Source organism: Streptomyces sp. NP160 (assembly GCF_006335115.1).
Lineage (GTDB): Bacteria > Actinomycetota > Actinomycetes > Actinomycetales > Quadrisphaeraceae > Quadrisphaera.
Window position 1 is genome coordinate 1 of sequence record NZ_VDMJ01000008.1, and the last position, 57,671, is coordinate 57,671.

The 57,671-nt window shown below is 76.8% G+C and carries 48 protein-coding genes, 1 pseudogene and 1 riboswitch (1 of these 50 running past the window's edge); of the genes and pseudogenes, 17 read left to right on the top strand and 32 right to left on the bottom strand.

What is annotated here, in order from left to right; translation table 11 throughout:
- The 9 genes and pseudogenes from FHN55_RS05680 to mtrA all read right to left on the bottom strand — a co-directional run.
- Positions 1-744, bottom strand: a pseudogene (locus FHN55_RS05680) (hypothetical protein); the annotation flags it as partial.
- Positions 674-1,732 (bottom strand): hypothetical protein, encoded by a 1,059-nt coding sequence (locus FHN55_RS05685; protein WP_139711294.1) that lies wholly within the window; start codon positions 1,730-1,732, stop codon positions 674-676. The pseudogene FHN55_RS05680 and the gene FHN55_RS05685, both read right to left, overlap by 71 nt.
- A 74-nt stretch (positions 1,733-1,806) precedes the next feature.
- A complete protein-coding gene (locus FHN55_RS05690) occupies positions 1,807-3,129 on the bottom strand; it encodes a winged helix-turn-helix domain-containing protein (protein WP_218974382.1) in 1,323 nt (440 codons plus the stop codon).
- A gap of 12 nt (positions 3,130-3,141) precedes the next feature.
- Positions 3,142-3,858 (bottom strand): response regulator transcription factor, encoded by a 717-nt coding sequence (locus FHN55_RS05695; RefSeq protein WP_257570727.1) that lies wholly within the window; start codon positions 3,856-3,858, stop codon positions 3,142-3,144.
- Positions 3,859-4,166: 308 nt separating this feature from the next.
- The gene (gene hpf, locus FHN55_RS05700; RefSeq protein ID WP_139711295.1) at positions 4,167-4,958 is read right to left on the bottom strand and encodes a ribosome hibernation-promoting factor, HPF/YfiA family; all 792 of its coding nucleotides are present in this window, start codon (positions 4,956-4,958) and stop codon (positions 4,167-4,169) included.
- A gap of 119 nt (positions 4,959-5,077) precedes the next feature.
- Positions 5,078-6,127 (bottom strand): ComF family protein, encoded by a 1,050-nt coding sequence (locus FHN55_RS05705; RefSeq protein ID WP_257570728.1) that lies wholly within the window; start codon positions 6,125-6,127, stop codon positions 5,078-5,080.
- Between the two features lie 143 nt (positions 6,128-6,270).
- Positions 6,271-8,106 carry an LpqB family beta-propeller domain-containing protein gene (locus FHN55_RS05710; RefSeq protein ID WP_139711296.1) on the bottom strand — a complete coding sequence of 612 codons (1,836 nt, stop codon included), beginning with the start codon at positions 8,104-8,106 and terminating at the stop codon, positions 6,271-6,273.
- The gene (gene mtrB / locus FHN55_RS05715) at positions 8,099-9,760 is read right to left on the bottom strand and encodes an MtrAB system histidine kinase MtrB (RefSeq protein ID WP_139711297.1); all 1,662 of its coding nucleotides are present in this window, start codon (positions 9,758-9,760) and stop codon (positions 8,099-8,101) included. The genes FHN55_RS05710 and mtrB overlap by 8 nt, the downstream gene beginning before the upstream one ends.
- A 32-nt stretch (positions 9,761-9,792) precedes the next feature.
- Positions 9,793-10,470: an MtrAB system response regulator MtrA gene (gene mtrA / locus FHN55_RS05720; RefSeq protein WP_139711298.1), complete on the bottom strand. Its 678-nt coding sequence runs from the start codon at positions 10,468-10,470 to the stop codon at positions 9,793-9,795.
- A 92-nt stretch (positions 10,471-10,562) separates the two neighbouring features.
- On the opposite strand from mtrA, the gene FHN55_RS05725 reads away from it, so the two are divergent.
- From FHN55_RS05725 to FHN55_RS05750, 6 genes are all read left to right on the top strand, one after another.
- Positions 10,563-11,672 (top strand): glycerophosphoryl diester phosphodiesterase membrane domain-containing protein, encoded by a 1,110-nt coding sequence (locus FHN55_RS05725; protein ID WP_139711299.1) that lies wholly within the window; start codon positions 10,563-10,565, stop codon positions 11,670-11,672.
- 4 nt (positions 11,673-11,676) lie between these two features.
- Positions 11,677-12,348 (top strand): DUF4129 domain-containing protein, encoded by a 672-nt coding sequence (locus FHN55_RS05730; protein WP_139711300.1) that lies wholly within the window; start codon positions 11,677-11,679, stop codon positions 12,346-12,348.
- Entirely contained in the window at positions 12,345-13,742 is a 1,398-nt protein-coding gene (locus FHN55_RS05735) for a DUF4350 domain-containing protein (protein WP_139711301.1), read from the top strand. The genes FHN55_RS05730 and FHN55_RS05735 overlap by 4 nt, the downstream gene beginning before the upstream one ends.
- Positions 13,743-13,771: 29 nt before the next feature.
- Positions 13,772-14,761: a MoxR family ATPase gene (locus FHN55_RS05740; protein ID WP_257570739.1), complete on the top strand. Its 990-nt coding sequence runs from the start codon at positions 13,772-13,774 to the stop codon at positions 14,759-14,761.
- 45 nt (positions 14,762-14,806) lie between these two features.
- The gene (locus tag FHN55_RS05745) at positions 14,807-16,147 is read left to right on the top strand and encodes a DUF58 domain-containing protein (RefSeq protein WP_139711303.1); all 1,341 of its coding nucleotides are present in this window, start codon (positions 14,807-14,809) and stop codon (positions 16,145-16,147) included.
- Between the two features lie 72 nt (positions 16,148-16,219).
- Positions 16,220-16,864: a TetR/AcrR family transcriptional regulator gene (locus FHN55_RS05750; protein WP_139711304.1), complete on the top strand. Its 645-nt coding sequence runs from the start codon at positions 16,220-16,222 to the stop codon at positions 16,862-16,864.
- A 51-nt stretch (positions 16,865-16,915) separates the two neighbouring features.
- Here FHN55_RS05750 and FHN55_RS05755 read toward each other — a convergent pair whose 3' ends face one another.
- Positions 16,916-17,911, bottom strand: a complete 996-nt coding sequence (locus FHN55_RS05755; RefSeq protein ID WP_139711305.1) for a stage II sporulation protein M — start codon at positions 17,909-17,911, stop codon at positions 16,916-16,918.
- 62 nt (positions 17,912-17,973) lie between these two features.
- Here FHN55_RS05755 and FHN55_RS05760 point away from each other — a divergent pair, with 62 nt between their 5' ends.
- On the top strand, positions 17,974-18,804 hold the full coding sequence (locus tag FHN55_RS05760) for an RDD family protein (protein ID WP_218974383.1): 831 nt from the start codon (positions 17,974-17,976) through the stop codon (positions 18,802-18,804).
- A gap of 131 nt (positions 18,805-18,935) precedes the next feature.
- On the opposite strand, the gene ahcY is transcribed toward FHN55_RS05760, so the two are convergent.
- Positions 18,936-20,381, bottom strand: a complete 1,446-nt coding sequence (gene ahcY, locus FHN55_RS05765) for an adenosylhomocysteinase (protein WP_139711306.1) — start codon at positions 20,379-20,381, stop codon at positions 18,936-18,938.
- 246 nt (positions 20,382-20,627) lie between these two features.
- On the opposite strand from ahcY, the gene FHN55_RS05770 reads away from it, so the two are divergent.
- Positions 20,628-22,223, top strand: coding sequence for a methyl-accepting chemotaxis protein (locus FHN55_RS05770; protein WP_218974384.1), 1,596 nt, complete (start codon positions 20,628-20,630; stop codon positions 22,221-22,223).
- 51 nt (positions 22,224-22,274) lie between these two features.
- On the opposite strand, the gene FHN55_RS05775 is transcribed toward FHN55_RS05770, so the two are convergent.
- The 4 genes from FHN55_RS05775 to FHN55_RS05790 are packed head-to-tail and all read right to left on the bottom strand — an operon-like array spanning position 22,275 to position 25,746.
- Positions 22,275-23,402, bottom strand: coding sequence for an SIS domain-containing protein (locus tag FHN55_RS05775; protein ID WP_139711308.1), 1,128 nt, complete (start codon positions 23,400-23,402; stop codon positions 22,275-22,277).
- A gap of 18 nt (positions 23,403-23,420) precedes the next feature.
- Positions 23,421-24,032 carry a hypothetical protein gene (locus FHN55_RS05780; protein ID WP_139711309.1) on the bottom strand — a complete coding sequence of 204 codons (612 nt, stop codon included), beginning with the start codon at positions 24,030-24,032 and terminating at the stop codon, positions 23,421-23,423.
- 59 nt (positions 24,033-24,091) lie between these two features.
- Complete coding sequence (locus FHN55_RS05785) at positions 24,092-24,313, bottom strand: hypothetical protein (RefSeq protein WP_139711310.1); 222 nt, start codon at positions 24,311-24,313, stop codon at positions 24,092-24,094.
- A complete protein-coding gene (locus FHN55_RS05790; protein WP_139711311.1) occupies positions 24,310-25,746 on the bottom strand; it encodes a phosphomannomutase/phosphoglucomutase in 1,437 nt (478 codons plus the stop codon). Before FHN55_RS05790 ends, FHN55_RS05785 begins: the two co-directional genes overlap by 4 nt.
- Before the next feature lie 179 nt (positions 25,747-25,925).
- Between FHN55_RS05790 and FHN55_RS05795 the strand changes: the two genes are divergently transcribed.
- Positions 25,926-26,255, top strand: coding sequence for a hypothetical protein (locus FHN55_RS05795; protein WP_139711312.1), 330 nt, complete (start codon positions 25,926-25,928; stop codon positions 26,253-26,255).
- A gap of 75 nt (positions 26,256-26,330) precedes the next feature.
- On the opposite strand, the gene FHN55_RS05800 is transcribed toward FHN55_RS05795, so the two are convergent.
- Positions 26,331-26,699: a DUF3499 domain-containing protein gene (locus FHN55_RS05800; protein ID WP_139711313.1), complete on the bottom strand. Its 369-nt coding sequence runs from the start codon at positions 26,697-26,699 to the stop codon at positions 26,331-26,333.
- 160 nt (positions 26,700-26,859) lie between these two features.
- On the opposite strand from FHN55_RS05800, the gene FHN55_RS05805 reads away from it, so the two are divergent.
- Positions 26,860-27,297, top strand: coding sequence for a metallopeptidase family protein (locus FHN55_RS05805; RefSeq protein WP_257570731.1), 438 nt, complete (start codon positions 26,860-26,862; stop codon positions 27,295-27,297).
- Between the two features lie 61 nt (positions 27,298-27,358).
- Here the strand turns inward: FHN55_RS05805 and FHN55_RS05810 are convergent, their stop codons facing one another.
- From FHN55_RS05810 to cofD, 6 genes are all read right to left on the bottom strand, one after another.
- On the bottom strand, positions 27,359-29,053 hold the full coding sequence (locus FHN55_RS05810; RefSeq protein ID WP_139711314.1) for a DUF5719 family protein: 1,695 nt from the start codon (positions 29,051-29,053) through the stop codon (positions 27,359-27,361).
- Complete coding sequence (locus tag FHN55_RS05815) at positions 29,050-32,508, bottom strand: glycosyltransferase (RefSeq protein ID WP_180357667.1); 3,459 nt, start codon at positions 32,506-32,508, stop codon at positions 29,050-29,052. Before FHN55_RS05815 ends, FHN55_RS05810 begins: the two co-directional genes overlap by 4 nt.
- 170 nt (positions 32,509-32,678) lie before the next feature.
- Complete coding sequence (locus FHN55_RS05820; protein ID WP_180357681.1) at positions 32,679-32,933, bottom strand: WhiB family transcriptional regulator; 255 nt, start codon at positions 32,931-32,933, stop codon at positions 32,679-32,681.
- Positions 32,934-33,580: 647 nt separating this feature from the next.
- Complete coding sequence (gene cofE / locus FHN55_RS05825) at positions 33,581-34,723, bottom strand: coenzyme F420-0:L-glutamate ligase (protein ID WP_373995703.1); 1,143 nt, start codon at positions 34,721-34,723, stop codon at positions 33,581-33,583.
- Positions 34,720-35,145 (bottom strand): Fe-S oxidoreductase, encoded by a 426-nt coding sequence (locus FHN55_RS05830; protein ID WP_139711316.1) that lies wholly within the window; start codon positions 35,143-35,145, stop codon positions 34,720-34,722. The genes cofE and FHN55_RS05830 overlap by 4 nt, the downstream gene beginning before the upstream one ends.
- Positions 35,142-36,167: a 2-phospho-L-lactate transferase gene (cofD, locus tag FHN55_RS05835; RefSeq protein ID WP_139711317.1), complete on the bottom strand. Its 1,026-nt coding sequence runs from the start codon at positions 36,165-36,167 to the stop codon at positions 35,142-35,144. Before cofD ends, FHN55_RS05830 begins: the two co-directional genes overlap by 4 nt.
- An 80-nt stretch (positions 36,168-36,247) precedes the next feature.
- On the opposite strand from cofD, the gene FHN55_RS05840 reads away from it, so the two are divergent.
- Positions 36,248-37,150 (top strand): SDR family NAD(P)-dependent oxidoreductase, encoded by a 903-nt coding sequence (locus FHN55_RS05840; RefSeq protein ID WP_180357668.1) that lies wholly within the window; start codon positions 36,248-36,250, stop codon positions 37,148-37,150.
- A 31-nt stretch (positions 37,151-37,181) separates the two neighbouring features.
- Here the strand turns inward: FHN55_RS05840 and FHN55_RS05845 are convergent, their stop codons facing one another.
- Positions 37,182-38,219 (bottom strand): DNA-3-methyladenine glycosylase, encoded by a 1,038-nt coding sequence (locus tag FHN55_RS05845; RefSeq protein WP_257570732.1) that lies wholly within the window; start codon positions 38,217-38,219, stop codon positions 37,182-37,184.
- A 78-nt stretch (positions 38,220-38,297) separates the two neighbouring features.
- Between FHN55_RS05845 and FHN55_RS05850 the strand changes: the two genes are divergently transcribed.
- Positions 38,298-38,957, top strand: coding sequence for a TIGR03089 family protein (locus tag FHN55_RS05850; RefSeq protein ID WP_139711319.1), 660 nt, complete (start codon positions 38,298-38,300; stop codon positions 38,955-38,957).
- Positions 38,958-39,144: 187 nt separating this feature from the next.
- Here the strand turns inward: FHN55_RS05850 and FHN55_RS05855 are convergent, their stop codons facing one another.
- A complete protein-coding gene (locus tag FHN55_RS05855; RefSeq protein ID WP_218974385.1) occupies positions 39,145-39,459 on the bottom strand; it encodes a multidrug efflux SMR transporter in 315 nt (104 codons plus the stop codon).
- Positions 39,460-39,487: 28 nt separating this feature from the next.
- Positions 39,488-39,552: riboswitch (guanidine-III (ykkC-III) riboswitch) on the bottom strand.
- A gap of 64 nt (positions 39,553-39,616) precedes the next feature.
- Here FHN55_RS05855 and FHN55_RS05860 point away from each other — a divergent pair.
- Together FHN55_RS05860 and FHN55_RS05865 are read left to right on the top strand one after the other, a co-directional pair.
- On the top strand, positions 39,617-40,606 hold the full coding sequence (locus FHN55_RS05860) for a GDP-mannose 4,6-dehydratase (protein WP_139711321.1): 990 nt from the start codon (positions 39,617-39,619) through the stop codon (positions 40,604-40,606).
- Positions 40,607-40,620: 14 nt separating this feature from the next.
- A complete protein-coding gene (locus tag FHN55_RS05865) occupies positions 40,621-41,595 on the top strand; it encodes a GDP-mannose 4,6-dehydratase (RefSeq protein ID WP_139711387.1) in 975 nt (324 codons plus the stop codon).
- A 176-nt stretch (positions 41,596-41,771) separates the two neighbouring features.
- On the opposite strand, the gene FHN55_RS05870 is transcribed toward FHN55_RS05865, so the two are convergent.
- The 3 genes from FHN55_RS05870 to FHN55_RS05875 are packed head-to-tail and all read right to left on the bottom strand — an operon-like array spanning position 41,772 to position 46,080.
- Positions 41,772-43,925, bottom strand: coding sequence for a peptidoglycan recognition protein (locus FHN55_RS05870; protein ID WP_139711322.1), 2,154 nt, complete (start codon positions 43,923-43,925; stop codon positions 41,772-41,774).
- Complete coding sequence (locus tag FHN55_RS22560) at positions 43,922-44,068, bottom strand: hypothetical protein (protein WP_180357669.1); 147 nt, start codon at positions 44,066-44,068, stop codon at positions 43,922-43,924. The genes FHN55_RS05870 and FHN55_RS22560 overlap by 4 nt, the downstream gene beginning before the upstream one ends.
- Entirely contained in the window at positions 44,065-46,080 is a 2,016-nt protein-coding gene (locus FHN55_RS05875; protein ID WP_139711323.1) for a SpoIID/LytB domain-containing protein, read from the bottom strand. Before FHN55_RS05875 ends, FHN55_RS22560 begins: the two co-directional genes overlap by 4 nt.
- Before the next feature lie 224 nt (positions 46,081-46,304).
- On the opposite strand from FHN55_RS05875, the gene FHN55_RS05880 reads away from it, so the two are divergent.
- Entirely contained in the window at positions 46,305-46,763 is a 459-nt protein-coding gene (locus FHN55_RS05880; protein WP_218974386.1) for a phosphatase PAP2 family protein, read from the top strand.
- Between the two features lie 8 nt (positions 46,764-46,771).
- Complete coding sequence (locus tag FHN55_RS05885; protein WP_257570733.1) at positions 46,772-47,698, top strand: decaprenyl-phosphate phosphoribosyltransferase; 927 nt, start codon at positions 46,772-46,774, stop codon at positions 47,696-47,698.
- Between the two features lie 22 nt (positions 47,699-47,720).
- Here the strand turns inward: FHN55_RS05885 and FHN55_RS05890 are convergent, their stop codons facing one another.
- Both FHN55_RS05890 and FHN55_RS05895 read right to left on the bottom strand, forming a co-directional pair.
- Entirely contained in the window at positions 47,721-48,911 is a 1,191-nt protein-coding gene (locus tag FHN55_RS05890) for a glycosyltransferase family 4 protein (protein ID WP_257570734.1), read from the bottom strand.
- A 162-nt stretch (positions 48,912-49,073) separates the two neighbouring features.
- Positions 49,074-50,390, bottom strand: a complete 1,317-nt coding sequence (locus FHN55_RS05895) for a lipopolysaccharide biosynthesis protein (protein ID WP_139711326.1) — start codon at positions 50,388-50,390, stop codon at positions 49,074-49,076.
- Positions 50,391-50,536: 146 nt separating this feature from the next.
- Here FHN55_RS05895 and FHN55_RS05900 point away from each other — a divergent pair, with 146 nt between their 5' ends.
- Complete coding sequence (locus FHN55_RS05900; protein WP_139711327.1) at positions 50,537-53,902, top strand: arabinosyltransferase domain-containing protein; 3,366 nt, start codon at positions 50,537-50,539, stop codon at positions 53,900-53,902.
- Positions 53,903-53,990: 88 nt separating this feature from the next.
- On the opposite strand, the gene FHN55_RS05905 is transcribed toward FHN55_RS05900, so the two are convergent.
- The 3 genes in view from FHN55_RS05905 to FHN55_RS05915 are tightly spaced (at most 26 nt apart) and all read right to left on the bottom strand, a layout consistent with a single transcriptional unit that may run on beyond the window.
- Entirely contained in the window at positions 53,991-54,752 is a 762-nt protein-coding gene (locus FHN55_RS05905; RefSeq protein WP_139711328.1) for an ABC transporter ATP-binding protein, read from the bottom strand.
- A 26-nt stretch (positions 54,753-54,778) separates the two neighbouring features.
- Entirely contained in the window at positions 54,779-55,651 is an 873-nt protein-coding gene (locus FHN55_RS05910) for an ABC transporter permease (RefSeq protein WP_139711329.1), read from the bottom strand.
- On the bottom strand, positions 55,648-57,671 hold the 3' portion of the coding sequence (locus FHN55_RS05915) for a glycosyltransferase (RefSeq protein WP_139711330.1). It continues 49 nt past the right edge of the window; 2,024 of the gene's 2,073 nt are visible here — the last part of the coding sequence; the start codon falls outside the window, past its right edge — the gene reads right to left on this strand; the stop codon is at positions 55,648-55,650. Before FHN55_RS05915 ends, FHN55_RS05910 begins: the two co-directional genes overlap by 4 nt.

Below are 57,671 nucleotides of genomic sequence, written 5' to 3' on the forward strand. Positions count from 1 at the left end.
GGACCCAGAGCGTGGTGGGGCCCCTGCCGTTGGCGACGGGCTCGACTCCCCGCCGGTGGGCTTCTCGCCGGTGAGCTTCTCGCCGGTGGGCAGGGTGCTGTGCTCGTTGCTGGCGGGGCTGGGCCCCGACGGTGGCCCACCGTCATCCGGCCCCTCGTCGGGCCCGTCATCCGGCCCGTCCTCCGGCCCGTCATCCGGCCCGTCATCCGGCTCGTCGTCCGGTCCGTCATCTGGCCCGTCCTCGGGGTCCTCGGGGTCCTCGGGGTCGGTCAGGTCCTCATCCGCGAGGTCGTCAGCGAGGTCATCGGCGAGGTCATCGGCGAGGTCGTCAGCGAGCACCACGATGTGGACCTCGGACAGGTGGGCGCGCTGCTCCGGAGTGGGGATGCGCACCAGCCTGCGGGTGTCCGGAGCGATCGGACCCACCGGCGACTGCCGGCGCTCAGCACCCCCACCAGCACCCCCACCGCCATCGCCGTCGTCCTCAAGGTCGTCCTCGTCCTCGAGGTCGGCCTCGGCGTGGGCGTCGGTCTGGGCGTCAGTCTGGCCGTCGGACAGGGGCCGGCCCAGCGCCTGCGCGATGGTGTGCGGGGTCGGGAAGAAGTCACCCACCACCAAGCTGACCAGCACATCAGCACGCAGCTGCGCCCGGGTGCGCCGCTCCTGCTCCTGCTCAGCGGCATCGGTATCGGTATCGGTGTAGGTGTCCCCGTCCTGGGCGTTCGCCGCGATCTGGTTGATCACCTGCCACACCCGCGCCGCGTCCGCGGTCTCCAGGTCCGCCACCACCCGCCACCACCCGCTGACACCCCGGCTTGGGCGAAGGCCGCAAGACCACGTCCCGCTCCTGCACCCCCGCGGCCATCGCCCGGGCCGCGTACCCCGGGTCAGCCTCCAGCGCCGCCTCCTCCAACGCCTTCACCAAGCGGGCACGGCTCAACGTGGCCGCCGCAGCCACCGCCGTGGCCTCCACCACCCGCCGCGCCGCATCCCCAGCCGGGCCCTGCGGAAGGCGCCGGCACACCGTGGCCAGCTCCTGCAGCTGCGCCGGGGTCATCACCCCACCGGTCAACGCCGCCTCAGCAGCCGGCAGCTCACCGAGCTGACGAGCCAGACCCACCAACGCGGTTGCGGTGCCCCCCGCGATCCGCAGCACCGGCGCCAGCTCATCGGCGGCCGGGCGGCGGGAGTCCTTCGCCGCCGCCCGGGCGGGGTTCTCAGCCAGCTTGGCGGCGTCCAGACCCGAGACCGAGACCAGCTTGAGGGCGAACAGGTAGGAGGTGCACCGCTCCACCGCTGCGGTGACCTCGGTCCACTCCCTGCTGGTCAACCCCACCCCACCAGCACCGTCACCTCCACCGCCGAGGGCAGCGTGCAGGGCGTCCAGCGCAGCGACCTGAGCCGGGCACGGCTCCCCAGCCACCGCAGCCGCGATCGCCGGGCGGATCAGGCGCCGCTCAGCGATCGACCCCGTCAACGGGTCCTGGCTGAGGGCACGGACCCACCAGGGGGCGCTGAAGCCGACCAGCACAGCCTCATCGCCCCCAGCACCGGGGTCACCGTCGAAGGGGGCGTGGAGCACGCCGTCCAGGTCGCCGTCCCAGAAGTCGTCCCAGAAGTCATTCCCCAGACCCTCAGCGAGGTCGACGACGCCCTCCTCCGCGCGCATGCGCCCGCGAAGGTGGTCGGCGTCATCGCCGACCACCCACCGCGGGAGCGCGCTGGAGGTCATGTCGAGAACGCTAGAGGCCACCACCGACAGCCCGGTGGACCTCGTCACTGCAGGTCAGAACCGTGATCGAAGCCTCACGCCGTGTGACGTCGCACCGCCACCAGGAGGTCGCCGGCCAGGTCTCCCCGAGGTGCCACCTCCACGTCGCCGAGGCCGAGCCAGGCGGCCATCGTCGCCAGCTCCGCAGCCAGCTCGTCCGCCGTCTCCGGCGGCGCCCACGGCTCGCGGTGCGACGCGAGCACCACGAGGACGCCACGGGCCCGGTCGGCCTTGAGGTCCACCCGGCCGACCACCGCGTCCCCGAGGAGGAAGGGCAGCACGTAGTAGCCGTGCACCCGCTGCTCCGCGGGCGTGTACACCTCCAGCCGCACGCGCACGCCGAACAGCTCCTCCGTGCGCGGGCGGAAGAAGACGAGGGAGTCGAACGGCGAGAGCAGCGCGCGCGCTGCCACCCGCCGGGGCCGCGGCGCGTCGGCCCACCGGTAGGCGGGCCGCGCCCAGCCCGCCACCTCCACCGGCACGAGGCTGCCCGCCTCGACGAGCTCGGCGACCGCGCGGCGGCTCGCCTGCGGCTTGAGGCGGAAGTAGTCGCGCAGGGCCGGCTCGTCGGCCACGCCGAGCGCCCGCGCCGAGACCTCCACGAGCTCCCGGACGGCGTCGGCCTCGTCCGGGTCGGGGGCCGCGGCGACCTCGGGGGGCAGCACGCGCTCGGTGAGGTCGTACCGGCGCTCGAAGGAGGCCGTGCGCCCTGCGGCGGTCAGCTCACCGGTGAAGAAGAGGTGCTCGCACGCCCGCTTGACGGCGCTCCAGTTCCAGCCCCAGTGGTCGCGGGCCCGCGGCGCGTCGTGGGCGAGGGCCACCTCGAGCTCGCGCGCGCTCATGGCCCCGCCTGCGGCCACCTCGGCCCTCACCGCCTCGACCACCCCGGGGTGCTCGGTGACGACGCTGCGCACGCTGCCCCACGCGTCGGAGGCCGCCCGCGCCATCCGCCACCGCAGCAGCCGGTGGGTGGAGGGCGGCACGAAGCTGGCCTCGTGCGCCCAGTACTCGACGAGGCGCCGGGGCCGCTGCTCGGCGGCGCGGCGGAGCAGGTCGACGTCGTAGTCCCCGAGGCGGCTGAAGAGCGGCAGGGTGTGGCTGCGCGCGAGCACCTGGATGCTGTCGATCTGCAGCAGGCCCACCGCGTCGACGACGCGCTGCAGGTGGCGCAGCGTGGGCTCCCCCACCGGGCGCGGCGCCGCCAGGCCCTGGGCGGCGATCGCCGTGCGCCGCGCCTGCGCCGCCGTCCAGCGCTCGGCGGGGGTGGGGAGGAGGTCTGCTGCTGTGCGCGCCGTCACCGGGCCGAGCCTGCCAGCGCCCGCCGACAGCCTCACCGGCCGCCCGGCGAGGCCCAGCACGATCCGGTGGTGTCAGCTGAACTCGATCATGCCTTCCTTGACCGCGTACATGACCGCCTCCATGCGCGAGTGGAGCTGCAGCTTCTCGAGGATGTTGCGCACGTGGTTCTTGACGGTGTTCTCGCTGATGAACAGCTCAGCGGCGATGTCGCGGTTGCCCATCCCGCGGGCGACCAGCCCCAGCACCTGGACCTCGCGGTCGGTCAGGCGCGGCACGGGCATCGAGGGCCGGGCCTCGCTGGCGCGCGACAGCGCGGCGAACTCCGACAGCAGCGCTCCCGCCATCGACGGGCTGATGAGCGACTGGCCGCCCATGACCGCGCGGAGCCCGTCGGCGATGTCCTCCCCGGGCACGTCCTTGAGCAGGTAGCCGTTCGCCCCCGCGCGGACGGCCTCGAAGAGGTCGGCCTCCTCGTCGCTCATCGTCAGCATGATGATCTTCGTGGAGGGAGCCACGGCCTTGATGGCCGAGCACGCCTCGGTCCCCGACCGGCGCGGCATCCGCAGGTCCATGAGCACGATGTCGGGGAGCAGGGCCCGAGCCTTGTTGATCGCCTCCAGGCCGTCACCGGCCTCGCCGACGATGTCGATGTCGTCCTCGGTGTCGAGGACCATCTCCAGACCGCGGCGGTACAGGGCGTGGTCGTCGGCCATGAGCACGCGGATCGTGTCGCCGGGCACGTAGGTGGACCGCACGTCGATGGCGTCACCCGCGGCGCCGCCTGCCACCTCGGCGCTCTTGCCAGACCCCGTCACCCGTCGTCCCCCGCTCACGCCCGCTGCCGTCGGTGCGCCCACCGCCGGGGTCGCCGGCGCCTGGGCCCTGATCGCGCGCTCCTCGCGCGTCGCACGGACCACAGCATCGTGCCAGCCGTAGCCTCCACACCCGGACGACTCGCCGACATCCGGTGCCGAACTGGCGGAAATCCGTCCGATCCGGGCGATCTGGACGGCGCACCGCGCACCGAGGACCGGCGGCCCACCACGGCGCAGCCGCTGGGGCGGGCGCCCTGAGCAGGCACCCGCCCCAGGACGGCTCAGCGGTCGCCCACCCCCGCGGCGACGGGCTCCCGGCGCTCGACGGCGGCCCCCGCCGCGCCGTCCAGCGCGGCAGCCCCCTCGGCCGAGGTGGTGCCGTCGTCAGCGGTCTCCCCCTCGCCGGCGAGCCTCAGCACGCCGTAGCTCCAGCCGCGCCGGCGGTAGACGACGCTCGGCCGCCCGGTCCCGGCGTCGACGAAGAGGTAGAAGTCGTGCCCGACCAGCTCCATCTGCTCCAGGGCGGCCTCGAGGGTCATCGGGGTGGCCGGGTGCACCTTGTCGCGGATGACGACGGGTGACTCCCCCAGCACCCACTCGCCGTCCGCGACCTTCGGCGCCTCGCCGCGGTGCACGTGGTCGTCCAGGGCCAGCGGCGCCTCCTCGGCGTCCGCCGCAGCGGCGGGCGCGGGCGGTGCGGGTGCTGCGGCCGCGGGGGGCTGCACCGGCTCGGCAGCGCCCCGCACGTGGTTGCCGCCGTGGCTGCTCTTGTGGACCTTCTTGCGGTCGCTCGCCCGCCGGAGCCGTTCCATGAGCTTCGTGGTGGCCATGTCGAGGGCCGCGTAGGCGTCTCCGGCGCACGCCTCGGCGCGCACGACGGGTCCGGGGCCGCGCAGCGTCAGCTCGATGCGCTCGCACCGCTCCGACTGCCGCTTGTTGGCCTCGTGGCTGACGGCGACCTCGATGCGCTGCACCTTGGGCGCGAGCTGCTCGACCTTCGCGAGCTTCTCGTCAAGGTGCCGGCGGAACCGTCCGGGCACCTCGGTGTGCCGAGCGGTGACCACGATCTCCACGATGTCTCTCCTCCGATGCTGCAGGGGACGGATGGCGGTCCGGGCCTCGCGCAGGCTCCAGGGGTGAGCCGCGCCGGTGGCGGGGACCGGGAGGGCGCGCCGTGCGGCAGGCACGAGCATCAGGCGCTCTGCACGGCGCTCAGGAAGACGGCGACCACCCCCTCGCGACGGCGGCGGGGGCGCCAGCGCTCGGCTCCACCACGGGGGTGGACGGCGAGGAGGCTGCCATGGACCGACGTTAGTCGGCCCCCTCCGGTCGTGACCACCCCCGGGCGCCACCCGTCACCCGGCGCGCCGTCGCCACGCCGCTGCGCGGCCGCGACCACCGCCGCCGCGACCACGGGGGCACCGGCCGCTCGCAGGGCCCGGGCGGCCTCGGCGAGGGTCGCGCCGGTGGTGGCCACGTCGTCGACGACGACGACGGGCGCCGGGAGCGACGTGCGGGCCGTGCCCCCGGGTCCGGGCCCTGGCCGGCTCCAGGGGTGGTCCGGGTCCCGGGTGCGGCCGTCGACGGCGACGAGCGCGCGCTCGAGGTTGCCCGCGCGGCTCGACGCGTCCAGGCCCGACTGGTCGCGCAGCCGGCGGGCGGGGCGCAGGAGCGGAGCCACCACCACCGGCAGGCCCTGCTGGCGCAGGCGCCGCGCCGCGCAGCGCGCCAGGTCCGCCACGACGTCGCGGCCACGCCGGCTGACCGCCCGCCGCCGGGACGGCACGGGGACCAGCAGCACCGGCGCGGCACCGCCGACCGTCCCGGCCGCAGCGGCGCCGGACAGGTGCTCGGTCTGCTCCAGCGCCGCGAGCACCGAGGCGGCCAGCCCCTGCGCCAGCCACCTGTCGAGGTCGCTCCGGTCCCGCTCCTTCCAAGCCACCAGCAGGCGGCGCACGGCCCCCTCGTAGGCGGTGGCGGCCCAGGTGGGCGGTGCCCCGCGCACCGTGGTGCCGGCCAGGGCGGGAGGCAGGCCCCGGCCGCGCAGGGCCGCCGCGCAGGCCCGGCAGACGGCCTCGTCCGGGGCGCCGCAGCCGGCGCAGACCGCGGGCCAGACGGCTCCCGCGAGCGCCCGCAGCGGCCCCGGCCGGCGTCGGGCGCGCCCCGGTGCCGCGGGGAGGCGCACTGCGGGCTGTGCTGCGGACTGCGCTGCGCTGCCGGGTGCCGGGACGTCGGGGGCCACGGGTCCACCGTGCCCCCGGCCGGCCCGGGCCGGGACCTCAGCAGTCGTCGCTGTGGACGGCCGACGCACCTCCGGCGGCGCTGTGCACGCCTGTGGACGGCGCTGTGGACCGGTGGGACGAGCCGACCCGGGAGCGGGCCGGGTCAGCCGGGGTAGACCGGGTCGAACGCGGGCGCGGGCTGCGCCGCCAGCGGCAGCCACCGCGACCCCTCCCGCGGCCAGATCCGCCCGTCCGCGCCCCCCACCACGAGCGACTGCCGCCCCGACCCGCCGGCGATGGTCACGGCCTCGGCCTCGCGCGGCGGCCCGCCCAGGTAGGTCACGCGGCCCCCGTCGACGAGCCACACCGCAGGCGCCCCGAGCGTCGCGGGGTCGCCGCCCGCCTGGCCGGCGGACTCGGCCTGGGCGCTGCCGGGAGCGACGGTGCCGAGCACCGCCACACCGGTGGTCCCCACCCACACCGCACCGGACACCGCGGACAGCCAGGGGGTGGGCGGCTCCTGCGCGGCGGTCAGCGACTGCGGCGTGCCGTCGTCGGCGCGCGCGATCCCCGCGACGTCGACGCGGACGGCGTCGGGCTGGCCCGGCTGCCCCGTCGAGGTGACGAGGGCTCGCACGCCGTCCTCGGCGACGCGAACGCCGAGCACGCGCCGTCCGGCCAGCCACGCGGCGGCCACCTGCACCGCGGCGCCGTCCGCGGAGACGGCGAGCACCGATCCGGTGCTCGCGGCGGGCGTCGTCCAGGTCCACCCGTCGGCGTCGATCGAGGGGGGCGTGAGCTCGGCGCCCAGCGGGAGGGGGGCGGGCATCGCCTCCGCTGCGCCGTCGAGCACGGCCGCACCGAGCCTCTGCAGGGCGGTGCGCCCCCCGACCAGGACGACGACGGTGTCGCCGCGGGCGGCCGGGGAGGCGGCACCGGGGACAGCCGGCAGCCCCTCGACCGGCACCAGCTGGGAACCGACCAGCTGGCACACGCGGTCCTGGGACAGGACGAGGGGGGCGTCCGAGTCCGGGGGTGCGGGCAGCGGCAGGGCGCCCACCGGGGTGAGCTCGCCCCCGTCCAGGCTCGTCACCACCTGGGTGATGCCCAGCCCGGAGGCCAGCAGGGTGGCGCTGAGCTGCTGCTGGAGCTGGCGGACCTGAGCCGGGCGCTGGCGCTGCAGCCCCGCGGGCAGGTCCACGGTGGCGATGCCCCCGGCGATGCTCACGCTGCCGTCCGGGAGCTCCGTGCCGGACGGGGCGCCGCTGCTGGTGGCCGCGGCGAGCTGCTCGGGAGGGCCGGCGAGCACCTGCTCCACGAGCGCGGTGGCGGTCGCGGGGCGGTCGAGCAGCCAGCGCGGATCGGGGACGAGGACGTCGGCAGCGGGCCTGGCGACGAACATGACGGGCCGCTGGGTGAAGGTCTGCTGGAAGCGGGCCTCGTCGAGCAGCAGCAGGTCGGGGGTGTCGTCGATGCGCCACTCCCCCCGCTCGCGCAGCAGCCGCACGGTGAAGTCCTGCCGCTGGCCCACCGCGGAGGGGCGGTAGGCACCGGTCGGGTCGACCTGGGCCAGCTCGGGCGCCCCCACGGCGACCACCACGGCCCCGTCGGGCCCGGCGTCGGACTGCTGGTCCACCGAGAGCGTGCCGGCCGGGTGCACGACGGTGCGGGCCGTCGGCCGCCAGCTGGCCCGCCGCGAGGAGCTGAGGAAGGAGCGCGCCGCCTGGAACTCCTCGTCGACCCCGACCCCCGCCGCGAGGAACCCGCGCACCACCTCCACGGGGGTCGCCCCCGGCACCGGGCCCACGGGGTCGACGCGGTAGCCGGGCTCCGGGTCCGCCTGCACCACACCGCCCTGGCGCACGGGGCTGGAGACGGGGATCCGCGCGCACCCCGCCGCCGCCGTCCCCCACACGGCGGCCAGGGCCACGAGCACCGCGCGGCGGCTCGGGCGCGGCGGCGCGGTGCCGCCGGGCCCCCGTGGGACCGCGTCAGGCACGGGGCGCCGCCGTGATCTGCAGCATCGGGCGCAGCGGGAGCGGGGAGCCCGCTCCGAGCTGGGCGTCGCGGGTGCGGGGCAGGGTCAGGAGGAAGGTGGCACCCTCTCCGGGCCGTCCCACCACCTCCAGGCGCCCGCGGTGGAGCAGGGCGTCCTCGCGGGAGATCGCCAGGCCCAGCCCGGTGCCCCCCGTGGTCCGCGCCCGGGCGGGGTCGGCGCGCCAGAACCTGTCGAAGACCCGCGCCGCGTCCGCGGGGGCCAGCCCCACGCCGTGGTCGCGGACGCGGACGGCGACCGCGACGTCGTCCGCGGCGACGTCCACCTCCACCGGCCGTCCCTCGCCGTGCTCGACGGCGTTGACCACGAGGTTGCGCAGCACGCGCTCCACGCGGCGGCGGTCGACCTCGGCGGTGCAGGACCCGTCCTCACCGTCCTCGCCCTGCGGGGCGGGGTGCACCAGCACCCGCACCTCGCTGCCGGTGCGCTCGGCCAGCGGCAGGGCGCCCTCGACGGCGCGGCGCGCGAGCAGGCCGACGTCCACGCGCTCCAGGTCGAGCGCGGCGGCCCCGGCGTCGTAGCGGCTGATCTCCAGCAGGTCGGCCAGGAGGTCCTCGAACCTGTCCAGCTGGGTGTAGAGCAGCTCCGCCGAGCGGGCCACAGCGGGTGGGAAGTCCTCCCGGGCGTCGTGGATGACCTCCCCCGCCATGCGGATGGTGGTGAGCGGCGTGCGCAGCTCGTGGGAGACGTCGGAGACGAAGCGCTGCTGCAGCGTGCCCAGCTGCTCCAGCTCGGTGATCTGCTGCTGCAGGCTGGCCGCCATCGTGTTGAAGGAGGCCGCCAGGCGCGCGAGGTCGTCCTCGCCCCGCACCACCATCCGCTCGCCGAGGTGCCCGTCACCCATCCTCGAGGCGACGGCCGCGGCCGTGCGCACGGGCTCCACCACCCCGTGGACGACGACGGCGGTGACCACGCCGACGAGCAGCACCAGCACGGAGGCCCCGACGAGCAGCGTGCGCTGCACGGCGTCGAGGGTGGCCTGCTCGCGCGAGAGGTCGAAGAGGAAGTAGAGCTCGTAGTCGCCGGCGATGGGCACCGACACCATGGACCCGACCGCCAGCCACGGGCGCTCCCGGCCACCGGCGTCCACGCTGATCGACTGGTACTGCTGCGTGTCGCCGCCGTCCCGGACGGCGGCGCGCAGCGCGTCGGGCACGGTGCGCGGTCCGTCGGAGGCGCTGAACAGCGCGGTGCCGATGGACGTCGACGGGTCGGCGCCGGGGGGCTGCAGCAGCAGCACGGTGCGGTCCAGGCCGACGCCGACGCCCTGCAGCTGCCCGAGCAGCGTCTGGGCCTGCAGCTGCACCTCGTCCTTGTTCTGGGCCGTGAACTGGTCGAACCGGGTCTGCGCGTCCTGCGCCCCCCGCAGCGCCTGTGTCAGCGCCTGGTCGCGGCGGCTGTCGAAGAGCTGGTCGCTGATGCGCCCGGCGAGGTAGGCGCCCGCGAGCGCCACCGCGAGCAGCGTGAGCAGGGTGGTGGTGGCGACCACGCGCAGCTGCAGCGACCGGCGCCAGCGCCGCCGCGGGCCGGGTCCCGACAGCAGCGACCCCCACCACCGGCGCCACCGTCCCGGCGCACCGCTGGTGCGGCGCAGCACCGGCAGGGCGCCCTGCTGGTGGCGCTGGCCGGTCAGGGCGGGCCGGCCTTGTAGCCGACGCCGCGCACCGTCAGCACCACCTCGGGGTGCTCGGGGTCGGTCTCGACCTTGGAGCGCAGCCGCTGGACGTGGACGTTGACCAGGCGGGTGTCGGCGGCGTGCCGGTACCCCCACACCTGCTCGAGGAGGACCTCGCGGCTGAACACCTGCCAGGGGCGGCGCGCGAGCGCCAGCAGCAGGTCGAACTCCAGCGGGGTGAGGTTGACGGGCTCCTCGCCGCGGTGCACGGCGTGGCCGGCGACGTCGATGGTGACCGGCCCGATCCGCAGCACCTCCTGCTCGGGGGCGTCGTTGCGGCGCAGCCGGGCGCGCACACGCGCGACGAGCTCCTTGGGCTTGAACGGCTTGGGCACGTAGTCGTCGGCGCCGGACTCCAGACCGGCGACCACGTCGATGCTGTCCGTGCGGGCCGTGAGCATGACGATCGGGACGCCGGACTCGGCGCGGATGCGGCGGCAGACCTCGATGCCGTCGATGCCGGGGAGCATGAGGTCGAGCAGGACCAGGTCGGGCCGCGACTCGCGGAACGCCGTGACGGCGCCGCTGCCCGTGGCGCAGAAGGAGACCTCGAGCCCCTCGGCGCCGAGCACGATGCCGATCATCTCTGCCAGCGCGGTGTCGTCATCCACGACGAGGACGCGTCCCTTCACGCCGACAGTCTGCCTGACCCGGCTGAGTGCACCCGGGTGCTCGCTCCCGTGGTGCACCCGGTCGGCGCTGGCGGGGTGCCACGATGGGCCGCATGAGCGAGCCCCCCAGCTGGACGGCGCCCGGCGCAGGAGGCCAGCAGCCCCCGCCGCCGCCCCCGCAGGGCGGGCCGCCGGCGGCGCCCCCCGGACCCGGGTGGGGCCAGCCGGCGCCGGTGCCCGGCGGCTCGTGGGCGGCCCAGGCCCCCCGCCCCGGGATCATCCCGCTGCGCCCGCTGTCGCTGGGCGAGCTGTGGGACGGCGCCTTCCGGGCGGTGCGCTCCAACCCGAAGCCGCTGCTGGGCACCTCGGCCGTCGTCGTCGTCATCATCACGGTGGCGCAGCTGGTGACGCAGGGGGTGCTGCAGGGCAGCCTGCTGGCGTTCGAGCAGGACCCCACCGCCACGCCCGACCAGGTCTTCGACTCCCTGGGGTCAGCGGTGCCGGGCTTCCTCGGCGGCTTCCTCCTCACCGCGCTGCTCTCCCTCGTGGCCACCTCGGTCCTCACCGGCGTGGTGACCGTCTCGGTCAGCACCGCGGTGCTCGGGCGCCGCACGTCCGGCGCCGAGCTGTGGCGCCGCACGCGCGAGCGGCTGGGCGCGCTGGTCGGCCTGTCGCTGCTCATCTCGCTGGCGACCGGTCTCGCCTTCGCCGTGCTGCTGGCACCGGGCTTCCTGCTGCTCCTGGGAGGCGCCACCGGCGGCAGCGACGGGTCCGTCCTGGGCGGGGTCGGCCTGCTGCTGCTCGGGGCCCTGCTCGGGCTGCTGCTGAGCCTGTGGCTGAGCACCCGGCTCGTGCTGGCGCCGGCGGCGCTGGTGCTGGAGGGCCAGGGCGTCGGCGGGGCGGTCAGGCGCGCCTGGGGGCTGTCGCAGCGCGGCTTCTGGCGGCTGCTGGGCATCTGGCTGCTGACGGCGGTCTGCATCGCCGTGGTGTCGGCGGTGGTGACGACGCCGTTCGGGATCATCGCCACCGTGGTGGGCGCGGTCGTCGGACCCGAGAGCTCCTGGTACCTCCCGGTGACGCTGGCCGTCACGGGCCTCGGGACGGCGCTGGTCTCCACCGTGCTGTACCCGCTGCAGTCGGCGGTGACGGCCCTGCTGTACGTCGACCAGCGCATGCGCCAAGAGGGCCTGGACGTCGAGCTCGCACGCTCCGCAGCGCAGTGACGGCGTGACGACGCTGCTCGCCGGGGCGCTGCTCGCCGGCGCCCCGCTGCAGCCGGGCGCCGACGAGGCGCGCCGCGCCGCCCAGCAGGAGCTGGCGAAGGGCGTCTACCGGGACGCCGAGCCCGGCCTGCTGCAGCGCGCCTGGGAGGCGCTGCTGGACGCGCTCTCCCGCGTCGAGGGGCCCTCGGGCGGCGGGGTGCTGCAGGCGGTGGTGGTGGTGCTGCTCGTCCTGGGCGTCCTCGTGGTGGTCGCGCTGCTGGTGCGCCGCACCGGGGCCGCCACCCGCCGCGCCGCCGCGGGGCCGCAGCCCGGCCTCACCGGACCGGTGGACGCCGCCGCGCTGCGCCGGGACGCCCGCGAGGCGGCGCGCGAGCAGCGCTGGGACGACGCCGTGCTGGTGGGTTTCCGCGCGCTCGTGCGGGGCCTGCAGGAGCGCGACCTCGTCGGCTCCGCCCCCGGCCTCACGGCCTCCGAGGCCGCCCGCGAGGCCGGCAGGTCCCTGCCCGCCCTGGCGGGACGCCTCACCGCAGCCGCCGACCTCTTCGACAGCGTGCTCTACGGCGGCCGGCGCGCGCGCCGCGAGGACGCCGAGGCCGTGGCAGCCCTCGACGACGCAGCGGTGGCGGCCCGTCCCGCCCGCCGGGCCGAGGTGGCCGCGGGAGGCGCCGCCCGATGACGACGACGACGGGGGCGGCCCCCGGCCGGGCCGGCGGGCCGACCCGCGGACGAGCTCGCGGGCGGTCCCGCGGGCGGCTGCTGGTGGCGCTCCTCGTGGTGCTCTTCGTCGCGGTGCCGGTGGTGGCGGGGCTGCTGGGCACGCGCTCCAGCGGACGCGCCCTCGACCCCGACAACCCCGCTCCGGACGGCGGCCGTGCGCTCGCGGCGCTGCTGGCGCAGGGCGGCGTGCCGGTGCAGCGCGTCGGCACGGCCGCGGCGGCCTCCACCGCCCTCGGGGACGCCGGCGCGGACGGGGCCACCCTGGTGGTGACCGACCCGCAGCTGCTGGCCCCGGCCCTGCTGACCGACCTGGTCGGCAGGTCCGCCGCGGTGGTCCTGCTCGGTGCGTCGCCGTCGGCGCTGGAGGCGACCGGCACCGGTCTGCGCCTGGCCCGTGACGCCTCCTCGCAGCAGGCCACCGAGACCACGGAGACCACGGAGACCGCCGTCCGGGCTGCGGCCGCGCGCCCGGCCTCCTCGCAGGACGACGCTCCCGGCGACGACCCGGTGCCGGCCCGCTGCGACGACCCCGCCGCCGCGGCCGCCGGCACCGTGGCCGACGAGGAGGCCGTCGAGGGCGCCGACGCGTTCGACCCCTCGGGCGGACTGCTCGCGGCGGCCCAGGACGGGGCCCGCACCACGACGTGCTTCGACGGCCTCTTCGGCTCCGGCACCGCACCCGGCGGCGCGCGGGTGAGCGTGCTCCCGCAGCCGGCCCTGGTCTCCAACGAGCTGCTCGACGAGGCCGGGGACGCCGCCCTCGGGCTCCGGGCCGCCGGCTCGCAGCCGAGGGTGGTCTGGCTCGTGGCCTCCTTCCTCGACACCGCCCCCGACACCGCGCCGTCGCCCGCGCAGCTGCTGCCGGGCTGGCTGGTGCCGCTCGTGGTGCAGCTGCTGCTCGCGGCCGTGGCGGCCGTGGTGTGGCGGGCCCGGCGCTTCGGGGCGCTCGTGGTCGAGCCGCTGCCCGTGGTGGTCCGCTCGGTGGAGACCGTGCGGGGCCGCGCCGCGCTGTACCGCGCCTCCCGCGACCCCGCCGCGGCCGGTGGCGCCCTGCGCGCCGCGCTGCGCTGGAGGCTGCAGCAGCGGCTCGGCCTGCCGCCCGGCACCGCGGCGTCCGTCCTCGCGGCCGGGACCGCGCACGCGCTGCGCACGACGGGGCCCGCCGCAGCGCCCCGCCGCTGGGACGCGGCCGCCGTGGAGCGGCTGCTCACCGGGGCCCCGCCCTCCGACGACGCCGCGCTGGCGGCGCTGCTGCGCGACGTCGACGCCCTCGAGGCCGCCCTGGCCTCCCCCGCACCCGCGCCTCCCGCGCCCGCCGCCCGCACACCCCAGACCCCGGAGGACCTCCCGTGACCGACTCCCCCGCCGAGCCGTCGGCCGAGCTGGCCGCCCAGACCGGCGCGTCGTCGGCGTCCGGGTCCGACGAGCGCGCCCGTGCGGCGCTCGCCGCCGTCCGCGCCGAGGTCGGCAAGGCCGTGGTGGGGCAGGAGGGCGTGGTGACCGGCGTCGTCGTCGCCCTGCTGTGCGGCGGCCACGTGCTGCTGGAGGGCGTGCCCGGCACCGCGAAGACCCTGCTGGTGCGGGCGCTGTCGGCGTCGCTGTCGATGGGCAGCAAGCGGGTGCAGTTCACCCCCGACCTCATGCCCGGCGACGTGACCGGCTCCCTGGTCTACGACGCCCGCGCCGGGGAGTTCTCCTTCCGCCCCGGCCCGGTGTTCACCCAGCTCCTGCTGGCCGACGAGATCAACAGGACGCCGCCCAAGACGCAGGCGTCCCTGCTCGAGGCCATGGAGGAGCGGCAGGTCACCGTCGACGGCGCGACCCACCGGCTGCCCGAGCCGTTCCTCGTGGCCGCCACGCAGAACCCCGTGGAGCAGGAGGGCACCTACCCCCTCCCCGAGGCGCAGCTGGACAGGTTCCTGCTGAAGCTCGTGGTGCCGCTGCCGCCGCGCGAGGCCGAGGTGGAGGTGCTCGCACGGCACGCCGCCGGGTTCGACCCGCGCGACCTGGCCGCGGCGGGCGTGCGGCCGGTCGCCGGTCCGGAGGACCTGGCCGCCGCCCGCGCGGCCGTGGCCCGCGTGCACGTGGCGCGCGAGGTGGTGGAGTACGTCGTCGACGTCGCCCGGGCCACCCGCACGGCACCCTCGCTGCGGCTGGGCGCCTCCCCGCGCGGCGCGACGGCGCTGCTGGCCGCGGCCCGCGCGTGGGCGTGGCTGACCGGGCGCGACTACGTGGTGCCCGACGACGTCAAGGCGTTCAGCCTGCCCGTGCTGCGCCACCGGGTGCAGCTGCGCCCCGAGGCCGAGCTGGACGGCGCGAGCGTCGACGCCGTCCTCGAGAGCGTGCTGGCCGGCGTGCCGGTCCCCCGGTGAGGAGCCGGTGACGAGCCCGGTGGGGAGCCCGGTGGGGACCGCGCCGTGGTGCTGACCGGCCGGTGGGTGCTGCTGGTGGCGCTCGGCGCGCTGCCGGCGGCGCTCGTGCCGGCGCTGCTCGTCGGCACGGGCGGCTGGCTGCGCTGGGCGGGCGTGCTGGGCTGGGCGCTCGTCGTCGTCCTGCTCACGGCGGTGGACCTGGTGCTGGCGGGCTCGCCGCGGGCGCTGTCGGTGCGTCGCGAGGAGCCCGGGCCGGTGCGCCTGGGCGAGCGGACCTCCGTGCCGCTGGTGGTGGAGAGCACCGGCCGCCGGCGGGTGCGCGGAGCCCTGCGGGACGCGTGGGGGCCGTCGGCGGGCGTCGTCGTCCCCGCTCGCGGCCGCCACCGGCTCGACGTGCCGCCCGGGGAGCGCCGCCGCCTGGTCACCGAGCTGGAACCCCGGCGGCGCGGTGACCGCGAGGCGGCCCGGGTGGTGGTGAGGTCCGCGGGCCCGCTGGGGCTGGCGGCCCGGCAGCGAGCGCTGCCCGCGCCCGGCCGGGTGCGGGTGCTGCCGCCCTTCACCTCCCGCCGGCACCTGCCCGCGGCGCTGGAGCGGCTGCGCACGCTGGACGGCTCCGCCAGCGTGCAGGTGCGCGGGCAGGGCACGGAGTTCGACAGCCTGCGGGAGTGGGTCGACGGCGACGACGCCCGCTCGGTCGACTGGCGCGCCACCGCTCGGCGCGGCTCGCTGGTGGTGCGCACGTGGCGCCCCGAGCGCGACCGGCGGGTGCTCGTGGTGCTGGACACCTCGCGGACCTCCGCCGCGCGCATCGGCGACGCCCCGAGGCTGGACGCCGCGATGGACGCCGCGCTGCTGCTCGCCGCCGTGGCCGCGGCTGCGGGCGACCGGGTGGACCTGCTCGCCGCCGACCGCGCGGTGCGCGCCGCCGTCACGGCGCAGCGCCCGCCCGCCCTGATGCCCGCCCTGGTGCAGGCGATGGCTCCGCTCGAGCCGGCGCTGGTGGAGGCCGACTGGCCGGCGCTGGTGGCGCAGGTGCGCCGGCGCCTGCCGCACCGGGGGCTGCTCGTGCTGCTGACGCCGCTGGAGCCGGCCGCCGAGGCGGGGCTCCTGCCCGTGCTGGCCGGCCTCACGGCGCTGCACACCGTGGTGGTCGCCTCCGTGGCCGACCCCGCGCTGGACGAGCTGGCCTCCGCGCGCGGAGAGCGCGGCCCCGACGCCGCCGACGCGTACACGGCGGCCGCCGCGGAGCGCACCCGGCTGGAGCGTGCGGCGCTCACGGCGCTGGTCCGGCGGGCGGGGGCCGTGGTGGTGGACGCGGACCCCGAGCACCTGCCGCCCCGGCTCGCCGACGCCTACCTCTCGCTGAAGGCCGCCGGCCGCCTCTGACCCCTCGACCGGCCCCTCGACCAGCCCCTGCCAGTCACGTGGATCTTGGAATGGCAAGATCCACTGCTGGAGGTGAGGGACCCAGTGGATCTCATGGAGCGGCGGAGGCGGGCCACCCGGCTGGCCATCGAGCGCGCGGCGGTGGAGCTCTTCGAGGAGCACGGCTGCGGGGAGGTGACGGCCGAGCAGGTCGCCGCGGCCGCCGGCGTCCCACCGAGCACGTTCCACCGGTACTGCGCCGCTCCGGAGGACGCGGTCACCTGCCACATGGCGCTCTCGAGCGCCGACCTCGCGGACGCCGTCGAGCGCCGTCGGGGCACCCCCTTCCTGCAGGCGGTGCAGGACGGCGTGCTCGAGGTCCTCGCGTCCACGCAGGCGCCGGCGCTGGACATGCGGCGCACCATCGCCGTGTGCCTGCACCACGCACCGCTGCGGGCGCGGTGGGCGGCGTGCGGGCGGGACGGGCAGCACCTGCTCGCCGAGGTGCTCGCCGGGGAGCCCCCGGGCCAGGGCACGGCAGGGGCCGAGGTGCTCGCGGGCGTGGCGATGGCCGCGCTCCTGACGGCCTTCGAGCACTGGGCCCTGGACGGCGGGGACGTGGTGGAGCACCTCGCGCGGTGCTTCGCCGCGGTCGCGCCGCTGGACGTCCCGCTCGAGGTGCGGGACGCGCCGCCGGAGCCGGTGGACGCCGACGAGCAGCGGCCGGCCTCCGGCTGAGTCCCGTCCCCCGACGGGCGCCGGGGGGCGAGGTCGGGACGGGGGCGGCGTTCAGCCGGAGACGGGCTGCACGTCCTCGCGCTGCTCCTCGCGGACGTCACCGGTCTCCCCGGCGCGCGCGGCGCGGCGCCCGAGCACGCCGCCGTAGGTCAGGAAGGCGGCCAGCGCGAGCGCCCCGATGCCGATCCGCGCCCAGGTGGGCAGGCCGCTGGGCGTGACGAAGCCCTCCACCGCACCGGACAGCGCCAGCACCACCACGAGGCCCAGCGCCACCGTCACCAGCGCCCGCCCCTCCTCGGCGAGGGCCCGGGTGCGGGGGCGCGGACCGGGGTCGACCAGGGCCCAGAACAGCTTCAGCCCGGCACCGGCGGCCACGAAGACGCTGGTCAGCTCCAGCAGGCCGTGCGGGAGGATGAGCCCGAAGAACAGCGGCCCCTGCCCGTAGCTGATCATCAGGCCCGCCGCCTGGCCGATGCCGACGGCGTTCTGGAACAGCACCCACGGGACCCAGAAGCCGCTGATGCCGAAGATGACGCACTGCGCCGCGATCCAGGCGTTGTTGGTCCACACGCGCGCGGAGAACGCCGCGGCCGGGTCGGCGGAGTAGTAGCCGGCGAAGTCGGACTCGACGTACTGGCGCAGCTCCTCCGGCGTGCCCAGGGAGGCGAGCACCGCGGGGTCGCGCACGATCCACAGCGCCGTCGCCGCCCCCACGAGGAGCGTGAAGGCCGCCGCGCCCGCCGTCCACCAGCGCACGCGCCACAGCGCGGCGGGGAAGGAGGTGGTGGTGAAGCGCACGAGGTCGCGCCAGGCGGGCTCGCGCGCACCGGCGATGCGCGTGCGGGCGCGGGCCACCAGGCGCGACAGGTGGGCCGCGACGGCGGGGTCGCCGCCCGACGAGCGGACCTGCGACAGGTGCGTGGCGGTGCGCTGGTAGAGCAGGACCAGCCGGTCGGCCTGGGCACCGGTCAGCCGGCGGCTCCTCAGCAGCCGGTCGAGCTCGTCCCACTCGTCGGAGTGCACGGCCGCGAAGGCCTCGGCGTCCACCCGCCCAGTGTGCCGTGCCGGCGACCCGTCAGACTGCCGTCACACCCGGTGGAGGAGGGCGAGTGGCTGACCGCGACGACGACGCGCTGGCCCTGCCGCCCGCGCTGGTCACCGGCGAGGCCGTGGAGCTGGAGGTCCGCACCGCGGGCCTTCTCTCGCGCGTGCTCGCGCTCGCGCTGGACGTCGTCGTCCAGCTGGGGCTGCTGGTCGCCGGCTTCGTCGTCCTCGCCGTGGCCACCGACGGCGCGGACGAGGCGACGCTGGCCGCCACCGGGCTGGCGCTGTCGGTGCTGGCGCTGGTGGTGCTGCCGGTGGCGTGGGAGACGCTGACGCGCGGCCGCTCCCCCGGCAAGGCCGCCGCGGGGCTCCGCGTGGTCCGCGACGACGGCGGGCCGGTCCGCGCCCGGCAGGCGCTGGTGCGCGCGCTGGCCGGGGTGGGCGAGCTGTGGATCACCGGCGGCTCGGTGGCGGCCATCGCCTCCCTGGTCTCCAGCCGCGGCAAGCGCGTGGGGGACCAGCTCGCGGGGACCGTGGTGGTGCGCGACCGCGTGCCCCGGCCGCGCCCGCGGCCGCTGCCGCAGGCGCCCGAGCTGGCGGACTGGGCGCGCAGCGCCGACGTCGGCATGCTCCCCGGCCGGCTCGCGGTGGCCGCGCGCACCGCGCTGTCCCGCGCGGACCGGCTGCACCCGGCCTCGCGGGAGCGGGTGCTGGGCGCGCTGGCGGCCGAGGTGTCGGCGCTCGTGGCTCCCCCACCGCCCCCGGGGACGCCGCCGGAGCGGCTGCTCGCCGCCGTCCTGACCGAGCGCCGCGACCGCGACACGGCCCGGGCGCAGCGCGAGCGGGCCCGGCGCGACGCCCTCCAGGAGCAGTCCCGCCGCCTCACCGGCCTCTGACGCCGTCCGCGGCGACGGCCGAGCGCCCGCTGCGCTTCGAAGGGGGACGACGGCGGGCCGCCCCCTCCTCGAGGAGGGAGCGGCCCGACGGGACGCCTCGCGCCGGCGCGGAGCCGGCCCGGGGAGGCGGCTCAGTACTTGTAGTGGTCCGGCTTGTACGGGCCGGCCACGTCCACGCCGAGGTACTCGGCCTGGGCCTTGGTCAGCTCGGTGAGCCGGGCGCCGAGCGCCTCGAGGTGCAGGCGCGCGACCTCCTCGTCGAGCTGCTTGGGCAGCAGGTGGACGGCGGTGGAGTACTCCTCGGGCTTGGTGAACAGCTCGATCTGGGCGATCGTCTGGTCCGAGAAGGAGTTGGACATCACGAACGACGGGTGCCCCGTCGCGTTGCCGAGGTTCAGCAGGCGGCCTTCGGACAGGATGATCACCGAGTGGCCGTCGGGGAAGGTCCACTCGTGGACCTGCGGCTTGATCTCCTGCTTCTGCACGCCCGGGATGCGCGCCAGACCGGCCATGTCGATCTCGTTGTCGAAGTGGCCGACGTTGCCGACCACGGCCTTGTCGCGCAGCCCCGCCAGGTGCTCGGCCGTCACGACGTCCTTGCAGCCGGTGGCGGTGATGACGAAGTGCGCCTCGTCGAGGACGTCCTCCAGCCGGACCACCTGGTAGCCGTCCATGGCGGCCTGCAGGGCGCAGATCGGGTCGGCCTCGGTGACGAGCACGCGGGCGCCCTGGCCGCGCAGCGACTCCGCGGAGCCCTTGCCGACGTCTCCGTAGCCGCAGACCACGGCGGTCTTGCCGCCGATGAGCACGTCCGTGGCGCGGTTGATGCCGTCGACCAGGGAGTGGCGCACGCCGTAGGTGTTGTCGAACTTGCTCTTGGTGACGGCGTCGTTGACGTTCATCGCCGGGAAGAGCAGGGTGCCCGCGCGCTGCATCTCGTAGAGGCGGTGCACGCCGGTGGTGGTCTCCTCGGTGACGCCGCGGATGCCGGGCGCCATGCGCGTGAAGCGCGAGCCGTCCTCGGCCACGGAGCGGCGCAGGGTGTCGAGGATGATCCGGTACTCGTCGTTGTCGTCCTCGGTGGGCTGCGGGACCGCGCCGGCGGCCTCGAACTCCACGCCCTTGTGCACGAGCAGGGTGGCGTCGCCGCCGTCGTCGAGGATCATGTTCGGCCCGTCGTGACCCTCCCAGCGGAAGATCTGGTCGGTGCACTCCCAGTACTCCTCGAGGGTCTCGCCCTTCCAGGCGAAGACCGGCACGCCCTTCGGGTCGGCGGGCGTGCCGCCGAGCTCCGAGGGGCCGACGACGACGGCCGCCGCGGCGGCGTCGTCCGTGGAGAAGATGTTGCAGCTGGCCCAGCGGACCTCGGCGCCGAGCGCCACGAGGGTCTCGATGAGGACGGCGGTCTGCACGGTCATGTGGATGGAGCCGGCGATGCGGGCCCCGGCCAGCGGCTGGGAGGCGGCGTAGCGCTCCCGCAGCGCCATGAGGCCGGGCATCTCGTGCTCAGCGAGGCGGATCTGGTGGCGGCCGGACTCGGCCAGGGACAGGTCGCGCACGCGGTGCTGCACAGTCACAGGGGTCTCCAGAGGGGTGGGCGAGCGACGGCCGCCGGGCCCCAGGGGGCGAGCGGATCCGTCGATGACCTGCCGGCGCGGCCCCTCTGGGCCTCGGTCAGCACCGACGCCGGACGACCCGAGTCTACGCGCGAGGTCCCCGCCCCGCTGCCGTCACCACCCTCAAGGACCCCGGGTCCGCTGCCGATGCCAACGGCCTGGTCCATCGAGGGGCCACCGCGACGACGCACTCCACCTGGAGGTCCCGTGCCGACCACTCCTGCCACCCGCCGTCTGTCCGACGCGCCGCTCGGCGTCAAGCTCGGCGCCTCCGTCGCGGTCCTGGGCCTGGTGAGCACCGGACTGACCGTCCTCGCCGTCGACCGCATCAGCGCCCTCGAGGACGGCCAGCAGCGCCTGTACGCCGAGGCCGTCGTCCCGATGAGCCGCCTCAACGACCTGCAGCGCGCCTACCAGGGCGACCGCGCCCGCTACGCCTCCTACGGGCTGCTGGACGCCGAGGACCGCGCCGACGTCACCGCGGAGCTGGCCGAGCGCAAGGCCAAGCTCGACGCCGCGCTCGCCGACTACCAGGAGGTCGCGGACGACCCGGCGACCGCGGAGCAGCTGGGCGACGACCTCGCCGCCTACTACGCCGTCGCCACGGGGCAGCTGGTGCCCGCGGCCGACGCTGGTGACACCGCCGCGGTGGGCGCGGTGGTCACGGGCCCGCTGCAGGACGCCGTCGACGTCGTCATGGACGACGTCCAGGCCGAGGCCGACGGCAACCGCGACCGCGCCGCCGCCGTCAACGCCGAGGGCGCGGCGACGGCCGCCCGGGCCGAGCTGGTGATGTGGCTGGCCCTGCTGCTCGGCGTGCTCGCGGCCGGAGCCGTCGCCGTCGTCGTGGTCCGGCGGGCCCTGCGCACGGTCCGGGAGGTGCGCGCCTCGGTGGAGGCGCTGGCCGGCGGTGACCTCACCGCGGCACCGGAGGTGACCAGCCGCGACGAGCTCGGCGCCACGGCAGAGGCCCTCGGCCGGGCGCTGGCGTCCCTGCGCTCGGTGATGGGCTCCGTGGTCCGCTCCGCTGACGCCGTGGCCGCGGCCTCCGAGGAGCTCTCGGCGACGACGACGCAGATCAGCGCCTCGGCCGACGAGACCAGCGCGCAGTCCGGCGTGGTCAGCGGGGCGGCCACCGAGGTGGCCGGCAGCGTGCAGACGGTCGCCGCGGGCGCCGAGGAGATGGGCGCCGCGATCCGCGAGATCGCCAGGTCGACGACCGAGGCGACCCAGGTGGCCACCAGCGCGGTGGCCGCGGCCGGCGCCGCCAACGACACGGTGCTCCGGCTGGGCGCCTCCAGCCGCGAGATCGGCGACGTCGTCAAGGTCATCACGAGCATCGCCGAGCAGACCAACCTGCTGGCGCTCAACGCCACCATCGAGGCCGCCCGCGCCGGGGAGGCCGGCAAGGGCTTCGCCGTGGTGGCCACCGAGGTCAAGGAGCTCGCGCAGGGCACGGCCCGCGCCACGGAGGACATCGTCCGCCGGGTCGCGGCGATCCAGCAGGACTCCACGGGCGCCGCGGAGGCCATCGCGGGGATCGCCGAGGTCATCGAGCGGATCTCCGGCTACCAGACCGCCATCGCCTCGGCGGTGGAGGAGCAGACCGCCACCACCCAGGAGATGTCCCGCGCGGTGGCGGAGGCCGCCGGCGGCACCGACCAGATCGCCGACAACATCAGCGGCGTGACGCGCGCCGCCTCGGCGACCAGCTCCGCGCTGGCGCAGACGGGGACCGCCGTCGAGGAGCTGGCGCGCATGGCGTCCTCGCTGCGCTCCGACGTCTCGGTGTTCCGCTTCTGACCCCCGTCCCCGCCCCCGCACGGCCGAGGACCGGTCGTGCGGGAGCCGGGGTCAGCGCAGGGCGTCGCGCAGGTCGGCCACGTGCGGGCTGGAGCCCGGGTCCGTCCCGGAGCCCAGCGCGAGGTAGGTGGCCGCGAAGTCCGTGCGGGCGATGAGCAGCCCGAGCCGCTGCAGCGGCGTCTCGCCCTCCACCGACACCTGCGAGACGCGCACGCCGGCGCGCTCGGCGATGGCGACGACGGCGGAGCTGGCGGGCGCCTCCAGCTCGCGCAGCAGCATGAGCCGCAGCTTGGGACCGCCGGGGCCGTCGAGGAACGGGTCCGCGAAGACGTCGTCGGGCGTGGTGGCGAACGGGCCGCCGAAGGTCGCGACCACGTCGCCGGCGTCGTCCGGGAGCGTGCCCGCCAGGGCCGGCACCCGCGCCGAGCGGGCCAGCACGGTGGCGGCGCGGCGCGCGGCCACCGCGGAGACCGGCCCGTCGCCCAGCACCACGGGCACCGACCCGTCCAGCTCCACGGCCAGGGTCTTGGCGGGGTTGACGAACGTGTCCGAGGACGGCCGGTCCTCGCGGGCCTCCTCGTCGAGGGCGTCGGCGAGCGCCGCCAGCTCCGACGGCCCGGCGCTCAGCAGCCCCAGCCGGTCGAAGGCCAGCAGCACCGGCGTCAGGAGCGACCACAGCGCGGTGCGGGTGGTGGGGACGGCCACCGCGTCGCGCCCCGGCGAGGGGGTCTCGACGTGCAGGCCGCGGACCTGCTGGCTGACGCGCGCCAGGGCCGAGCCCTCGCGCGAGACGGTCAGCACGCGCGCGCCCCGTCGTCCTGCCTCGGCGACCACGGGGATCGCCGGGCTCTGGGACCCGGACAGCGACACGGACACCACCATGTCCAGCGGTCCGACCCAGCCGGGCAGCACGTCGCCGGTGCGGGAGATCACCGGCACCGGGGAGGCGGCGCCGGCGAGCGCGGTGACGGCGTCGGCCACCACCTCCGAGCCGCCCCGGGCGGCCACGAGGACGGCGCGCGGGCGGTCGGACGGGTCGAGCCTGGCGATGCCCGACTCCAGGGCGTGGTCGGTGGCGCGGCGCACCTGCGCGCCGGCTCCCGCCAGCGCGCGCAGCACGCCGAGGGGGTCGCCGGCCTCGAGGCCGGCGGGGTCGTCGAGGAGGGCTTCGTCGATCATCGCGGCATCACGACCCCATCATCGGGGACGGGCCCGTCCGCCGTCGGCCGGCCGGAGTCCCGGAGCCTCGAGGTGGCGGCGCGCCGCCTGCTCCTGCGCGGCCCGCAGCGCCTCGGCGGCCAGCTCGCGGCTCCAGTACTGGACGCGCGGGTCGAAGAGCTTGGGCAGCGCCAGCGCCAGGAAGGTCGCCGGGCCGCCGAGGACGCCGAGCAGGAGGATCAGGAGCGCGAGGCCGATCTGCCCGCGGTCGGCCGCCAGGTCGCACGCCAGGAGCCCGCCGCAGAGCACCACGGCGCCCAGGACGAGCCCCGCCCTGGCGTGACCGAGCTCGTAGTCGTCGGGGGCCGGCGGGAGGCGGTCGGGGCCGTGCGCCCGGCCGGCCCTCCCGGCCGTCACCGCCGCCCAGCTGGCGAGCTCGGCGGGCACGGCGGGGCCCAGGCCCGCCGGCGCACCGGCGCTGGCGGCCCCGTCGGCCGCGGCGCGTCCGCGGCGGCGCGCCTCGGCGCGCAGCGACTCCCCCCGGCGCGCCTCGGCGCGGCGCCGGTCCTGGCGCGCCCGCGCGCGGCGCTGGAGCCAGCTGCTTCCCCGCTCGTGCGTCGAGGGCGGGCCCGGCTGCGGTGAGGCGTCCATGACGGCACCCTCACCGCGAGGGCTTGCCAGGACGTTGCAGGTCGCCTGCGAGGACCGCGTCAGCGCAGCGGGACGGCGTCGCCGGCGAGCAGCACCGGCACCCCGTCGACCACCGGGTACGCCACCGGCCGGGCCGGGTCCGCCTGCGGCTGCGGGGCCAGGCCCGCGCGGCCGTCGGGCAGGACGACGTCGACCAGCTCAGCCCCGGTGACCGGGTCGCGCAGGAGGGAGCGGACCCACTCCTCGCGCCACGGCTCGCCGGCGGCGCCCGCAGCGCTCACGAGGCGCCCCCGCCTCGGACCTGGGCCAGCACCTCGTCGCGCACGCGCTCCATCGTGCCAGCGTCCTCGCCCTCGGCGTTGAGGCGCAGCAGCGGCTCGGTGTTGGACGGGCGGAGGTTGAACCACCACGTCGGGCTCTCGCCCTCGGGCGAGGAGATGGTGAGGCCGTCCATGGTGTCGACGACGCCGCCGCGGGCCACCCAGCGCTCGCGCACGGCCGCGGTCGTCCCCGCGACGTCGGTGACCGTGGAGTTGATCTCACCGCTGGCGGTGTACGGGTCGTAGTCCGCGACGAGCGCCGACAGCGCGCCGTCCTGCTCGCCGAGGGCGGCGAGCACGTGCATCGCGGCGAGCATGCCTGTGTCCGCGCCCCAGAAGTCCTTGAAGTAGAAGTGCGCGGAGTGCTCCCCGCCGAACACGGCCCCCGTGCGGGCCATCTCGGCCTTGATGAAGGAGTGGCCCACGCGCGTGCGCACCGGCACACCGCCGGCGGCGGCGATCTGCTCCGGCACGGCGCGCGAGCAGATGAGGTTGTGCAGCACCGTGGCGCCCGGGGTCTTGGCCAGCTCGCGCAGCGCCACCATCGCGGTCACCGCGGACGGGCTCACCGGCTCACCGCGCTCGTCCACCACGAACACGCGGTCGGCGTCGCCGTCGAAGGCCAGGCCGATGTCCGCGCCGTGCTCCACGACCGCCCTCTGCAGGTCGACGAGGTTGGCGGGCTCCAGCGGGTTGGCCTCGTGGTTGGGGAAGGTGCCGTCCAGCTCGAAGTACATCGGGACCACGTCGAGGGGCAGCGCCGGCAGGCCCGCCTCCGCGCCGAGGACGGCCGGGGCGGTCAGGCCCGCCATGCCGTTGCCGGCGTCGACGACCACCTTCAGCCGGCGCGAGCCGGACAGGTCCACCAGGGAGCGCAGGTGCGCGGCGTACTCGGCGAGCATCCCGCGGTCGCTGCGGGTGCCGGTCGCGGCGGCGGTCGGCAGCTCCCCGGAGTCGAGGTACTGCTGCGCGAGCGTGCGCACGTCGTCCAGGCCGGTGCCGGTGCCGACGGGCTTGGCGCCGGCGAAGCACATCTTGATGCCGTTGTAGGCGGCCGGGTTGTGGCTGGCCGTGAACATGGCCCCCGGGGCGTCGAGGTGGCCGGAGGCGAAGTAGAGGCCGTCGGTGGAGCACAGGCCGATGACGAGCACGTCGCCACCGCGGTCGGTGACGCCGCGGGCGAACGCGTCGACCAGCACCGGGCTGGTCGGGCGCATGTCGTGCCCGATGACGAGGGTCCCCCCGGGCCTGCCGGTGCGGCCGGCGACGCCGAGGACGTCGGCGGCGGCAGCTCCGAGGGCGTGGGCCACCGTCTCGTCGAGCTGCTCCGGGGCGAGGCCCCGGACGTCGTACGCCTTGACGATGGTGGCCAGGTCGATCCGCTGGGTCGGCACGAGCCGGAAGCGTAGCCACGCGGGGGCCGGTCCCGGGCGCTCGGCAGCGCCCAGAGGCCCGGAGGAACCCCTCAGGGAGCAGTGCGCTGCGCCGATGGGATGACTGCCGCAGCGCGCGCACCGGCGCTGCCGCCCCGCTCACCAGCGGCGCACCTGGCACTTCCCCGCCGAGGAGGACCGTGGTCACGTCCACCACCACCCTGCCGTCCACGCCGATCAGCACCGCACCCGGCGCTGCTCCCCGCGGGACGGCGAGCCCCACCGGTGGTCCGCGCCGCCGTCGGCGCCAGGGCGCCGCGACCCCGCCGCTGGGCTCGCTGCTGCAGGCGACGTCCGCGCGGCCCGCCTGCCCCGCGTGCGGCGGCGACCAGCTGACCGTCCTGTCGATGGTCCTGACCGACGGCACCGCCGTGCGCTTCAGCTCATGCCGGGGCTGCGAGCACCGCCAGTGGGACGCCCAGGACACCACCCTGAGCATCACCGAGGTGCTGGAGCGCAGCCGGGGCTGAGCCCCGCCCGAGACGCCCGCCAGCACGGAGCCCCGCCGAGCAGCTGCTCGGCGGGGCTCCGTCGCGTGCGGGGGGTCAGTCGCGCAGCACCCTCAGGTGCCCGCGCCGGCCGGGGCCGCTGCCCGCGGCGGGACCGACGGAGACGGGCTCGCGCACCGGCACCGGCTCGGGAGCCGGACGCGCCGCCTCACGGACGGCGTCGGCCAGGGCCAGCAGGTCGTCGTGGCTCTGCCGGTGCTCATAGGCCTCCGGCTGCAGCCGGACCACCTCCCAGCCGCGCGGTGCGGTGAGCCGCTCCGCGTGCGCCGAGCACAGGTCGTAGCAGTGGGGCTCGGCCGCCAGCGCCAGCGGGCCGAGCACGGCCGTGGAGTCCGCGTACACGTACGTCAGCGTGGCGATCGCGGGAGCCCCGCACCCTGTCCTGCTGCACCGTCGCGACGCCATGACCTGACGGTACTCCTGCGCACTCCGCGTGACGGGTATTCGCCACGACTCGCCGTGTTCGCGTCGTCACGATCCCGGGCGCGTCGGCTCCCCCCGCGGTGGCGCTCCGGCACCGCGCGGCCGTCCCAGCACGCCTCCGGGCGCCGTCTAGGGTCGGGTGGTGCCCAGCACCCGCGGAGTCCGACGCCGCCGCCGCGACCGCCACGGCCGCGGGCTGCGCGGGCCGCTCATGCCGCCGGAGCTGCCCGGCACCCGCACGCGGGCGGAGCGCTTCGACGACGTGGTGCTGGACGCCGTCGAGCGCCTCGAGCACCGGTGGGCGGAGCAGATGGCCGCCATCGAGTTCGCCGTCGAGGACGTGCCGCCCGGTGACTCGGCGGCGTGGGAGCGGCCGGAGGTCGCCCTGGGGCGGTTCTTCCCCGCCACCCGCACGCAGCGCGCGCGCATCGTGCTGTACCGCCGGCCGCTCGAGACGCGGGGCACCGACGAGGCCGACCTCGCCTCGCTCGTGCACGAGGTGGTGGTCGAGCAGGTGGCCGCGGCCACGGGCATGACCCCGGAGCAGGTCGACCCCCGCTACCGCACCGACGACGACTGAGCCGCCGGCCCGGCGGCGGGCACAGCCCGCGCCCAGCAGCCGCGGTGGTGGCCGCGCCGGCTCAGGGGCCGGTGAGCGTGACCGGCACCGACGACGGCGCTGCGGCCCCGGCGCCCACGGGCGCAGCGGACACGAGGTCCCCCCCGCCGCCGGCCGCGGCGGTGACGCGCGAGGTCAGCGCGGCGACGACCTGCCCCGCGCCGTCGTCCTCCCCCGCACCCGCCGCGGGGGCCACCGGGGTGAGGAGCAGGGCGACCGGGGTGCCCTGGGCGCCGGCGGCGCGGGCGAGGTCGTCGACGTCGGCGGCGGTGGTGGTGGACGCCGGCAGCTCCACGCGCCGCGCGGGGCTGGTCCGGCCGTCGGCGCCGACGACCGCGACGTCGACCTGCGACGCCCCCCGCGAGCTGAGCACCAGGCGCACGTCGGGGGTGGTGGCGCCGCTCTGGCGGCCCTGCTTCGCCGGGGGCGGCAGGGCGACCAGCGCGGGGCCCGCCAGCGGCGGGACGGCCGCGGTCCAGGCGAGGTCGCCGGGCTGGCTGCCGTCGTCGGTCGGCGCCGTGTCGGTGCGGACACCGGCGAGCACCGGCCCGTCCGCCTCCACCGACAGCGCCACGCCGCCGGAGGGCAGGCCCGGAAGGGCCACGTCCACCACGGACTGCGGCGGCACGGCCGTGGCCGGGGCGGTGCCCGAGGGGACGCTCGCACCGGACGCCCCGACCACCGCGAAGCGGGCGACCACCGGGTCGGTGCCGGGGTTGGCCAGGCGCAGCACGGCGGGCTGCGCGCCGGTCGACGCAATGCCGGGCACCACGAGCGAGGCCGCGGGCGCGGCTGCGGGGCCCACCACCTCGGTGCCGCCGGGCACCAGCCCGTGCAGCACGGACTCCACCAGCCAGGCGGCCACGGGGCCCGCGGAGGACCGGACCTGCACGGCCAGCGGAGCACCGCCCGCCGCACCGCCGTCGGACGAGCCGTCGAGCACGCCCTCCAGCAGCACCGACCGCTGCTCGCCGGGCCCCAGGGACAGGCCCTGCAGCGCGCTCGGCTGCTGCGGGCCCTGGGCGGTCAGCACGGTCACGTCGACCGTGGTGGGGGTCTGCGCCACGTCGGCGAGCACCAGGCGGGTGGACCTGCCGGCGCCGCTCGCGCCGCCCACCAGCCACGCCTGCTCCTGCGGCGCCGCGCACGCGGGCGTGGACAGGCCGCGCAGGTCCCCGCCGGGAGCCAGCGACGTCGAGGCCCCGGCGAGCAGGGGGGCCCGCCTGTCCACCGGACCGGAGGACAGCGCCGTGCCGGTGCCCGCGACGGCGGTGGCGGGGTCGGCGTCGACGCGCTGGAGGTCGCCGAGGACCTTGGACGAGGTGGCGCGCGGGGCCGCCGCGCCCGTGGCGGTGCTGCTGCCAGGGCTCGCGCCGGGGTCGGCGCCGGCGTCGGACGTGCGCTGCATGAGCGGCTGCCCGCTGAGCACGGGCGCGCCGCTGGCCACCACGAGCCCGGTGGTCCCGCTCAGGGCGGCGGAGGCGGATCCGCGACGGCCGCCGTCCGCGCCGGTGACGGGGACGGGAGCGCCCGGGCACACCAGCTGCGCGCCGGAGGCGGGCACCGGCACGGCCACGGCCGCCGGGGACGAGCCGCCCGCCGCGGGGGACGCCGCCCCGCCGGGGGCCGCGACGGCGCCCAGGGCCAGGCCGCCGGCCACGAGGGCCGCGGCCCCCACCGCGCTGAGGGCGGCCGCGGCACGGCCCGCGCGGCTCACGACCTGCTCCGCCCGCGCACGGGCACGGGCACCGCGACCATGGCGGTGAGCAGCAGCACCGCGCCCTGCAGCCAGTCCCACACGAGGGCCGCCGGGGCTGCCCTCGTGATGACGAGGTGCCCGCCCTGGGCCGGCACCTCCACGCCGAGCGCCCACCCGTCCACGGTCACCACGGGCAGCCGGCGGCCGTCCAGGTGCGCGCTCCAGCCGCTGTCGGAGCGCTCGGCGACCACGGCCGTGCGCTCGTCCTGCCCCGCCGCGGCCTGGTCGGCGCTGACGGCGGGGACCTGCGCGTCGACGTCCTGCCCGTCCGAGGCCAGCGCCGCCAGCACGGTGCCGTCGGAGGCCACGAGCCGCGCGCGGGAGGGGCGGTCAGCGGCGGTGTCACCGCCGCCGCTGGCGGGGAGCACGCGGTACAGCACGCCCGCGGCGGTGCTGCCGGCCCGCGACAGGCCCGCGACCGCGTCGAGCCTGGCGGTGGCGCGCTCCGGGACGGCCGGACCGGCGTCCTGCCCGGGCTGCTCACCGGGCTGCTCACCGGGCTCGGGAGCCGCCCCCGCACCGGTGGGCGGCGGCTCCAGCAGCACGTAGCCCACGCCGAGGGCGGCGAGCGCCTGCCGGGGGTCGGCCGAGCCGGCCACCAGCGCGGCTGCCGCGGAGCGCAGCACCCCGTCGGCGGCGGCCCGCGACGCGGTGGCGCTCGCACCGGCCACCGGGCTGCCCTCGGCCGCCAGCCCGGCGACGACCGAGGTGCTCGACAGCGTCAGCGGGCCGCGCCGGAGCAGGGCGCGCACGTCGCCGTCGTCGTCGACCTGGAGGTGCAGGGTGCTCACGGCGTCCGGCGAGCGCGCCGCGTCGAGGGCCACGGCGGGCACCTGGTCCGTGGAGCGGGTGGTGGTGGTCCCGGGGGCGCCGGCCTGCTGGAGCGCCCACGCGCCGAGCAGCAGCGCGGGAGCGGTCAGGGCCGCGACCGCGGCGACCGCCGCGAGGGCGGTCCCGCGGGCGGGCCGAGCGGAGCGGGGTGCGGCCTCGAGGGGCTCGGGGGTCTCGTCGTCGTCGAGCAGGGGGTCTGGAGCGGGCGCCCGCAGCACCCGGGGGGCGCGGGCGAGGGCAGCGGTCCCCAGCCCGAGCAGCACGAGGCTCGCGGCCGGGCCGGCCCACCCGCCGGCTGCGGCGGCGGCCACCGCGGCCAGCAGCCCGGCGCCGGCAGCCCACCAGCCGGCGCGCGCGACCCGCGCCCGCGGTCCACGGGCGGCAGCTCCGACCAGCGCGAGCACGAGCAGCACGGTCCCCGGGAGCGCGGCGAGGACCGTTGCAAGGGGCGCGGCGCCGAGCAGGGCCGGCGCTGCGGTCCCCGTGAGCGGGTCGCCGAGGGCGGCGCCCGGGTCTGCCAGGAGCAGCTGCCACGAGGGCGCGGCGGGTGCGGCGAGCGGCAGCCCGGGGCCGAGGAGCAGCGCTCGGGGGTCGGCGAGGGCGGGCGCCAGCAGGGGCCCGGTCACGGCCAGCGGCGCGAGCACCGCCCAGAGCACGGCCCCCGGCCAGCGCCTCGCGGTGAGGGCCACCACCACGACCACCAGCAGCAGCGGCACCAGCAGCTGCGGCGCCGCGGCCACCGCGAGGGCGCCGGCCAGTCCCGCCAGCGCCCCGGCGGCCACCGCGGGCCGGCGCGCGGAGACCGTGGCTGTGCGGGCCAGCCCGAGCGCGACCCAGGGCAGCGCCAGGTGCGCCACGAGGGCGCCGAGCCGTCCGGTGGCCGAGGCGGCCAGCAGGGGCGCGGCGCCCGCCCAGGTGAGGGCGGCGGCCGCGCGCAGCAGGCGGGAGCGGGTGGCGGCGCCTGCGGCGGCCCACCCGCCGAGCGCGGCCAGCGGCAGCGACAGGAGGAGCAGGGCCACCACGGCCAGGTGCGGGGAGCCGCCCACCGGCAGGCTCAGCAGCGCCAGGGCCGACAGCCAGGGGTCGGCCGGGGCGGCGGTGCCCAGGCCCAGGGGCTGCCAGTCGGAGCGCGCCGCGGACCACAGGTCGGCCAGCCCGGGGGCCGCCGCCAGCGCGCCCCCGGTCACCTGCGCGCCGGGGGCCAGCGCCCCCAGCAGCGGGTGCAGGGCCGCCACCGCGACCACGGCGAGCGCGGCCAGCAGCGGCAGCAGCACGCCCAGGCCCCGGCGCACGGGCCCGGCGGGGCTGCCGTCGGGCTCGGCAGCGAACTCGTGCTCCGCGGCCGGTGGCGCCGAGGGGTCCTGCAGCGCCCGGTCGAACCCCTCGCGGGGGGCGGGGACCTCCGGCAGCCGCACCACCGGGACCCCGGACGGCGGGGTGGTGGCCACCGCCAGCGCCCGCGCCGCCACCACCGGCAGCACGCCGGTGGCCGGCGCGATGCCCGTGCGCGCCCAGCGGTCGCGGTGCCAGCGCACCACCTCCCGGCGCGGCACGAGCAGGGGCCGCAGGGAGCTGCGCGGGCGCACCGCCGTGCGGGCGGCGGCGCGGCGGGCGGCGAGCACGCGGTCGGGGCGGGCCAGCGCCGCCAGCACCGCGGTGAGCTCCCCGCCGGCGCTGCTCGGCTGCTTGGCGGCCACGCGCACGAGCAGGCGCGCCAGGCCTCCCAGCAGCACGGCGAGGGCGACGAGCGGCAGCGCGGCCGGGGCGGCGGCGGCCAGCCGGGCGTGCGCCTCGTGGCGGCGCTCGGTCCAGCGGACGGACCGGGCCGCGCGGGTGCTGCGCGCGCCCGCGCGCGTCGCGTCGACGTGGCGGACCACGGCGCTGGGGACCACGACGACGCGCGAGCCCGCGAGCCGGGCGCGGCGGCACAGGTCGAGGTCCTCCCCGAGGACGGGCAGGGCCGGGTCCCCTCCGAGCCGCTCGAGCAGGTCGCGGCGCACGAGCATGCCGGCGCTCGACACGGCCAGGACGTCGTCGCGGTGGTCGCGCTGCCCCTGGTCGCGGTCGCCGAGCTCCACGCCGGTCAGGCGCCGCCCCAGGGCGGACGTGCTGAAGCCGACCTGGTGGAGCAGGCCCTCGTCGTGCCAGTCGACCACCTTGCAGCCGGCCACCCCCACGGACGGCGCCACCTCCACCGCGGCGAGCAGCTGCTCGAGCGCGTCGGGGGCGGGGGCGCAGTCGTCGTGGAGCAGCCAGACCCAGCGCAGCGCCGCGGGGACGGAGGTGTGGTCGCGCCCGCGGGAGGTGAGGGCGCTGGCGTCCGTGGCGGCCAGGGCGGCGCGCGCGGCGTCCAGGAGCCCTGCGCGGCGGCGCAGCGGGAGCACGCCCACGGCGGTGGTCCCGCCGAGCGCGCGGGAGCGGCGGGCGTGCGCCGCCAGCAGGGCGGCGCTGCCGTCGGTCGACGCGGCGTCGAGCAGCACCACCCGGTCGGGGGCGCGGGTCTGCGCGTCCAGCGCGTCCAGCGCGCCGGGCAGCCAGCGCTCGCCGTCGCAGGCGAGCAGCACGGCGTCGACGTGGGCCACGAGCGCGTCGGCGCCGCGCTCGCGCGCCGGCTGCCGCAGCCGACCGGTGCGCTCGGGGTGCTCCCCGGCGACCCGCTCACTGCTGGCGGTGGCGGTGGCGCCGCGCTCCCCCGCGCCCCGGCGGGCGTGCCGGGGCTGCGGCGACAGGGGCGCCGAGGAGGTGCTGGGGCTCAGACCGCGCGGCGCTTGACGCGGCGCCGCTCGCGCTCGGAGAGCCCGCCCCAGATGCCGAAGCGCTCGTCGTTGGCCAGCGCGTACTCGAGGCACGGGACGCGCACCTCGCAGCTCATGCAGACGCGCTTGGCCTCGCGGGTGCTCCCGCCCTTCTCGGGGAAGAAGGACTCCGGGTCGGTCTGCGCGCACAGGGCGCGCTCCTGCCAGTCGGCCGCGGCGTCGGCGTCGCCCTCGCCGAGGACCAGCTCCAGCGCGGGGTCGCCGTCGCTGAGCTCGGCGTCCTCGTCGTCGTCGACGTCGTCGGACAGGTCGTCCAGCTCGGCCTCGAGCTCGGTGTCGAGCTCCTCCAGCGAGGGGCCGGTCAGCGCCTCGAGCGAGCTGCGGGGGGCGATGAGGCCCGCGTTCGCCACCGCGACGACGGGGATGGAGCCCGTCTCGGTGGGGAGGGCCGTCCGCGGGCGCGGAAGGCCGAGGGAGACGGTGGTGCTCTCGCTCATCTCGACTCCTTGGATCAGTCTGTGCGAGCCCCGCGGAGGAGCTCCCGCCCTGCGAGGCGGTGACTGAATTACATACGTGCGACTACGCGACGTGCAGGCGAAACGCAGGAAGCGGCGGCACGTGTTTGCGGCGCTGGGCGTGTCGCGCCCTGCGCGCCGCGGGGCAGAACGGACACCACCGGACACTCCGGGCCAGCGCGGGCCCGGGGATGGAACGGGCGGATCGGGCGGGCGACACCACCGACGGACATGGTCGGCGCTCTGACCAGCGCCGATGCCTCACGAGTCACACACGTACCACTGATCACATACGTCACGGCGAGCCGTCAGGAGCACGGTCGCACCCGCCACCGACAGCCCGTCACCCAGCGCAACCGCGCGCACCCGCCGCTGGCCTTCGGTCAGGAGCGCTCGCCCACGCGCAGCTCGACGGCCACCGAGGCGTCCACCAGCTCCTCGCCGTCCACCGAGCGCACGGCGCCCGGGACCACGTCGACGTCCAGCCGCTCCGCCCACAGGGCGGCGCGCAGGCGCTCCACGGCGGCCCCCACGTCGTACGGCGGGCCGCTGACCGCGAGCGCCGCGCCGTCCGACGAGGCCTGCGCGGACACGGCGGCGTGGCCGAGCCCGGGCCCGGCGGCCGCCACGTCCACGGCCCGCGCGACCCGCGCGGGCACGGGGCCGCCGGGGGCGATGGGAGGCGGCGCCACCTCGCGCTCCGCGAGCCCGAGCGCGGCGCGCACCGCCTCGACGTGCCCGAAGGCGAACCAGTCCCCCGGGCCGGTCCGCACCAGCCGCGCGGCGCCGGAGCCGTCGTCGTCGGTGACGTGGGCGCCCAGCCCGCGCACCACGGCCACCGGGGTGCCGGCGGCCTTGCCCTTGACGAGGTCCGCGAGCGCGGCGACCTCGTCGGCCACGCCGCGCACGGTCACCTCCATGACGCGGCCGGACCGGTCCAGGCGGCCGCGGGCGTCGTCGAGGACCTCCAGGCCGGCGGCTCCCAGCGCGAAGTCGGTGACGCCGTCGCGCCACGGCCGGCCGCTGGTGTCGCTGACCACCACCGCCGGCGCTCCCCCGCCCAGGGCCGGCTCCAGCAGCGCCCGCAGCCGGGTGCGCAGCGCGCGGGCCGAGGCGTCCGGGTCGGCGGGCAGCAGCAGCACCGTGCCCTCGGCGACGTCGGAGGCGTCGATGCCCGCGGCCGCCATGACGGGCCCGGAGCGCGACTGCACCACCCGCGTGGTCCGCCCGTCCGGCAGCCCCCGCTCGGCCACCAGCCGCACGGACTGCTCGTCGAGGGCCTGCTCGCGGGTCTCGGCCGGGACGGCCCTGCCCTCCGCCTTGGCGACCACCTTGCTGGCGACGACGACGACGTCCCCGGCGCCCAGCGCGATCCCGGCCGCGGCGCACGCCCGGGCGACCAGGCCGGCGAGGTCGTCACCGGCCCCGACCTCGGGCAGGCCGGGCACGGACAGCGCGAGGACCTCCGGGGGCGGCGGCTGCGGGGTGGTCGCGGGAGCACCGGGGTGGGGGGCCGGTGCGCTCACGCGTAGCCCCCGTCGCGCAGGCCGGCGGCGGCCTCGAAGCGGTTCCGGGTGGGGTCGCCGCCGGCGCGGAGCTCGGCGAGGCCGTAGAGCAGCGGCAGCAGCAGCCCCCAGCGCCGCCACTGGAGCACGTGGACGGCCTCGTGGCGCAGCCGGTCACCGGCGCAGGTGCGGGCGTCGGCGCCGGTGACGTACGTGGTGCCGTAGGTGGTGCCGCCGCGCGCGAAGGTGCGCCCGCGGGCGCCGGAGCAGACGCGCACCCGCACGAGCTCCCCCGCGCCGGCACCGGGAACACCCGGCACCTCCACGGTCCGGCAGGTCGCGCCGTCGGCCCGCGCGAGCGCCGCGGCCAGCAGCCCGACGCCCTCGGCCACCAGGCGCCCCGCGACCCCCAACACCGCGGTCGCGGTCGGGTGGAGGGTCACGACGGCCTCCGGCCGGTGGCCAGCGCGGCGTCGAGGGCGGCACCGGCGAGGTCGGCGGCGGCCTGCGGCGAGCTCATGAGCAGCGGCCGGGCCAGCACCCGACCCCGGCCCGGCGCGGCGCCGGGGACGGTGCTCCCGTGCAGGGCGCCGTCGGCGTCGTCGTCGACGAGCCAGGTGTCGAGCAGGTCGGCGTAGAGGCCGGCCACCCCCAGGGCGGACGTCTCCACCCCGATCGCGCTCAGGCAGGCGTCGGCCATCCCCCGGACCACGCGGCCTCCCAGCACCGGGGAGACCCCGACGACGGGCGCTCCCCCGTCGCGCAGCGCCTCGCGGACGCCCGGGACCCCCAGCACCGTGCCGATGCTCACCACGGGGTTGGACGGCGGCAGGAGGACGGCGTCCGCCTCCCGCAGCGCGTCCAGCACGCCCGGCGCGGGCTTGGCGCCGTCGACGCCCACCTGCGTGAAGCCGGTCGCCGGCACGGAGGCGCGCAGCCGCACCCACCACTCCTGGAAGTGCACGGTCCGGCCGTCGGCGAGGTGGACGTGGGTCTCGACGTCGTCGTCGCTCATGGGGAGCAGCCGCACGGTAGGCCCGTCCGGCGCGACAGCGGGGTGACCGCCGGGGAGCCACCGCTCGCACAGCCGCTCCACCACGCCCGACAGCGGCAGGCCCTCCCGCAGCAGCTGGGTGCGGAAGACGTGGGTGCCGAGGTCGCGGTCTCCGAGGGTGAACCAGTCCGGACCCGTGCCGTAGGCGGCGAGCTCGGAGGAGACCACGCGGCTCTCGTCGCGCCGGCCCCAGCCCTGCTCCTCGTGGACCGCGCCGCCGAGGGTGTACATGACCGTGTCGAGGTCGGGCGTGATGCGCAGGCCGTGCATGGTGGTGTCGTCACCGGTGTTGACGACGGCGGTCACGCGGGCGCTGCGGCGGGCGGGGTCGGGCGAGGCCGCGAGGTGGGCGAGCAGCCCGCGCAGGAAGCGCGCACCGCCCACACCGCCGGCGATGGCCGAGATGTGCACGTCGCCCATCTTCACACCGGCCCCGGACCCGGTCTGGCCCGCTCTGGCCGATGAGCTGCCCCTCGACCAGCATGGTGGGGGTGCGCCTCCCCAAGCTGCCGCTCGGCGACCTCGCAGACCGCGTCTCGGACCAGCTGGCCAACCGGCTGACCGGCCGCGACGACGTCCCCGCGGCCGGTGGCGGCGCTGCACCCCGCGCGCTGCCGGTCCGGCCCGCCCACGAGCCGCAGCGGGTCGTGCTGCTGGGCGGCACCTCCGACATCGGCCTGGCGCTCGTGCGCCGCCTGGGCCGCGAGCGCCCCCTCGACGTGGTGCTCGCCGGGCGTCCCGGGCCGCGGCTGTCCGAGGCCGTGGCGGCCCTGGTCGCCGAGGGGCACACCGCCCGCGCCGTGCCGCTGGACGCCCGCGCGCCGTCCACCTGGTCGCCGGCGCTGGCGGAGGCCTTCGGCTCCCGCGGCGTGGCCGCCGGGGTGCCGGTGGGGCCCGTCGACGTGGTGGTCCTCGCGGTGGGGGTGCTGCCGGACGGCAAGCGGTCCTGGCAGGACCCGACGGCCGCCGCCGACCTCGTGCAGGTCAACACCGCCGCGCCGGTGGCGCTCGCGGCGGAGGCGGCGCAGCGGCTGCGGGCGCAGCGCGGCGGCGCGCTGGTGGTGCTCTCCAGCGCCGCGGCGGTGCGGGCGCGCTCCACCGACTTCGCCTACGGCGCCAGCAAGGCCGGGCTGGACGCCTTCGCGTCGGGGCTGCGCGAGGCGGTCCGCGGCGACGGCGTGCGCGTGGTGGTGGTGCGCCCGGGCTTCGTGCGCACCCGCATGACGGCGGGGCGCTCGGCGTGGCTGGCGACCACCAAGGAGGCCGTCGCGGACCTGACGGTCCAGGGCCTGGAGCTCGAGCGCGACGTGGTCTGGGCCCCGCCGGGCGCGCAGGCGGTCACCGAGGTGCTGCGGTGGGCGCCGCCGCGGCTGCTGCGCCGCCTGCGCCTCTGAGCGACCGGCGTCGGGGCGACGGCGGCGGCCGTCAGCTGCGCATGCCGGTGGCCACGGGCACGTGGCTGGGCAGCGTCATGCGGGCGGCGCGCCTCGGCCGCGCGATCCCGTCGAGCTCCAGCAGCCGCTGCACCCGGTAGCGGTGGCCGCGGTAGCACTCGATGACCTCGGCGCAGCCGGCGTCGTCGAGGACCTGCCCGGTCAGGGCGTAGGAGACGTTCTTGGCCACGTGGTAGTCGGCGAAGGAGAAGGCGTCCGGGTCGCCGTGGGCGCGGTGGCGCACCTCGGCGGCCGTCCACACGCCCACCCCGGGCAGCGTGCGCAGCGCCGGCTCGACGCGCTCGGGCGGCAGGTGCACCGTGCGCTCCAGCGCCGGGGCGCAGCGGGCGGCGTGCAGCACCACGCGGCGGCGGCGCTCCTCCACCCCGGCGCGCAGCCACTCCCAGCTGGGGATGCCCGCCCAGTCGCGGGCGCTCGGCGGCACCCGCATCCCCTCGGCGGGGCCGCCCGGTGCCGACGGGCCGCCCGGCCCGGCGTCGTGCAGGCCTCCGGGGGCCGGCTCGCCGAAGCGGCGCAGCAGGTCGCGCCAGGCGCGGTGCGCCTCCACGCCGGTCACCACCTGCTCGACGGCGGCGCCGGCCAGGGCCTCGAAGACCGCGCGGGTGCGGGGCACGCGCACGCCCCGGTGGCGGCGCCAGGCGGAGACGAGCACGGCGTGCTCCGGGCGCGGGACGAAGGCGCTGGCGTCCTGGTCCTCCCCCAGCAGCTCCGCCGCGCCGTCGACGGCGCAGGCGGCGCCCTCGCCCCATGCCGCGGCCTCGACCACGCCGTGCGGACCACCGCCGAGCACGCCGGGAGGCAGGTGGCGCAGCCTCACCAGCGCGGTGCCGTGCGCGGTGCGGGTGGCCCACCACCACGCCGCCCACGGGCCGGCACCCTCGCGGCGCACCGCCGGGTCCCCACCGCCGCGGCGCAGCGGGCCGAGCGTGGCCGACAGGTCCAGCGGCTGCCGCAGCACCAGCACGCCGTGCGCCGCCGGCGCGCCGCCCCCGCCCGGACCTCCTGCCACCCCACCATCCTGCGGCCTGCTCCGGACGGCTCGGAACCCCCGGGCGGCGCGTCGGGGGCGGCGCCTACCGTCGTCGTCGTGAGCTCCCCCAGCGCCCGCGTCGACGTCACCCGACTCCTGGACCGCCTCCGGGCGCAGGACTCCGGCCGCCCCCGCGTCACCTGGTACGGCGCCGACGGCGAGCGTGTGGAGCTGTCCGCCCGGGTGCTGGAGAACTGGGTGGCGAAGACCGCCAACCTCCTCGTGGAGGAGCTCGACGTGGAGACCGGCGACGGCGTGCTGCTCGCCCTGCCCGCGCACTGGCGGACGGTGGCCTGGCGGCTCGCGCTCGGTGCGGTGGGCGCCGAGCTGGTCGAGGACGACGACGACGCGCGCGTCGCGGTCGTCGCTGACGGCGCGCCCGCGCCCACCGGGGCCGAGCAGGTGGTGGTGCAGGCGCTGGGGGCGCTGGCGCTGCGCGCGACCTCCGTGCCGGCGGGGGCGCTGGACGCCGCCGCGGTGGTGGCGGGCTTCGGCGACGCCCTGCCCTTCGTGCCGGACGCACCGGGTCTGCAGGTCAGCGCCGCGGCGTCGCCGGGGGCGCGGGTGCTGGTCGACGTGCGCGAGGTCGGTGACGCCGCCGCGCTCGACGCGGTGCTGTCGGCCCTGGCCGGCGGCGGCAGCGCCGTGCTGCTCGGCCCCGGAGCCCCCGACGCCGACCGGATCGCCGCCCAGGAGGGCACCGCCCCCTCCGCCTAGGAGGCGGACCACACCTCGTCGGCGCTGCAGCCGACGTCGGTGTCCGGACCGACCTCCCTCGCGGTCGCGCACGGACCCGCAGCACACCCGGCCAGCAGGAGCGTCGTGGGGAGGGCGGGCGCGCGTCGCACACCCGCAGGACGCTCGCCCGCCGCCGCCCGTTGCAGCCCCGGCCGCCGTGCCGGGGTCAGTGGACGAGCTTGAGGCCGACCACGCCGCCGACGATCATCGTCAGGAACACCACCTTGGGCACCGACACCGGCTCGGTGCCGGTCACCATCGCGTACGCCACGGTGAGGGTCGCGCCGATGCCCACCCACACCGCGTACGACGTGCCCACGGGGAGCTCGCGCATGGCGTACGCGAGCCCGGCCATGCTCGCGAGGATCGCGACGGCGAAGACCACGGTCGGGCCGGGGCGGGTGAAGCCCTCGGAGCGGCCCAGGGCGGTGGCCCAGACGGCCTCCAGCACACCGGACAGGACGAGCACGAGCCAGGACACGACGGGCCTCCAGGGTCGAGGGAGCAGGAGCACGGCCGTCTTGTCGCTGTCCGGGTACGGCGCCCTCGTCCGGGGACCCGGTCGGGGCCCGCCCACAGGGTGGCACAGGAGAGCACTGCGAGGACGACGACGCGGGCCGTCCCCTAGGGTCGCCCCCATGGCCAAGCGCGCGCTGATCACCGGAGTCACCGGCCAGGACGGTCTGTACCTGTCCGAGCTGCTGCTGTCCAAGGGCTACGAGGTCTACGGCCTGGTGCGCGGGCAGAACAACCCCAAGCTGCCGCTGCTGGCCCGCGAGGTGCCCGGGGTCAAGGTGCTCACCGGCGACCTCATGGACCTGTCCTCGCTGATCAGGGCGCTGAACATCGCCCAGCCCGACGAGTTCTACAACCTCGGCGCCATCTCCTTCGTGGCCTACTCCTGGGAGAACGCCGACCTCACCGCCGAGGTCACGGGCAAGGGCGTGCTCAACGCCCTGGAGGCCGTGCGCCTCTACTCCGGCGACGACATGAGCAAGGTCCGCTTCTACCAGGCCTCCTCCTCGGAGATGTTCGGCAAGGTCCAGGCGGTGCCCCAGCGCGAGGACACCCTGCTGTGGCCCCGCTCCCCCTACGGGGTGGCCAAGGTCTTCGGCCACTACATGACCATCAACTACCGCGAGTCCTACGGCATGCACGCCTCCTCGGGGATCCTGTTCAACCACGAGAGCCCCCGCCGCGGCCCGGAGTTCGTCACCCGCAAGGTCTCCCAGGCCGTGGCCCGGATCTCGCTGGGCCTGCAGGACGAGATCGTGCTGGGCAACCTCGACGCCCGCCGCGACTGGGGCTTCGCCGGCGACTACGTCGAGGCGATGTGGCGGATGCTGCAGCAGGACACCGCCGACGACTACGTCGTGGCCACCGGTGAGACCCACGCCATCAGCGAGCTGCTCGACGTGGCCTTCGCCCACGTCGGCATCAGCGACTGGTCCTCCAAGGTCCGCCAGGACCCGGCCTTCATGCGCCCCGCCGAGGTCGACCTGCTCATCGGAGACCCCACCAAGGCCAAGGAGGAGCTGGGCTGGGAGCTCAAGGTGGGCTTCGAGGAACTGGTGAAGATGATGGTCGACGCCGACCTCGCTGAGCAGAAGGCCCTCGCCGGGAAGTGACCGCCGACCAGGCCGTGACGGGTCGCACCGCGCTGGTCACCGGCGTCACCGGGCAGGACGGCGGCTACCTCGCCGAGCTGCTCGCCGCCGAGGGCACCCTCGTGCACGGCGTGCGCCGCGGCACCGGCCCGCTGCCCTACCACCTGGCAGCGCTGGGCGACCGGCTCGTCGTCCACACCGCCGACCTGCTCGACCCCAGCGCCGCGGCCGCGCTGGTGCGCGAGGTCCGCCCCGACGAGGTCTACAACCTCGCCGCCGAGAGCTCCGTCGCGCGCTCGTGGGAGGAGCCCGTCGAGACGGCGCTGCTCGACGCGGTCCTGCCGGCCGCGATCCTGCACGCGGCAGCGAGCACCACCGGCACCGGCGGCGGTCCGGTCCGCGTGCTGCAGGCCTCCAGCGCCGAGGTGTTCGCCGGCGCCGGCGTGACCCCCCAGGACGAGACGACGCCCGTCGTCCCCGTCACCCCGTACGGGGCGGCGAAGGCGTACGCGCACCACCTGGTGCAGCTGCACCGCGCCGGCGGCGCCTTCGCGGTCAACGCGGTGCTGTACCCGCACGAGTCGCCGCGCCGCCCGGCGCGCTTCGTGACGCGCAAGATCACGTCCACGGTGGCGGCGATCGCCCGTGGCCGCGCCGACGAGCTGGTGCTCGGCAACACCGCCGCCCGCCGCGACTGGGGCTGGGCCCCTGACACCGTGCGCGCGCTCGTCGCAGCCCTGCGGCACGACGAGCCGCTCGACGTGGTGGTGGCCACCGGCACGTCGCACTCCGTGGAGGACTTCGTGGCGGCCGCCTTCGCCCGCGCCGGGGTCGCCGAGTGGCGCCACCTCGTGCGCACCGACCCGGCGTTCGTGCGCCCCAACGACGCCGCCGACCTCGTCGGCGACCCGCGCCTTGCGCGCGAGGTGCTCGGGTGGACCCCGACGCGCTCCTTCGCCGACGTGGTCGGCGCCATGGTCGACGCCGACCTGGCCGCCCTCGACGCCTGACCGTCCTCCCGCCGCACTGCGGCGCCTCCCCCGCAGAGCCGCACTCGCGTGCCCCAGTGCTTCTTCGCGCGCCCCCGAAGGCGCACTCGGGTGCGCGAGTGCGCCGACGAGACGGCCCGGCCCCGCAGCGCGGGACCGGGCCGTCGTCGTGAGCGCCTCGGGGGCGCGTCAGCTCGTCAGGGCCAGGTTCGCCAGACGCCGACGCCGTCACCGCGGTCGCGGGTGACGCCGGTCGCGGCGTCGCCGTCGCCGGTGCCCTCGCTGCCGCCGCCGGAACCGGTCTCCGTGCTCGCCGACGGCGTGAGCCCGCTGACGTCCCACCGGCCCACGACGGGCCTGTCGGTGGCGGCGCCGTAGCCGAACAGGGAGTCCGGCTGGCCGGGGGTGATGGTGTTGCGCAGCCACCACGTGCCAGTGGCGTAGACGCCGACGGTGTCCCGGCCGTCGCCGTCCCAGTCGCCCGTCATCGGGGTGGCCTGCGGCCAGCCGTACTGGAACACCGCGCCGGCGCCGCCGGGGGTCGCCGTGCCGCGCAGCCACCAGCGGTAGCCGTCGTAGACGCCGATCCCGGAGCGGCCCACGCCGTCCCAGTCGCCGGCCACGGGCCTGACGCCCTTGAACCCGTAGGCGAACTTGCGGTCCGGGGCTCCCGGGGTGGCCGTCTCGCGCAGCCACCAGGTGTACGTGGCCGGGTCGTAGACGCCGATGCCGGCCACACCGTCCCCGTTCCAGTCGCCGCAGACGGGGAGCATGGTCGCCGAGCCGTAGCTGAAGGCGAGGTCCTCGTCGTCGTTCCCAGGGGTCTGCTTGATGGACCAGCGGCCGGCGGTGTACACGGCGAGGCCGTCGGTGCCGTCGCCGTCCCAGTCGCACGACAGCGCCGTGCCCTTCTGGTCGCCGAAGTAGGCGGTGCCGTCCGGGGCGCCGGGCGTCGAGGTGGTCCGCAGGTCCCACTCCTTCTCGCTCATGAGCTGCGCGACCTTGGTGCGCAGCGCCGGGAGCTGGGAGTAGAGGTTGGCGCCGGGGCAGGCGGTGGCGCCGACGTCGCGGTGGCCGGAGATCGTGTTGAGCGTGACCGCCGCCCCCGCCGGGTGGCGGAGGTTGGTGCCGCCGAGGCCGGCGCTGTAGAGCACGCCCTTGCCGGTCGGGTCGGTCTGCGACAGCGAGAACTTCCAGGCGATCACCCGGGCCAGCGCGTCGAGGACGGCCGACGTCGGCTTGGCGGTCTCGTAGTTGCCGAGCACGGAGACGCCGAAGCTGTTGGCGTTGAAGCCGCCGGCGTGAGCGCCGAGCACGGCCTTGTCCATGCCGCCGTAGCGGCCCTCGAAGACCTGGCCGTACTTGTCGACGAGGAAGTTGTAGCCGATGTCGCACCAGCCCTGGACCACCGTGTGCTGGTAGTAGATGCCGCGCACGATCGCCGCCGACTCCGCGGCGGTGTAGGTGTTCGACCCTGCCGTGTGGTGCACGAAGGCGACCTTCGGCGTGCCGGTGTAGGTGGGTGCGCTGCACTTCGACAGGCGCAGCGACTCGTCGGCGCCCCACTGGGCGCGGGAGATGACGCCCGGCATCGCCGAGGCGGCCTGCGCGGACGCGGCCGGGTTCGCGGCGGCGGGCTGGGTGCCGACGGACGCCTTCGGGTCCACGAGGCTGGTGCGGACGTCGGAGACGGCCGGCTCGCCGTCGGGGGTCGTGGCGTCGGACGGCACCGAGACGCGCACGTCCACGGCGTCGGCGCCGCCGGAGACCCACAGCGGGCTGGTGCTGCCCTTCTCGGCGGCCTGCCGCGCCTCCTTCGTCCCGGGGTCCGGGGCGGAGTCCTCCACGGCGAGCGCCTGCCAGCCGGACCAGCCGTCGTCGGTGCGCACGCGCACCTGCACGTCGACGTCGGCGTCGGGGTCGCCGTCCCACTGCACGGAGACGAGGTTGAAGTCCTCGGTCCGGACCGGGCCGGTGGCCAGCTCCTCGACGGGCTCGTCCCCCGGCTCGGCCGGGACCGTCTGCCGCCCGGTGGCCGCGGGACCGCCGGACGACGGCGTGCCCGACGGCGTGCCCGACGGCGTCGCCGACGCGCTCGCGGAGGGCTGGGAGGACGACGACGAAGGCTTGCCCGTCGGCGTGCCGTCCACGGCCACGACGGGCACCTCGAGCACCTGGGAGGTGGGGGTGACGGGCTCCGGGGCCGCGCCGGCGCTCACCACGGGCACCACGCCGGCGCCGGAGGCGAGCACGGCCAGGGCGCCGCACCTCAGCGCCCAGCGACCGCCCCACCACCTGCTGGCCCGGGTGGCCCGGGTGGCCCGGGTGGCGGCTGACGGGGGTGTTCTCACGGCTGCTGCTCCTCGCGCTCGGCCGCCGCCCGCGGGCGGGCGGGGGCCGGGTCGTCTCGGTGGGCGGTTCGTGCGGTCTGGCTGACGACGGGGTCGTCAGCGGTGCGGCTCGGCGCCTGGCGAGCCGGGGCGGTGGGGCTCACGCGGTCGGGCGGGTGATGCCGGCGCCGTCGGAGCCGGTCGTCCAGCGGCCGGCCACGGGGGCGTCTCCGGGCACCCCGTAGTCGAACAGCCGGTGCGGGTCGCCCGGTGACACGGTGTCACGGAGCATCCACCGACCGCCGGAGAACACGCCGATACCAGACGCACCGCTGCCGACCCAGTCACCGGTCACCGGCGTGGCGCCCTTCCAGCCGTACTGGACGGTGGTGTCGGGGCGGCCCGGGGTGGCGGTGTTGCGCACCATCCAGGTGCCGGCGTGGTAGACGCCGGTGGAGTCCTTGCCGTCGCCGTCCCAGTCGCCCACCACGGGGAGCGCTGCGGACCAGCCGTACTGGAACTTCAGCTCCGGCGCGCCGCCCGAGAAGGAGTTGCGCAGGTACCAGTCGCCGGTGCGGGTGTCGTAGACGCCGACGCCGTCCTTGCCGTCGCCGTCCCAGTCACCGCACACGGGCAGCATCCAGGGGGCTCCGTAGGAGATGGTCGCGTCGGGAGCGGCCACGGCTGCCGCGTCCGGGGTGGAGGCGTCGTCGCGCTCCGTCCACGCGCCGCCCCGGTAGGTGGTGAGGCCGTCACGCCCGGAGCCGTCGAAGTCGCAGGCCAGGGTGGTGTCCTTCGGCCCGCCGAAGCGGGAGGTGACCGCGGGGGCGCCGCCGTCGGTCGAACCGCGCAGCATCCACACCTGGGTGGACGGCGTCACGACGGAGAACCAGTCCGAGCGCAGGCCGAGGCGGCTGCGCACGTCGCTGCCGGTGGTGGTCACCGAGCCGGAGCTCCCGGTGACGACCACCTTGGTGGCGCGGCCGCCGTCGGCGCCCAGGCCGTTGCGGGCGGTCACCTGCATGCTGGAGAAGGCGCCGATCTGCGGCCAGGCGCGGGTGATGGCCGGGCCGTCGACCGTGACCTTCCAGTCGTGGTACGGCGAGCGGGTGTCGCCGGCGTCCTCCACCGCGGGGAAGGCGCCGCCGGCGGTCCAGCCTCCGGTGGAGGCGCTGAACTCGGTGCGCACCACGGCGCCGCGGGAGTCCAGGCGGACCACCCCGGCGGTGTTCCGGATGGCGGTGTCGGTGCGGCGGTCCTCGCGGGCCGTGCCGCCGTAGACCTGGCAGGCGGTGGTGTCGCAGGTCTGGGCGTAGCCGTAGCGGTTCTCGGAGCGCGAGTAGGAGCGCGCGGCCACGGCCTGCGCCTCGAGCGCCGCCATGCCGGCGCCGCCAGCGGCGTCGCCCCAGGCCGCGGGCGACTCGTTCGGCACCACGCCGCGCAGGTACTGCTCGATGGCCACGAAGTTGACCAGGTGGGACGCGCCGGAGGCGTCGATGACGGGGCGGAAGTTGCCGCGGTAGGTGGCGCCGTTGTTGCAGACCGTGAACATCCTGGAGCGGTCGTCACCGGCGTCGTTCGCGAGCCACACGGCGGGGCTGGCGCCCACGTCCACCGGGGAGGCCGACGGCGAGGCGGTCGAGCCGGCCGGCGCGGAGCAGCCGCCGGGCGCGGTCGTCAGCGCCCAGGTGCCGCCGGTGCGGGTGAAGCGGGCGGCGGTGCCGGCCGGGACGGCGGTCCCCTCGACGTAGTAGTCAGCGCCGGACACCAGGGTGATGGTGGAGGCGCCGTCCAGGGCCATGAGGCGGACGGAGACCTCGTCGTTGCGGATGCCGCCGGCGCGGGTGCCGCCGTAGAAGTGGTCGAGGATGCGCGCCGAGCTCCAGCCCCTGTCCACGGCGTAGCCGTAGGAGCCCCACTGGCTCAGGCCGCGGCCGTGGCCGAAGCCGTGCCCGGTGAGCGTCAGCTGGCTGGTGTCGGCCTGGGCGGCCTCCCCGCGGGCCAGCTGCACCCCGCCGGCGCCGGCGGCCACCACGGCCAGGAGCGCCGCGGGCCTGTGCCACCAGCGACCGCGCCGGTGGCGCGCTCCCCCACCGGCCGGGCCCTGCGCAGCTCCCTCGTCGGAGCGGCGGGCGTGGCGGGCGGCGGGCTGGGTGTCGCGGTCGTGGTGGTGCACACCTATCACCTCGGCAGGTCCAGGGGCAGCCTTGACCGCCGTCGACGTCGGAGCGCGTCACCCCTCCGGCCGACCCTCCGGCCCGGGGCGACCGGCCGGTCGGGGGACCGCGCTCGCCTCAACGGGTACTGTCCCAGGACGTGACGTCCCGCGATGCGCTTTCGCTGAGAGGTGCAGAGACCTCCCTGCTCGTGGCCCTCCAGCGGAGGACGCAGCAGCCCGGCGTGGTCGCAGCCGCCACCCAGCTCGGCCGCTTCGGCGACCACGCGGCCGGGTGGCTGGTCATCGGCGCCGCCGGCTGGCTGCTGGACGCGCCCCGGCGCGCCCAGTGGGCGCGCGCGCTGGTGTCCGTCCTCGGCGCGCACGCGGCCACCGTCGTCCTCAAGCGGGTGGTGCGCCGCCTGCGGCCCGGCACCGACGGCTCCCCGGGCGACGCCGCGGTGCAGGTGCGCTCCACCTCCCCCTCGCGCCTGAGCTTCCCCTCCTCCCACGCGGCCTCGACGACCGCGGCGGCGCTGGCCTACGGCCGGCTGCTGCGCCTGCCGCTGGCCCCCGTCGTCGTCCCCGCCCAGGGGGTCTCGCGGGTGCTGCTGGGGCTGCACTTCCCCACCGACGTGCTGGTCGGCGCCCTGACGGGCCTGCTCAGCGACCGGCTCGTCGCGGCGAAGGGCGGCCGGCGGTGAGCTCGGGGGTGGACACCCCCGTGCGCCGCACCCCGCAGGGCGCGGCGCTCGGCGTGCTGCGCACGATGCGGCCGCGCCAGTGGGTGAAGAACGTGCTGGTGGGGGCGGCGCCGCTGTCGGCGGGTCTCATCCTCGACGGTCCCGTCATCGTCACCACGGTCCTGGCCTTCGTGAGCTTCTGCCTGGCCGCCTCGGCGGTCTACCTGCTCAACGACACCCTCGACGTCGAGGCCGACCGCGCTCACCCCACCAAGCGGAACCGCCCCATCGCCGCGGGCGTGGTGCCGGTGCCGGCGGCGGGTGCCACGGCCGCGCTGCTGGCGGTGGCGTCCCTCGCCGTGGCCTGGGCGGCGTCGTGGCAGCTGGTGGTGCTCATGGCCGTCTACCTGGCCGTGCAGGTGGGCTACTGCGTGCGCCTCAAGCACGAGCCGGTGCTCGACATCGCCATCGTCGCCTCGGGCTTCCTGCTCCGCGCCATCGCCGGCGGCGTGGCGAGCGGCATCCCCCTGTCGCAGTGGTTCCTGCTGGTGACCGCGTTCGGGTCGCTGTTCATGGTGGCCGGCAAGCGGTACAGCGAGATCCGCCTGGCCGAGGCGGCCGGCGGCACGACGCGCGCGTCGCTGCTGCGGTACACGCCCACCTACCTGCGCTTCGTGTGGAGCCTCGCGGCCAGCGTCATGGTCACCGCCTACGCCCTGTGGGCGTTCGAGATCCGCGAGGGGGACACGGCCGCGGTGGTCTCGGCGGGCGGGTCGACGTGGTCGGCCATCTCCATCGTGCCGTTCGTGCTGGCCGTGCTGCGCTACGCCGTCGACGTCGACGGCGGCCGCGCTGGCGCCCCGGAGGACATCGCGCTGCGCGACCGGGTGCTGCAGGTGGTGGCGCTGGCGTGGGTCGCGAGCTTCGCCCTGGGCGTCTACCTGCCCCTGCTGTGACCGCGGCCGACCGGCCAGGAGGTCAGCGGCGGCGGGCGGCGTCCCGTGCGGCGTCGAAGACGCGCTCGTAGGAGTCGACGGTCAGCTCCACCCCGTAGACCTCGCGGGCCCGCTCGGCCAGCGCGGGCCTGTCGATCGACCGCGCCACGTGCTGGTCGCGCAGCTGGGCCAGGCCGCGCGTGATCGCGGGCGCGTCCTTCGGGGGCACGATGACGCCCTCCCCCACCCGCTGCACGGGCACCCGGACGCCGGGGAGGTCGCTGGCCAGCGCCGGGACGCCCAGCATCATCGCCTCGACCTGCACGATGCCGAACGCTTCGAACGCGTTCACCGACGGCAGCGCGAACGCGTCGATGGAGGCGTACAGGTCGGGCAGCGCGTCGTCGGGGACGAAGCCCAGCACGCGGATCCGGTCGTCGTCGCCGATGGCGGCGCGGACCCGCTCGATGACGCTGCCCCCGGCGATCTTGGCGAAGTCTCCGGCGATGATGAGGCGGGCGTCGTCGTCGTCGAGCGCGCGGAAGCCCTCCACCAGCCAGGGCACGCCCTTCTCCTCCACGATGCGGCCGAGGAAGCCGACGTGGAAGCCGTCGCCGTCGCGGAAGCGGGGGCTGCCGCCGGACCTGTCGTGGCAGGCGGCCGGGATCCCCTCCACCTTGCCGCGCATGGACGCGAAGAGGCGGCTGTGCTCGGCGTAGTCGATGGAGGTGGTGCACACCGTCGTCGCGAGGCGCATCGCGACCCGCGAGGAGGCGTCGACCACGACCTTCTGGACCTCGCCGGCGATGCCGGGCGGCAGGTCGACGTCGCACTGGTAGGTCAGGAGGACGGGTGCGCCCGCCCCGCGGGCGGCCGCGGCGAGCACGCCGGCCTCCAGCAGCGGCAGGTGGAGGTTGACGACGCCGGCGCCCTTGGAGGCCGCGGCCAGCCACACGGGCAGCGCGGGGGCGATGGTGCCCTTGCCGACGCGCGCCACCACGGGCGCGCGCAGCACCCGGACGCCGTTGAGGACCTCCTCGACGGGCAGCGCGTCGTCGTGGCGGGTGGTCACCACGGTGACCGAGCGGCCCCGGCGCACCAGGCCCTCCGCGACGTCGCGCGCGGCGTTCGTCAGGCCCGAGACGTACGGCGTGTAGTACGTGAGGCCCATGACGACGTCCGGTGGCGCCGACCCAGCGGGAGCGGGCGGCGGCATCACGGAGAGACGAGGCACCGGAGCACGCTAGCGGCTGTCGCCCGCCACGCCCTGCGGGCGCTGCAGGGCACTGCCTTCCGCACTCGCGCACCCCCTCCCGAACCCGCACTCGCGCACTCCAGTGCGTCATCAGGGGCTCACGAAATAGCACTCGGGTGCGCGAGTGCGGGCAGGGGTGGGTCAGGCGGAGACGGCGACCGCCCGGCGGGGGCGCTGCACGAGGACGAGCACCGACAGCAGCCACGCCACCGCGGAGCCCGCCGTGAAGCCACCGGCCACCGACCAGGCCGCCCCGGTCCCGACCACCAGCTGGGTGAGGGCGATCCACGCGGCGGCCGCGACCAGCCCTGCGACCCAGCACGTCAGCACGGCCCGCTCGCGGCCGGTGGCGACCAGCGCCTGCGTGCCGACCACGAGCCCCGCGTGCACGAGGCACCCGCCCACCATGAGGGCCATGAGGCCGGGAGGGACCTCGAGCTTGCCCGCGGTGAAGACCTCCATGGCCAGGTCCGACAGCAGCGCCCCCGCGCCGGCGCCCACGGCCGCCAGCACCACGACCGCCGCGGAGAAGTGCGCCATCCGCACCCGCAGCTCGTGGAGGCGCCCCTCGGCCACCATCCGGGTGAGCGGGGGCACGAGCACCGCCTGGGCGGGGACGACGACGAACAGCGGCGCCCGGGCCAGCGTGAACGCCGCGCCGTAGGCGGCCAGCACCGCGGGTCCGCCCGGCTCGAGGCCGACGACGATCGGTCCGGCGTTGAGCAGCAGCTGGCCGGCGACGCTGGCCGCCAGCAGCGTGAGCACCGCCCGCGTCATGGTGCGCGAGGAGGGCGCGCCTTCCGGCCTGCGGGGCCCGCGGGCCAGGCCGAGGTCGCCGGCGTCGTGCAGCTCGGCAGGGACCGGGTCGCCCGCACCCCCGCGGGACGAGCGCGGCCGGCGGACCAGGAGCAGCAGCGCGACGTGCGCAGCGAGCGCGCTGGCCACCACGAAGGAGGCGAACAGCCAGGCCGGCGGCTGGAACACGAGGACCGTCGCGAGCAGCGCGGCCGTTCCGCGCAGCCCGGCGTCAGCGGCCAGCGCGCCCGCGTAGGGGCCCAGCCGGCCGCGCCCGAGCGCCAACCCGCGGGCGGCGTACTGGAGGGCGCTGACGCCGGCCAGCGCCACGAGAGCGGTCACCACCCAGGCGCGGGTGCCGGGGTCGTCGCCGAGCAGCGGCGAGGCGAGGAGCACACCGCCCACGGCCACCGCGACCAGCACGAGGGCGGGCCGCAGCACGGCGGCGCCGCGCAGCCGGCCCTCCGTGGCGGCGCGGGACACCACCTGCTCCAGGGGCAGGAAGACGCCGAAGCTGACGATCAGCGCGCCGTACCAGAAGAGGTTGAAGGCGGCCTGCTGCTCCTGGGTGGTCGACCCGCGGAAGACCGCGGAGTTCAGCAGGAGCGTGAAGACGGCAGCGGCGGCGGTGGCCACCGCCACGCCGAGGAAGCCGCCGCGCACGAGCGGCCACACTACGGGCCGGACGCCCGCCCGCACCGCCGTGCGGGCCGCCGCCGCGCCTGGACCGTGCTCTCGGCAACTCCCGTTACGGTGGCGCGGGAAAGAGCAGCACCGGGCGCCCCGCGGCGCCGGCGACCGGCGGGAGCGTGGCACAGGCAGTGGGGGGTCCGCAGCGTCCGGAGGCACCGGCGAACCCCGACGGGCCCGACCGTCCGGTGGAGCCCGCGGGCAGCGGCACGGGCGCCGGGTCGACGGCGGCCGGACCGGCGGGGCGCCGCAGGGACCTGCTGCTGCCGCTGCTGGCCCTGCTGGGCCTGGTGGCCCTGGTCTGCGCCGCCGCCCTGCCTCTCGCGCCGGTGCGCCACGAGCGCCCCGTGGTGTCCTGGCCGCAGGACCCCTCCGCCCCGGTGAGCAGCAGCCTGGTGCTGGCCGCGCAGACGCCCGCCGCGATGCGCATCGCCGCGAACTGCGCGGCCGCCCGCGCGGCGGGCTCCACCGCCGACGGGGTCCTGTTCTCCACGCAGCGCCCCGACGTGGCCCGCGCCACGCAGGAGTCGCTGCTGTGGGAGGTGCGCGACGGCCGTGCGGTGCTGACCGCCCAGGGCGACCAGGTCGCCGAGGTCGCCGTGCCCGCCACCGGCGACTGCGAGCTGGTGGCGGACCTGCGCGGCGGACGCCTCGTGGCCACCCTCGACGGCCAGCAGGTCGGCGAGCGGCCGGGCACCGCCCCGCGCCTGGACTCCCTCGCCACGGACCTCACCTCGGCCACGCAGGGCACCGGCCAGCAGCTGCAGGTGCAGGTGGCCGTGGACGACGAGTTCGCCAGCTCCCCCACCCCCCTGAAGCTGGTGCTCGTCGGGCTCCTCGTGGCCAGCGGCCTGCTGCTGCTGGGCGGCGTGTGGCTCCTCGACCGCCGCGGCCACCCGGTCCGCGCCGGCCCCGCCGGGGAGAGCGCCCTGCCGCTGCCGCGCCGGCGCGCAGCGCTGCGGCCGGTGTCCGCGCACGTCGTCGTCGTCCTCGGCCTGGCGGTGTGGACGGCGCTGGCCCCGATGACCGACGACGACGGCTACTACGCCGCGATGGCCCGCAACGTGCCGCACAGCGGCTTCGTGGGGCAGTACTACCAGCTCTACGACCAGTCGTTCGTGCCGCTGACGTGGCCCTGGTACGTGCTGGCGTGGTGGGAGCAGCTGGGCGGTGGCCCGCTGTTCCTGCGCATCCCGGCGTTCGTGCTGTGCGTCGCCACCTGGTTCGCGCTGCGGCGCGCCCTGGACCTCGTCCTCCCGCTGGTGCCTGCCTGGCGGCGCGGCGGGGCCTCCTCCGACGGCAGCTCCGGCGCGCGCCACGGCGCGGTGTGGCTGCTCGCGGTCGTGTACGCAGCCGCCTCCTCCCCCTTCGTCATGGGGGTGCGCCCGGAGGGCGTGGTGGCGGCGCTGTCCGCGTGGACCCTGGTCGGGGTGCTCACCGCGCTGCGCTCGCGCCGCCTGCTGCCGCTGGCGGTGGCCGTGGTGCTGGCGGCGTTCTCCTGCGCCTCCCACCCCACCGGCCTGGTGGCGGTCGCACCGCTGGTGGCGTTCCTCCCCCGGCTGTGGGCGCTGGTCAGCCCCGGCGCCGCGGCCGGGGTGGGCCGGGTCGCCGGGTGGGTGCGCGCGCTCGCCGTCATCGCCCCTGGCGCGATGGCCAGCGCCGCCGGCTTCGCCGACGGCACGCTCTTCGACTACCGCGAGGGCCGCCGGGTCTTCACGGCCATCGAGGAGCCGCTGCGCTGGACCGACGAGTACGTCAGGTACAGCTTCCTGCTGAACCCCAACATCCCGATGGGCGCCTACGCCAAGCGCACCACCGTGCTCGTGGGGCTGCTGGCGGTGCTGTGCGCGCTGCTGCTGACCGCGGCCGCCCGACGGCGGAACGCGAGCGGGACGGGGGCCGCGGCGCTGCCCGCCGAGCTCGGGACGCTGGGGCTCACCGGCCTGGTCGCCTACCTCGCGCTGTGGATCACGCCCAGCAAGTGGACCCACCACTTCGGCAGCCTGTCGGGCCTGCTGCCGCTGCTCGTGGTGGTGCTCGTGCTCGTCGGGCCGGCGGTGGCCGCCCGGGTGTGGCCCCGGACGGCGCTGGCGCCGCGCCTGGGCCTGCTGCTCGCGGCGGTGGTGGTGGCCGCGCTGTCGTTCCGGGGACCCAACCTCTGGCCGTACAGCTGGCAGCTGGGCCTGCCCTTCCAGCAGGACTCCCTGGTCGGGCGCGGCCCGCTGTCGTCGCCGGCGGTGTGGGTGCTCGTGGCGGTGGTCTGCGTGCTCGTGGCCCGCGCGCTGCTGCGCCGCGGGCGCGGGCGGCAGGAGGACGCCGCCGCGCAGGAGCAGCCTGCCGACGTGTCCGCCCCGCAGACGGCGTCCGAGCCCGCCTTCGGGCCGGCGCCGGCGACCGAGCCGGCGCGCTCGGACCCGCTGGTGGTCGGGGCTGCCGCGACGGCCGTCGTGGCGCTGGCCCTGACCACCGCGGTGCTGGGCGGGACCTTCGCGGCGTCGGTGTACGGCACCTGGGACACCTACTCGGCGCCGCAGTCGCGCGTGAAGGACCCCTTCAACCACCGGTGCGACGCCGCCGGCGCCATCCAGGTGGCCGACCCCGACCGCTCCACCCCGCTGACCGCGCTCGACGGCGCCGCGGGCCGCGCGCAGGCCGCCGGCTTCGACGCCCAGGGCGGCTGGTGGAACGGCGACCCGCTGCCGGGCACGCCCGGCCAGGGCGCCTTCACCCAGGTCTGGGGCAGCCTGACGCGCGAGGGCGACGACGGCACGGGCGACCTCACCACGGGCTGGTACGACATCTCCGACCGCCCGGACGACGAGTACGTGACCATCACCGTGGCCGGGCGCCTCGACGAGGGCAACACCCTCGAGGTCGAGTACGGCCGGCGGTCGGCCGGCGGGACCGTCGAGGTGCTGCGCAGCCGTCCCGTCGACGACGAGATCAGCTCGCCGGAGTGGCGCTCTCTGCTGCTCCTGCGTCCCGGGCAGGACGCCCGCGGCGGCGCCGACGCGGTCCGCCTCGTCGCCCGTGACGCCTCCGGTGGCACCGGCGCCTGGCTCGCGGTCTCCGCCCCGGTGGCCCAGCCGGCGGTGCGCCTCGCGGACTGGATCCCCTCCGGTGCGGTGACCGTCACGTCGTGGCAGTTCACCTACCTGTTCAGCTGCCAGCAGCAGCCGACCATCGCGCGCGGCGTGGTGGAGCGGCCGGACTTCGCCGTGCTCTGGGGGCCCGGGTCCCTCGAGGGCACCAACGACTCCATCTGGCAGTACGGCCGCGGCGGCATCGCCGCTCCCCTGCCCGACGCCGCCACGCTGTTCCAGCCGGTCAGCGAGTTCACCTACGCCAACGCCCGGGAGGCGGTGGGCCAGTGGGGGCAGGTGGTGGAGCTGCAGTACCCGTACGCGCCGGCCGCGTACGACGTGGCGCTGGAGGAGCAGACGGCGCCGGGCTGGCAGGGCCCGACGGTCCCCCCGCTCGGCTGACCCCCCTGCGCACTTTCCCCAGGAACTGCGCCACTCGAGACCTCCTCCTCGCACTTTCCGCGGAAAGTGCGAGGAGGAGGGCGAGGGGTCAGAGGGAGCGCAGGTGCGCGACCGCGTCGGCGGCGCTGCCGTCGAAGACCTGGTTGCCGCGCTGGAGCACGATCCCGCGCGAGCACAGCTCGGAGACCATGTTGAGGTCGTGGGAGACGACGACGAGCGTGCGGCCCTCGTCCTTGAGCTCGCGGATGCGGTCGAGGCACTTGCGCTGGAACGGCTCGTCGCCCACCGAGAGGATCTCGTCGATGAGGAAGATCTCCGGGTCGGTGTGCACCGCCACGGAGAACGCCAGGCGCAGGAACATGCCCGAGGAGTAGTGCTTGACCTCGGTGTCGATGAAGCGCTCGATCTCGCTGAAGGCGACGATCTCGTCGAACCGAGCGCGGATCGAGGCCTCGTCCATGCCGAGGATCGCGCCGTTGAGGTAGACGTTCTCCCGCCCCGTGAGGTCGGGGTGGAAACCGGCGCCCACCTCGATGAGCCCGGCGATCCGCCCGCGCAGCCGCACGGAGCCCGACGTCGGGTGCATGACGCCGGAGATGAGCTTGAGCAGCGTCGACTTGCCCGAGCCGTTGTGCCCGAGCAGCGCGACGGTCTCACCGGAGTCGACCTGGAGCGAGACGCCGTCCAGCGCCATGAAGGTGTTGCCCAGGTCCTTGCCGCGCACCGCCGCCATGGCCAGCTCCTTGAGGGAGCGGTTGTGGCGCAGCACGAACTGCATGCGGACGTCGTCGACGACGATGCGCGCGTTGGGCCGCGCGCCCGCGGGCGCGCCGCCGGTGGTGGTGCTCATCGAGGTCATCGTGCTCTCATCCGGGCTCAGAGGTCGATGGCGAAGCGGCCCTCGACCCGGCGGAAGACCAGCTGGCCCACCACGAGGACGACGGCGGCGATGACCACGGCGACCAGCGAGTTGACCAGCATGTCCGGTGGGAGCTGGTTCGGGTCGCGGACGGTGCCCGGCCACCAGAAGGCGTAGTGGTAGAGCTCGACGGCCACCGTGACGGGGTTCAGCTGGTAGACGACCGCCAGCCACCCGGGGACCACCTCGACCACCTGCCGCCACTGGTACAGCACCGGTGAGAGCCAGACGACCACCATGTTCGCGAGGTCGACGAAGTTCTCCATGTCGCGGAAGACCACGTTGAGCGACCCGAAGAGCAGCCCCAGGCCCGTGGCCAGGGCCGCGATGATGAGCGTCGCGAGGACGGCCCCCAGCAGGGGCAGCGCCATCGGCCGCCACCCGGAGATGACCGCCCCGACCATGAGGACCACCAGCTGCGGCACGAAGTGGACCCCGGCCACCCACACGCTGGCCACCGGGAACAGCTCCCGCGGCAGGAAGATCTTCTTGACCAGCGGGGCGTTCCACACCACCGCCCGGGTCGCGTTGCCGAACGCCTCGCTGAAGACGTTCACCACCACGAGGCCGGAGAACAGGTAGACCGGGAAGTCCTCGATGTTCCGCGACTGCTGCAGGAAGATGCCCAGCGCGAGGAAGTACACGACGTACTGCACACCGGGCTTGACGTAGCTCCACGCCAGCCCCAGCACCGACCCGCGGTAGCGGACCCGCAGCTCCTTGCGGACGAGCAGCTTGAGCAGGTACCGCCGCCGGACGACGTCGAGCAGCCCGGCGCCCCTCCCCGGTTCGGTCCAGGGCTGGTCGACGAGCGGTGCCGGTGCGCTCACTGCTTCGCCGGCGGAGCCGGCTGCGCAGCCTGCCCCGCGACCGGCGTGCCCCGGAAGGTCTTCTCCCAGCTGTCCGGGGAGACCAGGTCGGGCAGCGCCGTCCGGTACTGCGCCGCCAGCTCGGGCCAGTCGCGGGCGAGCCGCTCGTGCAGGGCGGTGCTGCGGCGCACGAGGTCGAGGAAGCGGCCCCGGTCGCGGCGGTACCAGGCCATGCCGGTGCCGTCGGCGGCGGAGACCAGCGCCGAGTCGTACTGGCTGAGCATCCACCAGCGGGCGTCCTGGTGGGCGACCGCGGCCTGGGGGTTGCTCCTGGCCAGGGAGTCGACGTCGCGACCCTGCTTGACGATGCCGACGACCGCGGTCTTCAACACGGCCAGGCGCCCCTTGGGGACCTCGGCCTCGCGGCCCTTGCGCGGCGGCTTCTTGCGCTTGCGCGCGGGGAAGTCGGCGGCGTCGGCCTTGTAGACGGCGTCGGAGTAGCCGGCGCGCAGCGCCCGGATCTCCGGGAGCTTCGTCGGCAGCTGCCCGTGCATGCCCTCCGGACCGGCGAAGACGTCCTCGAGGGCCATGAGGCGCAGCTCCGCGGCGGAGTACTGCATGGACAGCAGGTGCTTCAGCTGGGTGACGAGCAGCTCGCGCACCACGTTGCCGCCGCGCGGGTACGGGGAGTGCAGCAGCGCCGCCACCACGCGGTTGCGCGCGTGGTAGTACGCCTGCCAGTCGATGCCGTCGTCCTTGTCGGTCCACGGGATGTGCCACACGGCCATGCCGGGGAAGGAGGCGGTGGGGATGCCGGCGTCCTGCGCGCGCAGGCCGTACTCGGCGTCGTCCCACTTGATGAAGATCGGCAGGGACAGGCCCAGCTGGCGGATGACGGAGGTGGGGATCAGGCACATCCACCAGCCGTTGTAGTCGACGTCGAAGCGGCGGTGCAGCCACGGCGTGGAGCGCAGGTTCTGCATGCCGAGGTCGTGGTTGGGCTGGGAGGCGCCCGAGGGGCCCCACCAGAACTTCCACCGCTGCACGCCCTCGGCCCACGCGTTGAGCAGCGTGCGCTGGTACATCGAGAACATGTGGCCGCCCACGATGGTGGGCTCCTTGGCGAGGTCGGCGAAGGCGGCACCGCGGGCGATGCCCTCCGGCTCCACCATGACGTCGTCGTCGAGGAGGAGCACGTAGTCGTGGCCGCGCTGCAGCCCCTCGTACATGCCGCGCGAGAAGCCGCCCGAGCCGCCCAGGTTGCCCTGGCGGATGACGGTGAGCCTGTCGCCGAGGAGGCGCTGGGCGTCGGGGAAGGCCTCGGTGTCGTCGGAGACCAGCTGGGTGCCCTGGTCGGTGCACACCACCTCGGTGACGATCCCGTCGAGCCCGCCGCCGGGCTGCACGGCCTCACCGAGGGTGCGCAGCAGGCGCGAGCAGTAGTCAGGGCGGTTGAGCGTGGTGATGGTGACCACCACGCTGCCCTTCTTCGCGGCCTGCTCGGGCGTCAGCGGGGCGGTGGGCGACGTGGTCCACGCCGCCTCCTCCAGCACCAGGTCGTCGGAGCCGGCGTGCAGGTCGAACCAGTACCAGCCGCCGTCGGTGAAGGGCTTCAGCGGCAGGTCGAAGGTGGTGGTCGTCGGGCCGCCCTCGGCCTCGACGACCACCGCGGACACGCGCTGGACGTTGCCCTTGGCGTTGGAGCGGTACACCACCACGGTGCCCGAGCCGGTGGTCCTCACCGACAGGCGGACCACCGAGACCACGCTGAAGCGGCGCCAGTAGCTGGCGGGGAAGGCGTTGAAGTAGGTGGCGAAGGAGGCCCGCTCCCCCACCGGCACGGCGAAGCGCGTGCGGCCGAGCACCTGGTCGGTGGTGGGCGCCGTGCCGGGGGCCGCCACGGTGGCCTGCACCGCGTTCGGGTTCGGCGCCGCGTCGGTGCGCGGCGCCGCCATCAGCTGGCCGTCCACGTACAGCGGCAGCACGTCCTGGTCGCCGTCGAGCGGGAGCACCACCCGCTGCAGGACGCGCTCCTGCGCGC

Excerpts from the sequence above, each read along its gene's own strand:
- FHN55_RS05860 (WP_139711321.1), top strand. The coding sequence starts at position 39,617 with ATGGCCAAGCGCGCGCTGATCACCGGAGTCACCGGCCAGGACGGTCTG.
- FHN55_RS05780 (WP_139711309.1), bottom strand. The coding sequence starts at position 24,032 with ATGGACGCCTCACCGCAGCCGGGCCCGCCCTCGACGCACGAGCGGGGA.
- FHN55_RS05735 (WP_139711301.1), top strand. The coding sequence starts at position 12,345 with ATGACGACGACGACGGGGGCGGCCCCCGGCCGGGCCGGCGGGCCGACC.
- FHN55_RS05800 (WP_139711313.1), bottom strand. The coding sequence starts at position 26,699 with ATGGCGTCGCGACGGTGCAGCAGGACAGGGTGCGGGGCTCCCGCGATC.
- FHN55_RS05775 (WP_139711308.1), bottom strand. The coding sequence starts at position 23,402 with ATGATCGACGAAGCCCTCCTCGACGACCCCGCCGGCCTCGAGGCCGGC.
- FHN55_RS05685 (WP_139711294.1), bottom strand. The coding sequence starts at position 1,732 with ATGACCTCCAGCGCGCTCCCGCGGTGGGTGGTCGGCGATGACGCCGAC.
- FHN55_RS05905 (WP_139711328.1), bottom strand. The coding sequence starts at position 54,752 with ATGAGCACCACCACCGGCGGCGCGCCCGCGGGCGCGCGGCCCAACGCG.
- FHN55_RS05725 (WP_139711299.1), top strand. The coding sequence starts at position 10,563 with ATGAGCGAGCCCCCCAGCTGGACGGCGCCCGGCGCAGGAGGCCAGCAG.